General features: G+C 42.3%; 54 protein-coding genes and 7 pseudogenes (2 of these 61 cut by a window edge). 30 read left to right on the top strand and 31 right to left on the bottom strand.

The features are described 5' to 3' along the window. Positions 1–504, top strand: the final stretch of a protein-coding gene (locus tag V7K73_RS17690; protein ID WP_334881891.1) for a cation:proton antiporter. It extends 1,416 nt beyond the left edge of the window; 504 of the gene's 1,920 nt are visible here — the last part of the coding sequence; its start codon lies beyond the left edge, outside the window; the stop codon is at positions 502–504. 243 nt (positions 505–747) lie between these two features. Here V7K73_RS17690 and V7K73_RS17685 read toward each other — a convergent pair whose 3' ends face one another. Both V7K73_RS17685 and V7K73_RS17680 read right to left on the bottom strand, forming a co-directional pair. Next, positions 748–1,410: a cytochrome b N-terminal domain-containing protein gene (locus V7K73_RS17685; protein ID WP_334881890.1), complete on the bottom strand. Its 663-nt coding sequence runs from the start codon at positions 1,408–1,410 to the stop codon at positions 748–750. Between the two features lie 359 nt (positions 1,411–1,769). After that, positions 1,770–2,465, bottom strand: coding sequence for an esterase/lipase family protein (locus V7K73_RS17680; protein ID WP_334881889.1), 696 nt, complete (start codon positions 2,463–2,465; stop codon positions 1,770–1,772). A 598-nt stretch (positions 2,466–3,063) separates the two neighbouring features. On the opposite strand from V7K73_RS17680, the gene V7K73_RS17675 reads away from it, so the two are divergent. Further along, positions 3,064–4,674, top strand: coding sequence for a hypothetical protein (locus V7K73_RS17675; RefSeq protein WP_334881888.1), 1,611 nt, complete (start codon positions 3,064–3,066; stop codon positions 4,672–4,674). A gap of 430 nt (positions 4,675–5,104) precedes the next feature. On the opposite strand, the gene petJ is transcribed toward V7K73_RS17675, so the two are convergent. The 4 genes from petJ to V7K73_RS17655 all read right to left on the bottom strand — a co-directional run bounded on the left by petJ (position 5,105) and on the right by V7K73_RS17655 (position 7,348). Next, on the bottom strand, positions 5,105–5,449 hold the full coding sequence (petJ, locus tag V7K73_RS17670; RefSeq protein WP_334881887.1) for a cytochrome c6 PetJ: 345 nt from the start codon (positions 5,447–5,449) through the stop codon (positions 5,105–5,107). A gap of 255 nt (positions 5,450–5,704) precedes the next feature. After that, positions 5,705–6,124, bottom strand: coding sequence for a plastocyanin (gene petE / locus V7K73_RS17665; protein ID WP_334881886.1), 420 nt, complete (start codon positions 6,122–6,124; stop codon positions 5,705–5,707). A gap of 384 nt (positions 6,125–6,508) precedes the next feature. Then, positions 6,509–7,000: a photosystem II cytochrome c-550 gene (gene psbV / locus V7K73_RS17660; RefSeq protein ID WP_334881885.1), complete on the bottom strand. Its 492-nt coding sequence runs from the start codon at positions 6,998–7,000 to the stop codon at positions 6,509–6,511. 132 nt (positions 7,001–7,132) lie between these two features. Next, positions 7,133–7,348, bottom strand: coding sequence for a hypothetical protein (locus V7K73_RS17655; RefSeq protein WP_334881884.1), 216 nt, complete (start codon positions 7,346–7,348; stop codon positions 7,133–7,135). A 1,006-nt stretch (positions 7,349–8,354) separates the two neighbouring features. On the opposite strand from V7K73_RS17655, the gene V7K73_RS17650 reads away from it, so the two are divergent. After that, complete coding sequence (locus V7K73_RS17650; RefSeq protein ID WP_334881883.1) at positions 8,355–9,785, top strand: MFS transporter; 1,431 nt, start codon at positions 8,355–8,357, stop codon at positions 9,783–9,785. Between the two features lie 292 nt (positions 9,786–10,077). On the opposite strand, the gene accD is transcribed toward V7K73_RS17650, so the two are convergent. The 5 genes from accD to leuB form a co-directional block, all read right to left on the bottom strand. After that, positions 10,078–11,028, bottom strand: a complete 951-nt coding sequence (accD, locus tag V7K73_RS17645; RefSeq protein ID WP_334881882.1) for an acetyl-CoA carboxylase, carboxyltransferase subunit beta — start codon at positions 11,026–11,028, stop codon at positions 10,078–10,080. Between the two features lie 131 nt (positions 11,029–11,159). Continuing rightward, positions 11,160–11,588: a hypothetical protein gene (locus tag V7K73_RS17640; RefSeq protein ID WP_334881881.1), complete on the bottom strand. Its 429-nt coding sequence runs from the start codon at positions 11,586–11,588 to the stop codon at positions 11,160–11,162. Positions 11,589–12,079: 491 nt separating this feature from the next. After that, positions 12,080–12,928 (bottom strand): prepilin peptidase, encoded by an 849-nt coding sequence (locus V7K73_RS17635; protein ID WP_334881880.1) that lies wholly within the window; start codon positions 12,926–12,928, stop codon positions 12,080–12,082. Positions 12,929–13,058: 130 nt separating this feature from the next. Further along, positions 13,059–13,319 (bottom strand): hypothetical protein, encoded by a 261-nt coding sequence (locus tag V7K73_RS17630; RefSeq protein WP_334881879.1) that lies wholly within the window; start codon positions 13,317–13,319, stop codon positions 13,059–13,061. 90 nt (positions 13,320–13,409) lie between these two features. After that, positions 13,410–14,498: a 3-isopropylmalate dehydrogenase gene (gene leuB / locus V7K73_RS17625; protein WP_334881878.1), complete on the bottom strand. Its 1,089-nt coding sequence runs from the start codon at positions 14,496–14,498 to the stop codon at positions 13,410–13,412. Positions 14,499–14,607: 109 nt separating this feature from the next. Here leuB and V7K73_RS17620 point away from each other — a divergent pair, with 109 nt between their 5' ends. The 5 genes and pseudogenes from V7K73_RS17620 to purT all read left to right on the top strand — a co-directional run bounded on the left by V7K73_RS17620 (position 14,608) and on the right by purT (position 18,635). Further along, positions 14,608–15,018 (top strand): PIN domain-containing protein, encoded by a 411-nt coding sequence (locus V7K73_RS17620; RefSeq protein WP_334881877.1) that lies wholly within the window; start codon positions 14,608–14,610, stop codon positions 15,016–15,018. Between the two features lie 191 nt (positions 15,019–15,209). Then, positions 15,210–16,034 carry a class I SAM-dependent methyltransferase gene (locus tag V7K73_RS17615; protein ID WP_334881876.1) on the top strand — a complete coding sequence of 275 codons (825 nt, stop codon included), beginning with the start codon at positions 15,210–15,212 and terminating at the stop codon, positions 16,032–16,034. 282 nt (positions 16,035–16,316) lie between these two features. Further along, positions 16,317–16,688, top strand: a pseudogene (locus V7K73_RS17610) (ATP-binding cassette domain-containing protein); the annotation flags it as partial. 235 nt (positions 16,689–16,923) lie between these two features. Then, on the top strand, positions 16,924–17,421 hold the full coding sequence (locus V7K73_RS17605) for a pentapeptide repeat-containing protein (protein WP_334881875.1): 498 nt from the start codon (positions 16,924–16,926) through the stop codon (positions 17,419–17,421). Positions 17,422–17,471: 50 nt separating this feature from the next. Next, the gene (gene purT, locus V7K73_RS17600; RefSeq protein ID WP_334881874.1) at positions 17,472–18,635 is read left to right on the top strand and encodes a formate-dependent phosphoribosylglycinamide formyltransferase; all 1,164 of its coding nucleotides are present in this window, start codon (positions 17,472–17,474) and stop codon (positions 18,633–18,635) included. 402 nt (positions 18,636–19,037) lie between these two features. Here the strand turns inward: purT and V7K73_RS17595 are convergent, their stop codons facing one another. Together V7K73_RS17595 and crtH are read right to left on the bottom strand one after the other, a co-directional pair. Beyond that, complete coding sequence (locus V7K73_RS17595) at positions 19,038–20,375, bottom strand: serine hydrolase (RefSeq protein WP_334881873.1); 1,338 nt, start codon at positions 20,373–20,375, stop codon at positions 19,038–19,040. Between the two features lie 352 nt (positions 20,376–20,727). Further along, positions 20,728–22,218: a carotenoid isomerase gene (gene crtH / locus V7K73_RS17590; RefSeq protein WP_334881872.1), complete on the bottom strand. Its 1,491-nt coding sequence runs from the start codon at positions 22,216–22,218 to the stop codon at positions 20,728–20,730. Positions 22,219–22,596: 378 nt separating this feature from the next. On the opposite strand from crtH, the gene upp reads away from it, so the two are divergent. From upp to V7K73_RS17570, 4 genes are all read left to right on the top strand, one after another. Further along, a complete protein-coding gene (upp, locus tag V7K73_RS17585; protein ID WP_334881871.1) occupies positions 22,597–23,247 on the top strand; it encodes a uracil phosphoribosyltransferase in 651 nt (216 codons plus the stop codon). A gap of 72 nt (positions 23,248–23,319) precedes the next feature. Continuing rightward, entirely contained in the window at positions 23,320–23,673 is a 354-nt protein-coding gene (locus V7K73_RS17580; RefSeq protein WP_334881913.1) for a hypothetical protein, read from the top strand. A gap of 127 nt (positions 23,674–23,800) precedes the next feature. Next, a complete protein-coding gene (locus V7K73_RS17575; RefSeq protein WP_334881870.1) occupies positions 23,801–24,058 on the top strand; it encodes a YggT family protein in 258 nt (85 codons plus the stop codon). Positions 24,059–24,470: 412 nt separating this feature from the next. After that, entirely contained in the window at positions 24,471–25,061 is a 591-nt protein-coding gene (locus V7K73_RS17570) for an acyltransferase (RefSeq protein WP_334881869.1), read from the top strand. A gap of 296 nt (positions 25,062–25,357) precedes the next feature. Here V7K73_RS17570 and V7K73_RS17565 read toward each other — a convergent pair whose 3' ends face one another. Further along, on the bottom strand, positions 25,358–26,743 hold the full coding sequence (locus V7K73_RS17565; protein ID WP_334881868.1) for a cytochrome P450: 1,386 nt from the start codon (positions 26,741–26,743) through the stop codon (positions 25,358–25,360). 210 nt (positions 26,744–26,953) lie between these two features. Here V7K73_RS17565 and V7K73_RS17560 point away from each other — a divergent pair, with 210 nt between their 5' ends. Continuing rightward, positions 26,954–27,592, top strand: a complete 639-nt coding sequence (locus V7K73_RS17560) for a ParA family protein (protein ID WP_334881867.1) — start codon at positions 26,954–26,956, stop codon at positions 27,590–27,592. A 2-nt stretch (positions 27,593–27,594) separates the two neighbouring features. Further along, positions 27,595–28,347, top strand: a complete 753-nt coding sequence (locus tag V7K73_RS17555) for a hypothetical protein (protein ID WP_334881866.1) — start codon at positions 27,595–27,597, stop codon at positions 28,345–28,347. Between the two features lie 176 nt (positions 28,348–28,523). On the opposite strand, the pseudogene V7K73_RS17550 reads toward V7K73_RS17555, so the two are convergent. After that, a pseudogene (locus V7K73_RS17550) lies at positions 28,524–29,435 on the bottom strand (alpha/beta fold hydrolase). 319 nt (positions 29,436–29,754) lie between these two features. Between V7K73_RS17550 and V7K73_RS17545 the strand changes: the two are divergent. The 4 genes from V7K73_RS17545 (at position 29,755) to V7K73_RS17530 (ending at position 33,868) form a co-directional block, all read left to right on the top strand. Next, the gene (locus V7K73_RS17545; protein ID WP_094352432.1) at positions 29,755–30,066 is read left to right on the top strand and encodes a BMC domain-containing protein; all 312 of its coding nucleotides are present in this window, start codon (positions 29,755–29,757) and stop codon (positions 30,064–30,066) included. A gap of 85 nt (positions 30,067–30,151) precedes the next feature. Further along, positions 30,152–30,499 (top strand): carbon dioxide-concentrating mechanism protein CcmK, encoded by a 348-nt coding sequence (locus V7K73_RS17540; protein WP_334881865.1) that lies wholly within the window; start codon positions 30,152–30,154, stop codon positions 30,497–30,499. Positions 30,500–31,545: 1,046 nt separating this feature from the next. Then, the gene (locus V7K73_RS17535; RefSeq protein WP_334881912.1) at positions 31,546–32,733 is read left to right on the top strand and encodes a HetZ-related protein 2; all 1,188 of its coding nucleotides are present in this window, start codon (positions 31,546–31,548) and stop codon (positions 32,731–32,733) included. A 451-nt stretch (positions 32,734–33,184) separates the two neighbouring features. Next, the gene (locus tag V7K73_RS17530) at positions 33,185–33,868 is read left to right on the top strand and encodes a Crp/Fnr family transcriptional regulator (protein ID WP_334881864.1); all 684 of its coding nucleotides are present in this window, start codon (positions 33,185–33,187) and stop codon (positions 33,866–33,868) included. A gap of 79 nt (positions 33,869–33,947) precedes the next feature. Here the strand turns inward: V7K73_RS17530 and V7K73_RS17525 are convergent. The 5 genes and pseudogenes from V7K73_RS17525 to V7K73_RS17510 all read right to left on the bottom strand — a co-directional run. Then, positions 33,948–35,237, bottom strand: a pseudogene (locus V7K73_RS17525) (glycosyltransferase family 2 protein); the annotation flags it as partial. Beyond that, positions 35,209–35,433, bottom strand: coding sequence for a hypothetical protein (locus tag V7K73_RS29900; RefSeq protein ID WP_442936774.1), 225 nt, complete (start codon positions 35,431–35,433; stop codon positions 35,209–35,211). The pseudogene V7K73_RS17525 and the gene V7K73_RS29900, both read right to left, overlap by 29 nt. 113 nt (positions 35,434–35,546) lie before the next feature. Then, a pseudogene (locus V7K73_RS17520) lies at positions 35,547–36,016 on the bottom strand (transposase); the annotation flags it as partial. 85 nt (positions 36,017–36,101) lie between these two features. Beyond that, positions 36,102–36,389 (bottom strand): annotated as a pseudogene (locus tag V7K73_RS17515) (glycosyl hydrolase family 8); the annotation flags it as partial. Beyond that, positions 36,362–37,477 carry a tetratricopeptide repeat protein gene (locus V7K73_RS17510; protein WP_442936773.1) on the bottom strand — a complete coding sequence of 372 codons (1,116 nt, stop codon included), beginning with the start codon at positions 37,475–37,477 and terminating at the stop codon, positions 36,362–36,364. The pseudogene V7K73_RS17515 and the gene V7K73_RS17510, both read right to left, overlap by 28 nt. Between V7K73_RS17510 and V7K73_RS17505 the strand changes: the two are divergent. Together V7K73_RS17505 and V7K73_RS17500 are read left to right on the top strand one after the other, a co-directional pair. Beyond that, positions 37,449–38,459: pseudogene (locus V7K73_RS17505) on the top strand (cellulase family glycosylhydrolase); the annotation flags it as partial. The gene V7K73_RS17510 and the pseudogene V7K73_RS17505 sit on opposite strands and share 29 nt — an antisense overlap. 83 nt (positions 38,460–38,542) lie before the next feature. After that, complete coding sequence (locus V7K73_RS17500; RefSeq protein WP_334881862.1) at positions 38,543–40,324, top strand: M61 family metallopeptidase; 1,782 nt, start codon at positions 38,543–38,545, stop codon at positions 40,322–40,324. Positions 40,325–40,691: 367 nt separating this feature from the next. Here the strand turns inward: V7K73_RS17500 and pyk are convergent, their stop codons facing one another. After that, the gene (gene pyk, locus V7K73_RS17495) at positions 40,692–42,461 is read right to left on the bottom strand and encodes a pyruvate kinase (RefSeq protein WP_334881861.1); all 1,770 of its coding nucleotides are present in this window, start codon (positions 42,459–42,461) and stop codon (positions 40,692–40,694) included. Positions 42,462–42,840: 379 nt separating this feature from the next. Here pyk and crtR point away from each other — a divergent pair, with 379 nt between their 5' ends. The 5 genes from crtR (at position 42,841) to V7K73_RS17475 (ending at position 44,874) form a co-directional block, all read left to right on the top strand. Further along, entirely contained in the window at positions 42,841–43,731 is an 891-nt protein-coding gene (crtR, locus tag V7K73_RS17490; RefSeq protein WP_334881909.1) for a beta-carotene hydroxylase, read from the top strand. 84 nt (positions 43,732–43,815) lie between these two features. Further along, positions 43,816–43,986 carry a papain fold toxin domain-containing protein gene (locus V7K73_RS29895; protein ID WP_442936772.1) on the top strand — a complete coding sequence of 57 codons (171 nt, stop codon included), beginning with the start codon at positions 43,816–43,818 and terminating at the stop codon, positions 43,984–43,986. After that, positions 43,965–44,330, top strand: a complete 366-nt coding sequence (locus V7K73_RS17485; RefSeq protein WP_334881860.1) for a hypothetical protein — start codon at positions 43,965–43,967, stop codon at positions 44,328–44,330. Before V7K73_RS29895 ends, V7K73_RS17485 begins: the two co-directional genes overlap by 22 nt. 12 nt (positions 44,331–44,342) lie before the next feature. After that, entirely contained in the window at positions 44,343–44,528 is a 186-nt protein-coding gene (locus V7K73_RS17480; protein ID WP_334881859.1) for a hypothetical protein, read from the top strand. Next, a complete protein-coding gene (locus V7K73_RS17475; protein WP_334881858.1) occupies positions 44,509–44,874 on the top strand; it encodes a type II toxin-antitoxin system PemK/MazF family toxin in 366 nt (121 codons plus the stop codon). The genes V7K73_RS17480 and V7K73_RS17475 overlap by 20 nt, the downstream gene beginning before the upstream one ends. Before the next feature lie 203 nt (positions 44,875–45,077). Here V7K73_RS17475 and aroH read toward each other — a convergent pair whose 3' ends face one another. From aroH to V7K73_RS17460, 3 genes are all read right to left on the bottom strand, one after another. Further along, the gene (gene aroH / locus V7K73_RS17470) at positions 45,078–45,491 is read right to left on the bottom strand and encodes a chorismate mutase (RefSeq protein WP_190915092.1); all 414 of its coding nucleotides are present in this window, start codon (positions 45,489–45,491) and stop codon (positions 45,078–45,080) included. A 102-nt stretch (positions 45,492–45,593) separates the two neighbouring features. Beyond that, positions 45,594–46,415 carry a signal peptide peptidase SppA gene (gene sppA, locus V7K73_RS17465; protein ID WP_334881857.1) on the bottom strand — a complete coding sequence of 274 codons (822 nt, stop codon included), beginning with the start codon at positions 46,413–46,415 and terminating at the stop codon, positions 45,594–45,596. Between the two features lie 522 nt (positions 46,416–46,937). Continuing rightward, positions 46,938–47,234, bottom strand: coding sequence for a hypothetical protein (locus tag V7K73_RS17460; protein WP_334881856.1), 297 nt, complete (start codon positions 47,232–47,234; stop codon positions 46,938–46,940). Between the two features lie 401 nt (positions 47,235–47,635). Here V7K73_RS17460 and V7K73_RS17455 point away from each other — a divergent pair, with 401 nt between their 5' ends. The 4 genes from V7K73_RS17455 to plsY all read left to right on the top strand — a co-directional run bounded on the left by V7K73_RS17455 (position 47,636) and on the right by plsY (position 51,613). Further along, a complete protein-coding gene (locus V7K73_RS17455; protein WP_334881855.1) occupies positions 47,636–48,430 on the top strand; it encodes an MlaE family lipid ABC transporter permease subunit in 795 nt (264 codons plus the stop codon). 640 nt (positions 48,431–49,070) lie between these two features. Next, the gene (locus V7K73_RS17450) at positions 49,071–49,457 is read left to right on the top strand and encodes a DUF3119 family protein (RefSeq protein WP_334881854.1); all 387 of its coding nucleotides are present in this window, start codon (positions 49,071–49,073) and stop codon (positions 49,455–49,457) included. A gap of 137 nt (positions 49,458–49,594) precedes the next feature. Continuing rightward, positions 49,595–50,857, top strand: a complete 1,263-nt coding sequence (locus V7K73_RS17445; RefSeq protein ID WP_334881853.1) for a DUF3086 domain-containing protein — start codon at positions 49,595–49,597, stop codon at positions 50,855–50,857. A gap of 78 nt (positions 50,858–50,935) precedes the next feature. After that, complete coding sequence (plsY, locus tag V7K73_RS17440; protein WP_334881852.1) at positions 50,936–51,613, top strand: glycerol-3-phosphate 1-O-acyltransferase PlsY; 678 nt, start codon at positions 50,936–50,938, stop codon at positions 51,611–51,613. Between the two features lie 349 nt (positions 51,614–51,962). Here plsY and V7K73_RS17435 read toward each other — a convergent pair whose 3' ends face one another. Next, positions 51,963–52,181 (bottom strand): hypothetical protein, encoded by a 219-nt coding sequence (locus V7K73_RS17435; protein WP_334881851.1) that lies wholly within the window; start codon positions 52,179–52,181, stop codon positions 51,963–51,965. Between the two features lie 33 nt (positions 52,182–52,214). On the opposite strand from V7K73_RS17435, the pseudogene V7K73_RS17430 reads away from it, so the two are divergent. Continuing rightward, positions 52,215–52,580: pseudogene (locus V7K73_RS17430) on the top strand (ATP-binding cassette domain-containing protein); the annotation flags it as partial. Positions 52,581–52,582: 2 nt separating this feature from the next. On the opposite strand, the gene V7K73_RS17425 reads toward V7K73_RS17430, so the two are convergent. The 6 genes from V7K73_RS17425 to V7K73_RS17400 all read right to left on the bottom strand — a co-directional run. After that, the gene (locus tag V7K73_RS17425; RefSeq protein ID WP_334881850.1) at positions 52,583–52,840 is read right to left on the bottom strand and encodes a hypothetical protein; all 258 of its coding nucleotides are present in this window, start codon (positions 52,838–52,840) and stop codon (positions 52,583–52,585) included. 63 nt (positions 52,841–52,903) lie between these two features. Continuing rightward, positions 52,904–53,143 (bottom strand): hypothetical protein, encoded by a 240-nt coding sequence (locus V7K73_RS17420; protein WP_334881849.1) that lies wholly within the window; start codon positions 53,141–53,143, stop codon positions 52,904–52,906. Between the two features lie 931 nt (positions 53,144–54,074). Continuing rightward, positions 54,075–54,644 (bottom strand): hypothetical protein, encoded by a 570-nt coding sequence (locus V7K73_RS17415; protein ID WP_334881848.1) that lies wholly within the window; start codon positions 54,642–54,644, stop codon positions 54,075–54,077. A 124-nt stretch (positions 54,645–54,768) separates the two neighbouring features. Continuing rightward, complete coding sequence (locus V7K73_RS17410; RefSeq protein ID WP_334881847.1) at positions 54,769–56,382, bottom strand: hypothetical protein; 1,614 nt, start codon at positions 56,380–56,382, stop codon at positions 54,769–54,771. Beyond that, positions 56,379–57,083, bottom strand: a complete 705-nt coding sequence (locus V7K73_RS17405) for a hypothetical protein (RefSeq protein WP_334881846.1) — start codon at positions 57,081–57,083, stop codon at positions 56,379–56,381. Before V7K73_RS17405 ends, V7K73_RS17410 begins: the two co-directional genes overlap by 4 nt. A gap of 111 nt (positions 57,084–57,194) precedes the next feature. Then, a protein-coding gene (locus tag V7K73_RS17400; RefSeq protein WP_334881845.1) for a hypothetical protein crosses the window boundary here: on the bottom strand, positions 57,195–57,671 show its 3' portion. The gene runs 351 nt beyond the window's last position; the window shows 477 of its 828 coding nt (coding positions 352–828); its start codon lies off the right edge, out of view — the gene reads right to left on this strand; its stop codon occupies positions 57,195–57,197.

The following is a 57,671-nucleotide window of genomic DNA, read 5'->3' as shown; positions in this document are numbered from 1 at the left end:
AGTAATGGCGAGGTGAATTTTGTTTTGGCTCAACGAGCAGCTGAGGAATTTAAACCGCCACGCGTCTTAGCTGTTTTCCCGCGCGATCCGCAAGCGAATATTTCGGTTAGTAATAAAGTTAATCAAGCTTTTATTCCAGACTTAGCGATTAAAACTTGGAATGAATATTTGAATGATGGGCGCGTTAAGTTAGGGACAACTACCCTAGATGAGTTGGAGTTTTCTATTCAATGCGATCGCATTCAAGAAAAAATTCGGACTGGGGTTTTGATACCGCTATTGGTAGAACGAGAAGAACGCTTACAGGTAATGTCAGCTAACCAAGATTGGGAAGTTGGCGATCGCATTATTTACCTGTTACATGACCCCAGACCTAGCCTTTTAAAACGCTTATCTGGTGCTACTCAATCCACCCCCCTCTCTCTAGAAAAGTTACCAGAGGTTGAAGACCTATCCCTCGTCCAATTGTCTGAATTTTCTGCTAGTGAGGCTCCTGGGGGATGAGGGGGCAGGGGGCAGGGGGCAGGGAGCAGGGGGAGAAAGAATTCCTAACTCTTGACTCTAAGTAACTGGGTCAAATTAAATATAAAACCTCACCCTGCCTCCGGCTTCCCTCTCCGATACTTTGGAGAGGGATTGAGGGTGAGGTTTTTTCTTATATTTAATTATGCCTACCTACTTGTTATCGAGGAAGGGAGTTCTTACTGAGGGCAGTTCGAGCTTACGGAAAATTTCCTCCTGCCTCCTTCAATAGCCTTGAGAAGGAATAAATTTGCCTTCTGGCGGTTGTTGCGAATTATCAATTTCTGGTCTTGGCGTTTCTTGATATATTTCCCATTCTTGCCACAGTAAAGCAGATAAATTCAGTATGGCAAGAATTAGGGTCGCCACAGAAATCAGATAACTGTGAATTGTGTAAAGGTGTTGGATAGTAACTGTGTTAATGGCTCCACCGCCAGTTAGAATCTCGCGGAGTTGTCCACCAATAAAAGGAATAGCTTCGATGGTTCCTAGTTCAATGTTAAAACGCCAGTATCCTTCCTGAGTCCAATCTAGGATCATCGCTGTCCAATTCAGCCCGATCGCACTTAAGGTTAACAAAATCCCACTAATCCAAGCAGCCAGCCAACTCTTGCGAAATTGCCGACCTAAAAACATCACCACTATTTGAATCAGAGCGATCGCAATTACCGCGTTACCAGCAATATCATGCGCTCTCCAAAACAACCACCCGTATGGTAGTTGTGTATTAATCATCTTCAATGAGTTATAAGCTCCGCCGGCTGTCGGTTCATAATAAAAAGAAAGCATTACTCCGGTAGAGATATAAATTAAGCACAAAGTCAGAATCACAACCGATATTATCGTTGCTAATCGCCGCAAAATCCTATCGAACTGGGTGCTTTGCATAGCTGACCCCTCCTGTTCTTAACTAGGTATTTATTACTATTATGATTTTAGCTAAGAAATTTTAATAAATGTTGCATTATTCAAATTTTCAAATCGGATATATTTAGGACTTACGCAAAAGTTACGGAATAACGAACCACAGAGGCGCAGAGGACACGGAGAAATAAGAGTTTGAGAGATATTTTGCGTAAGTCCTAATATTAAACGATTCTCGATTTGCTAACTAGCCCGCCTCAGACTTAAGTCTCTTGCTAATAGCTCAAGTCCACGAAGCGTGGACTGAAACCGGTTACTAGTTTTTAGACGATAGCCTAGCAATGAATTACTAGGCGATTGTTGGGACTAGCATCAGATATCAGTTAAATCAAATATTGCACCCAAGCTTTTAAGGGTTCTGCTGAACCATACCAAATCCCAGGACTTCTCGGAGAATGCCTCACACCTTCAATCACCAGATTTTCTGCCCCTTCTAAGTGAGCAGCTTCAATGGGTGTGATTCCATCTCCCCAAGTGTTGCCTTTACCACAGGTTAATTGGTAACTACTATAAGCTAACCAGCTACCGCGCCGCCTTTGGCCAAAGATAGTTTTGCCCGCCACACAAATGTAACGAACGTTTTTGTAAAAAGCTCCTGGGTAGTTATTGGTGACAAAATCCAAATTGGAGCGTGTCCAGCGTTCTTGGCTAATATGGGGTGTACCCAAGGTGATCAGAGTAGCAATCAAAGGATGCGCTTTCCAGAGAGATGCTTTAACGTTAACTCTTGCCAAATAAGGCTTTTCTCCCATGTAGATGCGTGATATCCAACCTCCTGCTGAGTGAGCAATCAAGTTAACTTGAGTAGCATTATGTTGCTGCAATGTCTGTTTGATTGTAAAATCGAGTTGTTGCAGAATTGGCGTTACAGGTCTTCCTCCAATAGTGGGTAGCCAGTCACGTCGTCGCAGTGGTACTGTAACGGTGGGAAAATCTAACTGTTGTAGGGATTGTTCTAGTTGGCGGTAAGCGATCGCGCTTTCTAGATATCCAGGTAAAATAACTGTCGGTAACGGCATTTTAAATTTTGGATGGAATAATTGATAAAGGTTTGAAATTTTTTGACGAATCAGAAGTCAAAAGTTAAAATTGCGATCGCATGACTGACTCCTTTTATAAAAACCCAAATAGTTTTGGTGGGGTTTAGGGCTAGAATTTCAATAAAATTGTACAATTTGCAACAGATTTAGGGACTGCTGATGTGGTAGTATTTTCACATGGGGACTAGTCTTGGCTAAGTAAGTGTACCATCTGTTACAGAAGCGTAGTTGACTGGAAAACAGTAGACACAAGGCAACTTCAAGAAATGTTGTTATCTACTCAAATTTGATAAATATCCGAGATATTAATTTTAATTGTGTGCGTCTTAACAATAAGAAAAGAAATCAAAAGTAGTAATTTTTAAACTATTTCTTTAGCAAGCTCAAATTGGAACACATGATACAGCGTCATTGATCGATTAAAAACTTGAATGAATGGTAATTTTGGCGTTTTTATTGCCAGGATAGGAAGTTATTATTTCCTTAGTGGGATACATATATTGCAATATCTTGCAATATAGTCAAAAAAAGAAAATCGCTAGTCAACTGCAACTGAGCCGAGTGAACGATAACAGCTATGTCTTACGTCTCCCTGTTTAGAAATATACCAGAACTGTTAAGCCAGCCAATTGGGATAGCAGCAATAGCTTCTCTTGGCATCCACGGTGCGATCGCCATGATTGTGCCATTGATGCCTATGGATTCTAGCAAACCCAAGGATACAGCATCATCAAAAACAGTCGGACTTTTGGAATTGAGCCAAGCCGACCAAAGTCGTTTGCCGCAAAGCACGCCGCAAGTTGGTTTACAACAACTTCCTCCAATAGTGCCACTTTCTACTCCAAACTTTAGCGCCCAAACTCTATTACCCCCAGTGGCACCAGCGCCATCGAGTCAGCTAGTACTGCCTCCCCTACCCGCATCATCGAATAACTATCGAGTTTCTTCCTTGCCTACAAAGCAGTCTTTGCGGATGATTCCTAGTGGTAATTTGGGATTTGATGCCTCTAAATTTGATAGTTCTAAATACAATACCAGTCCTAAATTCTCTCGACCGAATCCTAGTGTGAATGTTAGTGACACCAAATACGAAGCACCTGTGTCGGTCGCTGTAAATAGATTACCAGAATTGCAATCGCAGAAAACACCTAATTATATTCTGCAAAAGCCATTAGCTGTAAATAGATTGCCACAATTGCAGTCGCAGCAAATACCTGATGATATTCTGCAAAATGCCCAATCTCCAAACTTATCTGACACTAGCCCCATTGCAACAGCACAGGGAAATACGGCTTCACAAATGACGCAATCGGTTAATGATGGGTCTAGAATTGGTCAAAACCCGTTGATAACTTCTCTAAAACAAGCTCGCAGGGCTGAGGATAGCTTAAGCCTTATTAGGGGAACCACATCACAGACACCCAATTTATCTGCCAAAGGAACTCAACTAGCTATAGCACAGCTAGACTCCTACACAAACCTGAGAAAGGAAGTCCAGCAACAATATCCCAATGCTGAACAAAAACCAGTCATCCGCCAAACATTAGCCACCAAGAAGCCGAATCTTGAAGGTGCTGTTTTAGGTGTATTAGTGGTAGATCAGGATGGTAAGGTCTTAGATATCAAGTTTCAAGACAAGTTACTTTCCCCGGAATTGAAATCAGAAGCAAGGGAATACTTCAATAAGCAATCCCCCAAGGGAGATAAACGGATCAGTTCCTATCCATTTAATCTAAGTTTCCAAAACAACATTAGCAACACCACTGGGGCTACTCAATTATCTGCACCGGGAATCAATAACAATCAGTTTACCCCCAAACCATTTCCTGAACTGCGAATCAAAAATAATCAGCCTGCTTCCTCATCGACAGGTATTCTTAAACCATTAATACCAATCACAAATAACCAGCCTGCGTCCTTACCGACAGGTAGTCTTAAACCATTATCTGCAACGGGAGTTAATAGCAATCAATTTACGCCCTCACCAGCAGTTAGTTCTAAACCATTCCCTGAACTACAAATCATAAATAACCAGCTTACGCCTTCATCGGCTACTACTTCCGAATCCTTAGTACCGCCGACAATCAATAAGACTCAGCCTACAGCCTCTGCTGAATCGGATGGAAAATTAGTAGAACTGTTGCGTCAAGTGAAGGAAAACAGAGAAAACTCTAATCCAGAAAAATAATTAAACCTTATCTAAGTTGAGAACCGTAGTTTTCACCCTCTCCCTAAATCCCTCTCCCAAATGCTTGAGAGGGAGTTTGAAATTCTGGCTCCCCGAATCCCAGATTTGGGGTTGGGGGATGAGGGCAAATCCTTTTGATCGTGGAAGAACTATAGGTTTCAAGATAGACCTGGTTTACCAGATGTTTATTTTGGATTAAGAACTTAAAATATGGTTTTAGGGACTTCCAAGAAATAAATTATCTAAATAAACGAACCACAGAGACACAGAGAACACAGAGAGAGCAGGAATAGAGAGAGTTTTTGCCTCAGTTTTGGAACATTTTTTTATTTGGAAGTCCCTTACTAGATGACGAACTGGCGATCGTTAGTTCGTCATCTAGCGTTTATTGGTTGAGTTCGTTAGAAGGTTCTAATCAAGAAAAGTTATTTTACCAGCCTTGTTCTGCATTCTGAAAAACGTAACCAGCTACCTCTAGAATCTCCTCAGCACTTAACTTACCTTTAAAGGCAGGCATGGCATTTTTACCGTTTTGTACTTGGTGGATAATCGCCTCGATTGAGTCGCTATCATAATTTTCTAAGTACTTTGACAATGCTTCCTTTTTCAAAGTTTTCTGGCTAATAAGGATGTTACCGCCACCTATATGGCAAGAAGCGCAGTTAGCCTCAAAAATTTTAGCACCGTTAGATATTTCGGCAGCTAGTGCTGGACTAATGAATGTCAATTTGAATAGAGCGATCGCCCACAGTAGGATTAATAAAAGTATTCGCAATAGAATTTCCTCGCAACAAGCCTCCAGCAAGAGTATAAACGCGATTAATGCTTGATTAAGTCAAGTTTGATCAAAATTGGCGGTAACGAGTTTACCCCTCTATCACCATAGGTTACTTAGCGTAGAGAGGAAAGGATAGGACTCGTTACCGCCATTTATTCATTGTGTGCGTCACTCTAGGAGTGTGATGTGTTGCTATGGGCTAATTTCAGAGAAGGAAGCCCAGAAAATCATCTTGTGTCGATGAGGATCTTTCTAGCCTTCGACAGTGATTGTACCAACCATGCCAGCACCACGGTGGGGTTCGCAGTAGAAGGTGTAGTCACCAGCAGGTGCGTCTAAGGGGAAGATGGTTGTTTCCTTTTGACCAGCACTCATGAGCAAATTCTTATGAGATAGAGATTTTGCTAAAGCGGCATCCTTCTTTGGGTTTTTGGCAGCATCAAACACAACATTATGGGGAGGAACTTTATTGTTCACCCATTCGATTGTATCACCTGGTTTAATTGTCAACTTTTTCGGTTCAAATGCCAGCATTCCTTTGTCGCTACCCAATTTCACCTTGTAGGTGTCAGCCGAAGCACTGGGAGTAAAAACAGCGAAGCTGCTAACAACTAAAAGGATTGTCAACACAGCTAAACTAAGGCGTCGCCAGCTTGCCGAAATCAATTTCATGGCTCTCTCCTAACAAATAATTTTTTTCCTTTTCTCATTTTAAATAAAATCAACGCCAAATATGACAATCTGTCATAGATACAATTTTTTTTTTAATAATAGGGAAAAATTTATTGCAAAAAGCTGTGCAATCAGTCATAAATACTAAACTGCCATAGCCCAAAAAGCCCGTGAATAAAGGTAAATGGGAAAATAAGAGATTTTTATTTTTTATTTAGAAATATTTTGATTTTTGAAAATTTTTTGTGGATCAACCAGGAAGATTTTGTGCTGGTGTGAAAATTGGGGAATGGGGAATGGGGAATGGGGAATGGGGAATGGGGAATGGGGAATGGGGAATACCCTATGCCCTATGCCCCAAAGACCCAGTACTAATTCCGGGATTTAGTAATAGATTTTTCCGCCTCCCCACTTAGTGCCGACGATTTTGGGTTGTAAGAGAATATGACCAGCGATCGCCTCCAAGTCATCATCTGTCAGATTTCGCATTGCTGTGAAAATATCTGCGCTTTTGATACTGGGGTGGATTTCGGAAATTTCTTCTTCCCCGTCGTAAGTAGTGGGATTTTTCAGGTAATCCACCAAGCCTTCAACGTTGTTACGGTTGGGTGTTGCCAGTGCCAGGTCTTCTGGAGTGAGTCCTACGTTCTGGTTTGTTTTGGTAACTCCCCCTGCATGACATTGGGCGCAAGCGTAATTAAATAAGCGTTTGCCTTCTTTGACTTGTTTAAGGCTGAGTACGGTGGTTTCACCCTGAGCATTTAATGGCACCGTCAGGGTAGCTTTGTCCAGTTCGACTGCTGTCGCGCTACCAACAAGCAACTGAAACGAGAGAAAAACAGTAACCACAACAACGCCAATTAGTCTTCTAAACATGTTTCCCCTTAAAAATTTTAACGATCAACACAGCGAAGAAAGCGATTCTCAATCTCCAAGCTGCTAATTGCTAATGACTGATTGTTTTTTATCATTAGCTATCAGTGATTAGCCAAAGCCCGAGATACCCCTTCAGGTGACCTCGCGATCGCCCATCAAGCCGTTAGTACCTTTTGGGCGTATTTCAGACGATATTTGGGAAATAATTGCCTTTGCATCTTCTAACGCCAAACGAGTCTTTTGGTGTTTGTAAGGAATTCCCAGTTGGTTGCACAGAGAAAACACTTTTTCTACAGGAATGCTGTAGTCGGCTGCTATCTCTGCGATTGATAGGTCTGCAAAACCCATAATGCTTATTAACTGATAGATAGAGATTGAGTCGCTGTAATACCAATATCACGTTAGGAGTGCAATTTGTTGCCCAAAATACTGTTTAGGAATCGGGAGGGGAAAGAGGGCAGGAGGAGCAGGCGGAGAATTTTTAACTCTTGACTAATTACATTTAGGAAAATTAACAAAAAACTGCCGCATCATGAAGATGAAAGTGGCATTAACCATGCTATAGACAATCATCCCTTGGTCAAATCCGTTCGCCTTTGAAAAGTCGCCTTTGAATTAAAGTGATGGCAACGATCGCTGCTGCTAACAAAAATGCGATCGCATCTGGATATTGACCTACTTGCCACTGTGTAGCGTAGTTAAACCTTATCTAAGTTGAGAACCGTAGTTTTCACCCTCTCCCTAAATCCCTCTCCCAAATGCTTGAGAGGGAGTTTGAAATTCTGGCTCCCCGAATCCCAGATTTGGGGTTGGGGGATGAGGGCAAATCCTTTTGATCGTGGAAGAACTATAGGTTTCAAGATAGACGTGGTTTAACTAAGTGAGTCGGCACAAATAATCATCACTGGTTTGTAGTTGGGCTTTAGCGCTAAAGCCCAACTACGAGCCAAATACAGAGATTTTACTTTTCGTTATATAGTTTGGTTTTTTATCGCCGATCTACTTACCGCCAATAATGACGATCGCCATTACCAATCCCAAAAAATTAAGTAATCTTTTTTTGGTTGCAGACAAATAACAGTCTTTTTTCTTACTTGTACCTTGTGTTATTAAGGAGTGATATTTTACTTATAGGACTTACGCAAAATGACCAAAAAACGAACCGCAGAGGACGCAGAGAACACAGAGGAATAAGAGTTTGAGAGAGTTTTTGCGTAAGTCCTGACTTATTTGAAATTTTGGTTGAGAATTGCAAGTTAAAATAACGAAAACTTATCAAAAATGCTAATGGAAGCATACTGAGTTCCTCGACAACCAGATTTATGTCAGGATGTTTTACTCATAAACATACATTATGGATTTTGTTCAGGTTGAAACAACTGCGCCACGGACTCTGGAAATTCCCCAGATTGTCTCAGCATCCACACCACTTTCTCCAACCTCTCGAATTCCCAAGGATGTGATTCGCACTAGTTTAAAAGCCTCCACTACAGATTCTGTCTTAGCAGCGATTTACTCCCTTGGAACTGGCGGGATTTTACTCAGCAATTTTTTGGTGGAATTGGATGCTAGTCCAGTGGTATTTGGGATGTTCTGCTCTATCCCCATGTTGGTCAATCTTATTCAGCCGTTGGGTGCTTACTTGTCTGAACGTAGCACCAGCCGCTTTCAATATTCTCTTCGGACACACGGAATTGGTCGGCTGCTATGGCTGGTTCTAGTTATCAGTATTGTCGGCGTAAATTTGGAAGTGATTAATACTCACCAGCTAGTGATATTGACACTCTTGATTGTTCTATTCAGCAATCTTTTGGGAGGACTAGGAGCGGCATCGTGGCTAAGTTGGGTAGCAATGATAGTTCCCCGGCAATTGCGAGGCAGGTATTTTGGGATACGCAATAGTGCTGCTAGCCTCACCAACTTGATTTGCGTACCAATAGCCGGTCTAGTTGTATCACATTGGGATGGTGGAAGTATCCAAGGCTATGGGGTGGTTCTGCTGGTAGGTATAGTGTTTGGGATTGTGGGATTGGGATGTCAATATTTCCAGGTGGATATGAATCCGCGATCCCAAAACACTTATTATGGCAAGTTACCTCAAACAAATGAGATTCAACAAGAGGCAAGGGATCTCTTAGCTCTTAGCAATGGGGATATAACACAAAGGGATTCAACCCCACCTATTGCGCCAGCTTCCAGCATCTGGAAAAACTCTAACTTTTTGAGATTTCTGCTGTATTTCAGCTTCTGGGCGCTTGCTGTTAACCTCAGCAGTCCTTTTTTTAACCTCTATATGCTCGACACGCTCGATTTAGACGTGAGCTATGTGACGATCTACAACAGCCTTCAGGCGGCGGCGACTTTGCTGATGCTCATCCTGTGGGGCAAATTAGCAGACAAGATAGGCAATCGTCCGATTTTGATCTGTATTGGGATTTTGGTTGCAGCCACACCACTGCTTTGGTTGGGGATTGGTGCTAATCACCTTGACATCTGGTTATGGTTACCGCTGTTACACATCTTGACTGGAGGTACTTGGGCGGCGATTGACTTGTGTAACAACAATATACAATTAGCGATCGCACCAACTAAAAATCAGTCTATCTATTTTGCGACGGCAGCTGCCGTTGCTGGAGCCAGTGGTGCTTTAGGCACAACTATAGGCAGCTTCATCGTCCAATTTGCTCAGTTTGGAGGCTTACTGGGGTTGTTCGCTCTCTCTAGTCTATTTCGACTAACAGCGCTTATCCCACTACTTTTTGTCAAAGAGCCGGAGAGAGCATGAGGGAGCCAAAAGTGAGGAGTTAGGAGTTAGGAGTTAGGAGTTAGGAGTTAGGAGTTAGGAGTTAGGAGTTAGGAGTTAGGAGTTGGGAGTTAGGAGTTAGGAGTGAGGAGTGAGGAGTGAGGAGTGAGGAGTGAGGAGTTAGGAGTGAGGAGTTAGGAGTTAGGAGTTTGGAGTTTGGAGTTTGGAGTTAGGAGTTTGGAGTTAGGAGTTTGGAGTTTGGAGTTAGGAGTTAGGAGTTATGAATTTTATACTCATAACTCTTCACTCCTAACTCATCACTTTTGAGTTTTGACTATTCTGCGGCGCTAGAAGTCAAGGACATTGTTTCCCACAAGACCATTTGAGGTGTTGTTAGTACAGGCTGGTGTAGGGCAATCAGCTGGGTTAGGGTGTTCTTTAATTGGGTACGGGGTACAATATCATCAACAAAACCGTGCAAAAGTAAATCTTCAGCAGTCTGGAAATTTTCGGGTAGTTTTTCCCGCAGGGTTTGCTCAATCACTCGCCGACCGGCGAAACCAATGGTTGCCTTGGGTTCTGCCAAAATGATATCGCCCAACATGGCAAAGCTAGCGGTAACGCCGCCTGTTGTGGGATTGGTCAAAAGAGGAATATATAATAATCGCGCGTCTTTATGGCGCTGTAGGGCTGCGGAGATTTTTGCCATTTGCATCAGGGAGAGCATTCCTTCTTGCATTCTCGCGCCCCCGGAGGTGCAGACGATAACTACAGGATACCGCCGTTGAGTGGCTTGCTCAATCATGCGGGTGAGTCTTTCTCCCACCACGGAACCCATGCTACCACCCATGAAGCGGAAGTCCATAACGCCAAGGGCAATGGGCAAACCGTTGATTTGACCTAAACCAGTTTTAACCGCGTCTATTAAGCCAATTTTCTCCTGCATTTCCCGCAAGCGATCGCTGTAGGGTTTGCGATCGCGAAATTCTAGGGGATCGCTTGGACGCAAATGCTCGTCTAGCGGTTTCCAGGTATTATGATCTATCAATTGACGGATGCGCTCATCGCTGTCTACCCGATTGTGATGACCACATTCAGTACACACCATCTGGTTGGCTTTCAGGTCTTTTGTGTATGCCAACACACTACATTTAGAACATTTGTGCCACAGCCCATCAGCAATTTCACGTTCTTGGCGTTCGAGGTTGGTAGATCCTGACTTCCGTCGATTTGCAAACCAATCAAATAGAGACTTTAAACCGCGTGATTCTTCGTTGTTAGCCATTTTTTATTTTAAGTGGGTATGAGGTCGAAAACATGTCAAGCCGTATCGGGTTGTCCTTAGCCTTTTGTCATTTGTCTTTATTAATGACTAATGGCTACATCGTCAAACTACTCTTTTAAGCAATTGGGACTTTAATTTTCATCTTTGGTTGCCAGCTTAACGAAAATACTTATGCCAATACAAGTCTCTTGCTTTTTTTTCAGCAGACTTAAATTATATGGACATACTGACAAAGCCATGAGAATACCAACCTCCAAATAAGATGCTTTCCCCCTCCTACCCAAATCAATGATTTGTATTGCTAGATTATGAGCAATCAGGATCTGTTGAACTAGTTGTCCTTGCCAACGGTTAATCGTTGTTAACGGATTACGGAAGTTCCCACCTTCTCTGCGAGACGTTAAGGCGAACAATGTATTTATAAGGTGGGGATTGTGAACGGCTGATGACGATAGCATCCAGGATATATAAGGAATACCGATTTCTCGGATATTATAGTTAGTGTCTTGACCATATCTCGACTGCGCTCGATAAACATCAATGCCACAGGCGAAAACCAAGCTTATAGGTATATGTTGCCAGAAAACCCTTCCCTACGGGACGCTACGCGAATGGCAGAGCTACGGGTAAAACATTTGCGTCTTGGTAACCAGGACTTCTGCCCTTAGAGGGATGTCAGACCAATAGAACTACGGAGTTCTCTTGGGTATTCCCGATGAATTGGGAAAGGTACATCCGTCTAGACGGCAGGGTAGTTCACCAGGGTAATACAAGTCAACATAATTCGTAATTCGTAGTTACAATCAGTGAGGGCTTGTACCCTCTTTAATTACGAATTACGAACTAGTAATTATTTGGTCACAAGCTGAATATTATCAAAATATCAAGGGTAGATGGGGTAATGTTGGTTACAGTCAGGAATTATAAATATTTCTTATGAATGGGCATTGAGCATTGCGAAGAGGAAAAGGGGACAAGGAGAAAGACTTGTTGCAAGTTCTTATCCCCTCATCCGCCTCATCCGCCTCATCCGCCTCATCCCCACTCCAGTTCAAGACGCTGGAAAAAATAACCGCAGGTAGCTAGACAAAATGGCTTCGCCGCTAAACAGCGTAATCACAGATCCTAAAGCCAGAAAAGGGCCAAAAGGCATCTTTTGTCCTAACCTTGGTAGTGATGTCTTTTTATTCGCGGCTTTGCCTCTACGCATAATTACACTGCTACCAATTAACGCGCCTAGCACACAAGCGATAAAACTAGCTAAAAGTAAATATTTCCAGCCTAACCAGGCTCCCATCATCGCTGCTAACTTGGCATCACCTGCACCCATTGCATCTTTACGAAAGGCAATTGAACCCAAGAGGGCGATCGCATCAAACAGCCATAATCCCAATACTGCACCGACTATCGCCATCATCAGATGATTTACCAATGCCACGAAACTAGCCTCTGGTAAAAAACCAACCACCATTTGAAACAAAATCCCCACCACCAAACCCGACTTAGTAAGTGGATTGGGTAAAGTCATTGTATCTAGGTCGATAAGCGATAGCGCCAATAACCAACTACAAAAAGCCCAATAGCCTATTGTTAAAGTCGAAACTTGGAATACCAAAAAAACTAGTAAAAAAATTATGCCCGTTACCCCTTCTACCACAGGATAACGGGCAGCAATTTTGCTTTTGCAATATCGACACCGCCCTCTTAACGAAATCCAACCAAATACTGGTACATTATCGTAAGCTTTTAGCTGGTTTAAGCATTTAGGACAGCGAGAGGGCGGCCAAAGAATTGACAACCCAGCAGGTAACCGATAAACAATAACGTTAATAAAACTGCCAATAGATGCACCTAAAGCAAAGACGATTACACTCGCCGGAATGGCGAACAAAATGTCCATACAATCATTTGTCCTTTGTCATTTGTCCTGTGTCATTTGTCGTTTATCTTTTGTCCTTTGTCGAGAACTAATGACTAATGACCAATGACTAATGACAAATGACCAATGACCAATGACCAATGACCAATGACTAATACATGTGCGCTTCTATTTGACTCAACGGCACAAAACATTCTTGAGGTAAAAGAACTGGTTGGTTAGTGAAAATAACCTTACCTCGATAAGTCACACGATTAATTGCTACACCGGAAGGTTGCCCAGCTATTTCGGGGTGTACTTCACAGTGAGTATAGTATATCTGCCCGGCGGCTCTGATTAGGGCGGGATCAATCAAAGGCGATTGGTTCTTTGGGGCGGTAAAATTTACTTGGCCTTGTCGTAATGCGTACACTATCGACTGTTATTTGATTGCTAGATTTCCCTTTAGTCTACCCGAAACTTATAGCAAAGGTTGCCAAATTGCCCAACTTGTATTATTTAATTATTTTCCTTCAATTGCTTTAATTAGTGCATCGCCCATAGCGCGGCAACCTAAAAGGTTTTTTCCTGGAGAAATTATATCCCCGGTGCGATCGCCTTGTTCTAAAACTTGCAATACGGCTTCTTCGATGCGATCGGCTGCTTTTGGCTGGTCTAAACCGTAGCGTAACATCATCGCCGCACTCAAAACCTGTGCCAGAGGGTTAGCTTTATCCTGTCCTGCAATATCTGGGGCCGAACCATGAACCGGTTCAAACACACCTGGGCCAGAAGCGCCTAAACTAGCTGACGGTAACATCCCAATACTACCCGTGAGCATGGCAGCAGCATCAGAGAGAATATCACCAAACAAATTGCCTGTAACAATAGTATCGAACTGCTTGGGAGCGCGTAGCAACTGCATAGCGGCATTATCTACATATAAATGAGAGAGTTCGATATCTGGATATTCTTGTGAAAGTTGGGTGATGCGATCGCGCCACAACTGAGATACTTCTAATACGTTGGCTTTATCCACCGAACAAAGTTTTCCACCGCGTTTCTTTGCTGCTTCAAACCCCACTCGTCCAATACGTTCAATTTCCGATTCGGTGTAAACCATTGTATTTACACCGCGTTTTTCACCAGTTTCTGTGGCAAAAATTCCTTTGGGTTTACCGAAGTAAATCCCGCCAGTGAGTTCACGCACCACCATAATATCTACACCTTCTACAACTTCGCGTTTCAAAGTCGAGGCGTCGATTAGCTGGGGCAAAATTTTCGCTGGGCGCAAATTGGCAAATAATCCCAAACCAGCCCGTAGCCCTAACAAACCTGCTTCTGGACGTAAATTCGATGGTAGGGAATCCCACTTATAACCACCAATGGCGGCGAGTAACACAGCATCACTGTTGCGACAGGTATCTAGAGTGACAGATGGTAAGGGTTCCCCTGTAGCGTCAATTGCTGCACCACCGATGAGGGCTTCTTGGAATTCAAACTGAATATCGAATTGCTTCCCTACGACTTTTAGCACATCTACCGCCACTGCCATAATTTCAGGGCCAATGCCATCGCCGGGGAGTAGTGTAATGCGGTAGTTCTGGGTCATAGCTGGTTATTACTAGGTAAATGCTTGCAGATCAAATATCATACCTAGCAAAATGTACCGATGGAGTTTTTTATTTATTTAGATATGTGTTGTCTGAATCGCCCTTTCGATGACCAGACACAAGAACGGATTTTTTTTAGAAGCCGAGGCGGTGCTTCGCATTTTAGCTATTGTTCAAATGGGTAATTGGCGGCTGCAAGGAAGCGAAACCTTTGATGATGAGCTTCGGAACACTCCTGAAGGAGCAAGAAAACGGCAGATGCAGATTTGGGCTGCTTTAGCAATTAATAAAGTGAATATAACTCCACAAATCGCGTTTCGTGGTGCGGAAATTACCCAAATGGGCTTTAAAGACTATGATGCATTGCATATTGCTTGTGCAGAAACTAGCAATGCCGATGTTTTGCTCACAACTGATGACAGAATGTTACGTTTGGCTGCAAGGTACAAAGACTTGTTACAAGTGAGAGTAGAGAACCCGCTTCAGTGGCTCAGAGAGGTTGCAAATGATAGATGTTAGTAAGTTGACTCAAACTCAAATTCAGCAATTAGGAATAGATACGCTGAGTTTAGCTCTTGGCCCAGCAGGAATGGGGCTATTTATGCATCAATACTAGTTAAAATACTCAAAATAACCTTAATAAAAATTTTGACAGATCCCTTGCTGGTTCTAAAATTAAATTGGACTTCATCGCTGACACACTCTAGCTTATGCAAGACTTTAGACAAGAAATAAATGCCAGAGCTTCTATGGATTTGGAACAGCGAAGGACTTGGTATTCTCCCATTGCTGATGTTTATTACAATGCAAGACCGCACTATCCACATAAACTAATTGATCGGTCTGTGGCTTTAGCCCAACTTGACTCAGATGCATCGATTCTTGAGGTTGGTTGTGGTCCAGGAAATGCGACGGTGGCTTTTGCTGAATTTGGTTTTTCAATGACGTGTATTGAGCCAAACCAGGATTTTTGTCATTTGGTACAACACAACTGCGATCAATATCCAAAAGTTACAATTTGCAATACTTCATTTGAGGAGTGGGAACTAGAACCAAAACAGTTCAATGCCGTTCTAGGAGCCAATGCTTTTCACTGGATACCGCCAGAGATTAGATATACCAAGGCAGCAGAGGCAATGTGCGATAACGGTTTTCTTATCCTGCTATGGAATCTGACCCCAGAACCGAAATACGAAGTTTACCAAGTTCTAGAGGAAGTGTATCAAGCTTATGCACCCTCCTTTGTTCGATATGAAGGTGCCCAGATTCAAGCGGAGATTTTGAGGGGGTTTGGACAAGAGATTTTAGACTCCAATTGTTTTAAAGAGCTGGTTGTCGAGCAAACTGTGTGTGAAGTAACCTATAGCATTGATGACTACCTCAAGCTTTTGAGTACCTTCCGGAGACTAGAGCCACAAGCGAAAGAGTTACTATTTGCAGGACTGCGCCAGAAGCTAGAAAAATTTGGAGATAGCGTACAACTTGAGTTTCTTTCTGCTGTTCATGTTGCCCGCAAAGCGCCCGTGAGAGGTTAAGAGAATTAAATAAAGCCACTTTCAATTTCTGAAACCAGCCTGACAAAAGCTGTAAAAAAAGTTAGGTTAGCGGTTAATCACAAGCCGCACCCCAGCCAGGGCTATTTCATTCTAAAATGTGACGTTTTCAAAGTCCCTCTCAAAGATGTGGGAGAGGGATTTAGGGTGAGGGCAAAAACTACGGTTCTCAACTTAAATCGCGTTTAAATTCTTATTTTTCTGAAAAAGATTCCTAAAAACTGCCGTAAAAATAGAATGAAATAGCCCTGCACCCCAGCAGCGATGGTAAAAGAATTAGCAATTTGCACCCGTGGACTAACTAAGCAATTTGATCGGCACGTTGCTGTCAATAATGTTGATTTAGAAATTCAGGCGGGAGAAGTATATGGACTGATTGGCCCAAATGGCGCGGGTAAAACAACTCTCATCCGCATGTTGGCGACTGCTGAAGAACCAACCACGGGTGAGATTTATATTAATGGCGATCGCCTCCTCCGTGACAAGAGTAACCCCAAGCTCAAGCGTCGTCTAGGCTACTTACCCGACGACTACCCACTGTATGAGGATTTGACAGTTTGGGACTACTTAGATTATTTTGCGCGTCTGTATCGTTTACGAGAACCACGCCGCACTCAACGCTTACATGAAGTTTTAGTTGTTAAACTTCCAGTTGACAAGGCAGGTAAGATTAGCAGGGGAATCTGCTACGAAAGCATTATTGGCGGGACGTTAGGTAAGTAGTTATCGAGAAAGTTAGAACCACGATTTCTTTGAGAAGTCGGGGTTCTTGTTTTTCATAAATGATTTAAGACTGCTATATTATCTATTATTTTCCTACATCGGCTGTTAAACTTTTAATCTACACAAGTATCACCTCAATCTGAGAATCATGTTAAATATCCCTACTCAAGACTTACGCTACACAGCCATTGATTTTTTAGAACAAAGTTCCCCACAACGTCTACAAATTCTTAAGAAACTAGGCATAGCTCGTTATGACTTTTTAACAAAAATACGACTAAATGAAGCAAATATCATTTGTATGATGCGGTTTTTTAAATATCCAAGTCAGCTAAAGTTTCCGAATCTTTTAGGAGCAAATTTATCTGGTTTAAATTTAGATGGGGTAAACTTAATTCGAGGAAATTTATCAGAAGCAAATTTACAAGGTAGTAGTTTAATCAATGCAGACCTATTATTTGTAAATTTTACGAAAGCTGACTTGAGAAATGCAGATTTACGAGGTGCAACTCTTAATGAGACTATTTGGTTAAAGACTCTAGTAGATAAGTGTCAGCTTGGCGTAGGTACTGGTTTAAATGATTTGCAACGTCAAGATTTACAACGACGCGGAGCTAAATTAAATTCTGGAGAAAATGGTAATTAAAACACACAAAATTATAAGATTATTAGATTGAGATTGACCTGGATAAGTTAATGAGTATTAAATTGCCCCAAAAATTGATGTTGCTGGGTTCAGGAGAACTAGGCAAAGAATTTGCGATCGCTGCTCAACGTCTTGGTAATTATGTGATTGCCGTTGACCGCTATCCTAATGCTCCAGCAATGCAAGTTGCTGATGCTTATGAAGTTATTTCTATGCTCAGTGCTGATGATTTAGAAGCTGTAGTGACAAAACATCAGCCAGATATTATTATACCAGAAATTGAAGCAATTAAAACAGAAAAATTGATCGAATTTGAGCAGCGAGGAATTACAGTTATCCCGACTGCGGCTGCCACTAACTATACAATGAACCGCGATAGAATTCGGGAACTGGCACATCAACAATTAGGCATCAGAACGGCTAAATATGGTTATGCAACAACTCTAGAAGAATTGATTGCAGTTTCTGATGAAATTGGGTTTAGTAATGTTGTTAAACCTGTGATGTCATCCTCCGGTAAAGGTCAGTCTGTAGTGCAGAATAAGAGTGAAGTTGAGATGGCTTGGAATTATGCGATCGCTAATTCTAGAGGAGACAGTCAAAAGGCGATCGTAGAAGAATTTATTAACTTTGAAATTGAGATAACTTTACTAACAATTAAACAGTGGAATGCACCGACAATTTTCTGTTCTCCTATTGGTCATCGCCAAGAAAGAGGAGATTATCAAGAATCGTGGCAACCCGCAGAAATTTCTGAAGACAAGATATTAAAAGCTCAAGAAATAGCTATAAAAGTCACTGAAGCGTTAGGAGGAGCCGGAATTTTTGGTGTTGAGTTTTTCATTACCAAAGATGAAGTGATTTTTTCTGAACTTTCTCCTAGACCTCACGATACAGGAATGGTGACATTAATCTCACAAAATATCAATGAATTTGAACTACATTTAAGAGCTATTTTAGACTTGCCAATTCCTCATATAGAACAGCTAGGAGCATCAGCTAGCGCAGTAATTTTAGCCTCAGAAAAATCTGATTCTATTGCTTTTGGTGGTGTAGCCGATGCTTTGTCAGAAAAAGATGTAGATATTAGATTATTTGGTAAACCTAATGCTCATCCATATCGGCGAATGGGCGTAGCTTTAGCGAAGGGTGTGAATGTCGAAGAGGCTAGGGAAAAAGCTACTAGAGCCGCAAGTAAAATCACAATTATCTAATTACCGTAGGGGCAGCTATGCACCCATTGGTGTCAACTTAACCCTCTTCTATCATTATGGGAAAAGAAAAATAAGAGCCAAATTTTCAACTGTAGATAGAGTGAGTATTTAAGGGTTTATTTTCTAACAGAATGGCTGAAACTAAGATTTTTAGTAAAAGTCTTATGCTGTAAGCATCCCAGATTATTCTCTTCCGAAAGTGATAAAAGAGGGTTAAGCTGAAATCTGCTGAGTGGATGAATTTTGCCCTCACCCCCAACCCCTCTCCCAAAATTGGGAGAGGGGAGCAAATTCTCCAGTTCCCCGAATCCCAAAATTGGGAGAAGTGGGCTAGGGGATGAGGGCAGCCCGATAACTCTTAAGTTAACACCTATGCTATGCACCCCTACCAATATCTAACTGTTATCTCGTAACACTATTAGCCGAATCAACCGCAGCAACAGAATTCGGCTGATTCAGGTAATTATAAACAAGCTGGGAAACTTGACGAATAAAGTCTCTCCCCCTGCTGTCCTTATAGGGACGGGTGACGAAGATAGCCGCCAAGTAGCGCTTACCATTGGGCATAGTAACAAATCCCGCATCGCCGATGAGAAACCCGATATCTCCAGTTTTGTTAGCGATGACAGCACCTTTCCCCAAACCTGCGGGTAGCAGTGTGTGAATTGTGGTGTGGCGCAGAATATCCAAGGCTTGCTCCCGACTCTGTAAAGAAACTAGCTTATTATTCACAACTAAAGCCAGCACCCGCGCCATATCCTCAGAACTTGTGGTGTTAGTTCCTCTCAAGTCAGCCAAAAGATGGCGAATTACTGTGTCTTTCAATCCCCAGTTACGGAAGCGCTGATTTAATCGCGCCGCTCCACCTAAGCGATCGATAATCATGTTGGTGGCAGTATTATCACTGATGGTAATCATCTTAGTGATGGTTTCCAAAGCTGTGTACTTCTTACCAACTCGCTCATACTGCATAATTCCAGAACCATTGGTTACTAAGTCACGCCGCATGGTGAGCATTTCATTTAAGCTGACTTTACCAGCATCTAAATCTTGGAAAAAGGCGATGAGAATTGGCAGTTTAATTGTACTAGCAGCTGGGAAAACGCGATCGCCTCCAATATCCAAATAATCCCCAGTATCTAAATCTAGGAAAAACATTCCTGTTTTCAGAAAATTGTAGCGATTCATCAAGGCTTTAATTTGAGGTTCCAGCACTTTCATCGGTGAATGCATCGGAACCACGCCAGCAAACAGAGTCCTATTATCACTGACTGTTGGAGCAAGACTCGGAGTTATTTCTAGATATTTCGGCTGGGTTGCAGTCAGTGGTACTGGCTTGGGTAACTGCACAGACCAATGATTAGGTGATTCCTCTTGCAGTTTCACCTGTGCTAGGTCAAAGGTGTAACCTCGTGCTAAAGTAACTACCATGCGGGTACTATCTGCGTTAAACTGCCCGATGTTAATATCTTTAATTATTAACCCCACTCTTTGACTAGCCTGTGGATATCCTAGTCTAGCTCCAGGTAAATCAATTACCAAACGTGTAGGGTTGGTAAGTAGTTGCACTTTAGGTTGAATATTCTCATCTGTGGTGAAGTCCAGATGATTACGGTTACTATCAAAATGCCAATTAGCGATCGCAGCAGCTTTGACATTGGAGCCAAACAGGAACAAACTCAAAAAACTGGGTAAAAACCAGCTAAATTTCAGAAGATTTTCTTTGTGTGTGAGAAGCATCGGTAATCGCTTTGTGTGTGAAGAAGATTTTTGAAAAACAAAAACCGCTCATTATTAAAGCACAATTATGAAAATTTTAGCGATCGCGCGGCTAATGCTATTAACATCGGTGAAGAAAATCTATCAATTAGATCATCTCAGTAGGTAGGCGTAATTAAACATAAGATAAAACCTCACCCTGCCTCCGGCTTCCCTCTCCAAAATATCGGAGAAGGATTGAGGGTCGGCTTCCCTCTCCAAAATATCGGAGAAGGATTGAGGGTCGGCTTCCCTCTCCTTTATAAGGAGAGGGATTGAGGGTGAGGTTTTATATTTAATTTGACCCACTTACTTACCGTTTGATTGATCTACGTTAAAATCCTAAATCTACAGCAATACGATGGGCGCAAGCAAACCCAGAAAAAGCTACTGCATTCAACCCTTGACCCGGAAAGGTACTATCCCCTACACAATAAAGTCCTGGAATAGCTGTACGATTAAACGGCATATTCAATAACCCCCACAACTTGCGCCGGGGAATTGGCCCATAAGTGCCATCCTGACGACCCAAAAAGCGGCGATGGGTGCGCGGTGTACCTACCTCCAGATAATCCAATCCAGCATCTAAACCTGGAAAAATCTTCTCTAGGCGGTCAATAATTCGCCAAGCCGCCTCTTCTTTCTTCGCTTCGTACTCACTCACAGAAAGTTTTTGCCAACCATCAATCCAGTCAGGCGTAAATGCGTGAATGATGTGATATCCACTTGGTGCTAAATCTGGATCGAGCAATGTGGGAATCGAAACAAAAACTGTGCCTTCTGCTGCTGTCATCTTTTCCCAATCTTCCAGCAAAATATGGTGACACTCTGTCCCAGGAGGTAAAATTGACTCCTTTACCCCGATGTGTAAACTCAAGAAGCTTGGAGATTTTTGATAATTTTGTTGCCATTTTTTCTTATTAAATGGCATTTCTTCTGCTGGTAATAATTGTTCAAATGTATCCCAGCGTGTAGCATTAGAAACTATGCGTTTACCCCGATATACTTTACCATTAGCCAGTTGCACACCTACCGCTTTTCCCTGTTCTGTGAGAATTTTCATAACTCTAGCTTGGTACTCAATCTTACCTCCAGCCTTCTCTAGACCTTCTACCAATTTTTGGGCAATTTGTCCCACCCCGCCTTTAGGATAGTTAACTCCGCCATAATGTCTGTCAGAAAAGACCATCCCAGCATTAATCATTGGTGTCATGTCTGATCGAACCACCGACCAGCAATAACACTCCATATCGATAAATTTCAATAATTCCGGGTCTTTAATGTAGCGTCTTGCAAAATCCCCGGCATTTTGGGGCAGATACTTAGCTAAACCGAGACACGCTAAAGGATGTTGGAAAAATACCCGTAGTAAATACCGAGGTTCTTCCAGCGACAGTAAATCCATGCTGTTGAGACACTTGAATACTTTTTGGCATTCGTCATAAAAGCGACGAATCCCGATTTCTTCATGGGGAAAATGAGCAATAAGATTTTGCAAAAATTTTTCATAAACCCGGTCAACCTTCAAGTTTAAACCATCTGGTAGATGATAGTGAATCTGCACCGGATCTGCGATCGCTTCTTGGCTAACATTCACAGATGACAAAGCGCGGGTGAGTAAATTAGTAGTCCCGTTCTCTCCCAGCCCAAAAATCATCGATGCGCCAACATCAAATCGATAGCCTTGGCGTTCAAAATAACCAGCGCTACCACCTGGAATCAAATAACGTTCCAGTACCAGCACTTTTGCTCCCTTCGCTGCTAACTGCGTCGCTGTTACTAATCCGCCAATCCCAGACCCAATCACGATCGCATCAATTGTCATTTGTCATTTGTCCTTTGTCCTTTGTCCTTTGTCCTTTGTCTAGAGTCCCTTGTCATTTGTTTAGAGTCAATCAATATTTACTAATGGCCTGACCAATGACCAATGACCAATGACCAATGACCAATGACCAATGACCAATGACTAATCACAAAAAAGAGGGATGAGCCTGCTGTTGCTGGCTAATCCCGTCTGCCGATCCTTAAAAGAGAGGAGAACACTGTATAACAATATAGCCTTAGTTAAGAATTAATGTCAACTATTAATGAAAAATTTTATCAATAAAATTGACAGCGTTAATTATCATCTATCGGCCGGATGCAGGAAAGAGTATTATGGTGTTTCAGTTCTTATACAATAAAAAAGCCCTTATTTCTGGCTATGACGCTACAATTGCGCGTTTATGTTCCACCCCATCCCCTAATAAAACACTGGCTGGCAGTTGCCCGTGATGCAGGCACACCTTCAGTATTATTTCGCAGTGCTATAACTGAGTTGGGAAGATGGCTGACTTATGAAGCTGCGCGAGACTGGTTGCCAACCCAAGAAACGACGGTGCAGAGTCCCTTCGATACCTGTTTGGCAACCGTGATTGATCCGCAGATACCAGTAGCAGTAGTACCGATTCTGCGGGCTGGACTAGGATTACTTGAGGGAGCGCAGACTTTATTGCCTTTAGCATCGATTTACCATCTTGGTTTGGCGCGAGACGAAGAGACACTGCAACCTCATTGTTATCTGAACAAGTTACCAGAAAAATTTGACCCCCAAACACGAGTGTTAATTACCGATCCAATGTTGGCAACAGGAGGGTCAATGATGGCGGCAATGGCAGAATTGACACAACGGGGTGCCGATCCAGCCTTGACCCGGATTGTTTGCGTAGTGGCGGCTGCACCAGCTTTACAAAAACTGAGCGTAGCTTATCCAGGTTTAATAATTTACACAGCGACTATTGACGAAAAACTTAATAGCAAGGGTTATATTGTACCGGGATTGGGAGATGCAGGCGATCGCATCTTTGGGACTTAAGCTAGTATGCAGCTAGGGCAGGAAAATAGCATAACTACTGTAAAAGTTGCAAGGTTTGTTGAAGGCGGTAATATGAGTCAACGAGATGGTTTTGGCAGTGGTTTTGTAGCAGGGGCTTTTGTCGGTGGCGTATTTGGCGGTGTTATCGGCGCACTGATTGCTTCTCGACGCAATCCAGAATTGCTAGCAGAGGAGGAGACAGAACTGACAGATAGCCAAGTCGAAGCGAAGAAAATAGCAGCAAAGCGGCGTCAGATGAAAGCCTCAGAAAGCGAGAATATCGGTATAGAAACGGCTAGGCGATCGCTAGAAGATAAAATTGCCCAGCTAAATGCCACAATTGATGATGTGCGGAAGCAATTGGGAAATGTTAATGGCGGTTCACCCCAAGCAACGAATGACCGCTCCCTCACTAAAGACTCTTGAATTTTGCTTAGGCGTGGTGAAAATGTCAAGTGTGGTAAGTGCTAAATCCGCAAACATCATGACATGGACTAAATTAAAATTAAAAGATAAGACCGCGTTTGACACTTAGTAGGAAACAAAGCTATCCATGAGTTTACTGATTACTACACTAGTTACCTTTGTCACCTTTTATAGCTATTTGCTACTTATCCGGGTTTTGTTGACCTGGTTTCCGCAAATCAGCTGGTCTAACCAGCCATTTGCTGCTTTAGCCCAGATAACCGACCCTTATTTGAATCTATTCCGCTCAATTATTCCCCCATTGGGCGGTATGGATTTTTCTCCGATCTTAGCTTTCTTCGCGCTAAACTTAGCTGGTGGCTTTCTCAGAGCCATTCCTTATTAATTAACCTGCCATTTATTTGTACAGGAATTTTGATTAGTACCCGAATAAGAAAAATTGTAGAGACGCCAATCGTGAAAGCGTCTCTACAATTTTTTTATATGGAAAAACGGTATTCCCACGGAAGAAAATACTCTAAACCACGTCTATCTTGAAACCTATAGTTCTTCCATGATGAAAAGGATTTGCTCTCATCCCCCAACCCCGAATCCCAAATCTGGGATTCGTGGAGCGAGAATTTCAAACTCCCTCTCAAGCATTTGGGAGAGGGATTTAGGGAGAGGGTGAAAACTACCGTTCTCAACTTAGATAAGGTTTAATCAAAGAAACCTAACAAATGTCGAGGTGCTAAAGTACCGCGTCCTTTTTCCTCCCGGTTGAAAGCCAGAGGGTTCCTAAAGTCCCGTGAGGTTTTATGAAACAGATCAAAGATAAAATTACAAATAAATTAGAGCGACTATTTGAACAACGGTTAGTACCTCGTTTGGTACAATGGGGAGAATACCTAGAAACCAAAATCAGGCGCTACAAGCATCAAGAACTAAAGAGTCAATTAAAATTTTGTGGTTCAGGTCTAAGATTTAAGCGAGATATTAGAATTGACCATCCGCAAAATGTATCTCTGGGGAATAAAGTCTACATCGGCCCCGATGTCTTATTAGATGGACGTGGTGGAATCACAATTGGCGACAACACCACACTTGGATTTAACGTTGTTATCCTTTCAGCAAACCACGACTATCAAAGTAATGATTTGCCATATCAACATAATGTCTACATTCATAAACCTGTTGTTATCGGTCGGAATGTTTGGATTGGCGGAAATGTCCTAATTGTTCCAGGAGTTTCTATTGGAGATGGGGCAATTGTGGCGGCTGGTACGGTTGTAACTGCTAATGTTGAACCTTTAGCAATTGTTGGAAATCAACCTATGAGAACAATTAAATACCGCGACAAACAACATTATGAACAACTGGCGAATAAGCAAGATCAGGATAATTCGTAATTCGTAATTCGTAATTCGTAATTCGTAATTCGTAATTCGTAATTCGTAATTCGTAATTCGTAATTTGTAATTATTACATGATAGTAGGGTGGGCATTTTTTCCCCACCCTATTTGACTAAATCAGTACTGGTGTATTTGCAGCAGGGCTATTTCATTCTATTTTTACGGCAGTTTTTAGGAATCTTTTTCATAAAAATAAGAATTTAAACGCGATTTAAGTTGAGAACCGTAGTTTTTGCCCTCACCCTAAATCCCTCTCCCAAGTCTGGGAGAGGGACTTTGAAAACGTCACATTTTAGAATGAAATAGCCCTGGTATTTGCACGCTTAACTTGAGGTGTTGCAATCATCTGCATTCCTGCCGGTGTGGCTATAGTTAACCCACGGCGCACAGGATGCACAGGACGTTTGTTCGCTAGCGATACTTGAAATTCTGACAAAATAGTTGCCAAGACGATTTTCATTTCATACTGGGCAAATGCCATGCCAATACAGCGACGATTACCGCCACCAAAGGGGAAATATTCATAAGGTGAATATTGTCTTTCTAAAAAGCGTTCTGGTTTGAACTGCTTTGATTGTGGGTAAATTTCTTCTCGATGATGCGCTAAATAAATACTGGGAACTATTGCTGTCCCTTGTGGCAGTTCGTAGCCCATAATTTTAATTGGGGTCTTCACAACCCGCACGAAAGCAGTCATGGCAATTGGGTAAATTCGCAATGTTTCTTGGCACACTGCTGTCAAATAGGGCAATTTAGCTACACTACTCAAATCGGGGTTAACTCCAATCGTGTTGAGTTCCTGTAGCAACTTTTCACGCACCTCTGGTAAATGGTCAATCCAGTAAAAAGCCCATGTCAACGCAGAAGCAGTAGTTTCATGTCCCGCAACTAGCAGTGTCATCAACTCATCGTGTAATTCTTCATCTGACATCCCTTGACCATCGTCATAACGGGCTGCCATCATCAAACTCAGGATATCTTGACGATTTTGATCGGATTGGACTCGACGTTCTCGAAGCAAAGCATAAATAAGTTGATCAATTTTTTGCCGTTGTTGCAGAATCCGGCCCCACGGACTCCACGCACCGAAATCTTTTTGGATGAACCGGAAAAAGAAGGCGCTAGACATTACAGGCGAACTGATGAAGTTTAGTAAGTCACTTAGCGATCGCCTCAGTAACTCAAAAAGCTCTCCCTCATTTAAACCAAATACAACCCGTAGGATAACACGCAAGGTGATTTCTTGCATCGACTCGCGGATATTAAAAGGCTTGCCAATTTGCCATTGATTACTCACTTGTCGGGTTATTTTTTGGATATCCTGACCATAAGCCCGCATCCTTTCGCCATGAAATGGAGGAGTTAGTAGTTGCCGTTGACGCTGGTGGCGATCGCCATCCGCTAACATAAAGGAGCGATCGCCAAGCAAAAATTTTAGTCCTATGTTCCCCCTCCCAACCTCAAAATGTCTGGAATCAGCAGTAAAAATCTGCTCAAGGGCTTGGGGTTGACTAAAATACACAATATGGTTATCAGAGCGACTACTCCTGATCGTAAAAGTGTCACCATAGATTTTGGCAAAATCATCCACATATTTTATAGGCTGACCAATAAACTTGATCATCCGCAGCCAGCGCGGCATTTGAGGCCCATCAGGCAAATTGTAAGTTGCTGTCATCGGAGTTTGGGGAATTGATGGCTTCTAAATTTTATTATTACGAGTTTTCATGTTCTTGAGGGTCACATAAAGCGGTATATTCTTGTAATAGCAATTTAAAAAATGATTTCGACAAATGGAGCGCCCAAACCAATTACCACTAGCTCTTTGATAATCCAAAATCTAAAATCTAAAATCTAAAATGGTATAAGGCCGCATCGGAAGCAAGCAGTGCCAAAAATCATCGCTATTCTCAACGGTAAAGGAGGAGTCGGTAAAACGACCACCGCAGTCAATCTGGCTGCAAACTTTGCGAAGAAAAACAAAGTACTGCTGATTGACGCAGATATTCAAGGTTCTGCCAGTTGGTGGTTTGGGCGCAGTCAGCAGGGAATGGGATTTGATTTATCTCAAGAAACAGATCCGACACTTTTAAGTGATTTAGGAAAGATAACAGGTTACGATTTAGTAGTGGTCGATACGCCTCCCGCCCTGCGCTCTGAAGCATTAGTGGCGGTAGTTGCGATCGCAGATTATCTAGTTTTGCCTACACCCCCAGCCGCAATGGATTTAGCTATCCTAGTGGAAACAGTCAAAGAAGCCGTCATCCCCGTGGGGACTCCCCATCGGGTACTGCTTACTAAAGTTGATACGCGCAGTATGGGGGAAGCACTAGAAGCAAAAAACACTCTGACTCGATTAGGTATTCCTGCTTGTAATACCTTTATCCGTGCTTATAAAGCTCATGAACGAGCCGCACTTGAGGGTGTAGCGATTAGTCAATGGCGAGGAAGTAATGCACGGGAGGCGGAATTAGACTACCGCCGTGCAGCTGATGAATTACAGCGTGATTGGAATTGGAGAAAATAATAATGGCTAGGAAACAAAGTCTCTCTGACTTATTACAAGAAGAGGCGCAAAAATTTACACCCCCAGAAGGCGAATCTGCGATCGAAGTTACAGCAGAAGAAATTGCCGAAGAACAGGCTTCATCTGATGAAGAATCCTCAGACCAAACATCTGAGGCAAATTCTACTAAGCGCACAAGCCCAACTAAGGCTGATTTAGAAGCAACTATCAAAGAGTTGACAGCTAATCTGGAAAAAAGCAATCAAAATGAAGCATCTCTTGGGCAACAAATTGCTGATTTGCAATCAAAATTATCTAAACAACAAACATTAGCATCCGAACATAAATCATTAGTACAACAGGCAACAAAAGAACTTGAAGAAACCAAAAAAACAGCACTGCAACTAGCAGAAGCGAATTCCAAGCTTATAGAAGAAATTAATGCTTTAAAACAAACAGCAGAAGATAATTCTAAACTTGCTGTAGCTGTAGCTGTAAAAGAGACTAGTGCTATAAAACCAGTAAAAGACCCCTACAATCCATATAACTACAAAAAATCACATCTTTCATCAGAAAGACTAGCTCAAAATCAACCAGATGAGTATGCTGGTAGTGTTGTAAAAGAAAGTAGTGCTATAAAACCAGTAAAAGACCACTACAATCCACTTAACTACAAAAAATCACATCGGTCATCCGAAAAACTAGCTCAAAATCAACCACAAAATCAACCAAATGAGTATCCTGAGACTTCTAATGAAATGTGGTTACTTGACTAGTACAGCTTGGCGCAAATCCAGCTAGCCACGATTAACCAGACAAGGGGCAAAATCCCCTTGTTAAAGGTAGGCAAACTTCCATCACAATATACTAGAGTATTTTTTTCAGACGTTCTCCTCAAATACATCCAAGAAGGTGCAAAAGATGCATCAGGTTTCTAGGGTTTCAACTAAAATTATCGAAAGTCTAAAATATGCTGTGCGGTAATTTGTGGTTGTTCCAGATGTGGGAGATGACCACAATCTTGAATCCAGACAAGGGTACTGTGTGGAATTGCTCTTTTAAATCTCATGGCATCCCTAGTACCCAAAATTTTATCGGAATCGCCCCATAAAATTAGCGTCTGTTGCACGATTTGTGATATTTTTTTAAATCTAAAAGCACTGTAACCACCACTTTTAGTGAAAGCTATCAAAGCTTGATGCCAACTCGGCATTTGTAGATGTAATGCACCACAACATAGCGCATCCACAGAAGCGAGACTTTGATTTTTATATCCAATGCGGGAAACGCCATCGCGCACTTTCAGATTACTCAAAAACTGAGTTGCTAAATAATCAAACGGGGGAAACATTAATTTACTTAATGGGGAACCACCCGCTAACCCAGCACTATCAATCAACACCAGCTTTTTTACTACTTCCGGGTAAGTCAAGGTAAAATCAATTGCAGTTGCACCCCCCATCGAAGCGCCTACCAAAATTACAGGTTGGTTAATCAGGCTTTTCCAGAAATAATAAAGATGGGTTTTAATCGCAGTTGGGCTATAGGCAATTCCTGAAAGTCTATCTGTAAACCCAAAACCCAACAAATCCACCGCCCAAGTTTCATTGTCTTTAGATAGTAATGGCAAAAGTTGCCGAAATTCTAATACAGAACTATCAAAGCCATGAATTAATAAAATAGGAGTTCCACCACTCCCTTGCTTGACATAGGTTGTAGTAACTGGTTGATTAATTAAAGGAGTAGCGATGTCTGACGACAAGCCGCTTCGCGTCTACGCAGTTGTTTGGATACTTTGAGCTAGTGCGATCGAGGTAGATTCTGTCAATTGCCCAACAGATGTCGGAAGAAAATTTGGAAACATAAATTTCAGTTTATCGTACTATCTTGCTTCCACGCATCGCTGATTTTGTTAAACAACAAAATTACACAAACTAATACCCTCAAGTATTAATTGTAATATATAAAATAAAGTCCAGCGACTATCAAAACATTTTAACTCCCAACTTCCAACTCCTAACTCCCAACTCCTAACTCCTAACTCCTAACTCCTAACTCCTAACTTTCCACTCCCCACTCCCCCAAAAATTATGGCATCAAAGAAAGTTTACCAAAATGTCAAAATTGGGACTAAAGCCACGTACAATTAAAATCGCCTATCCCTTAATCCAGGAACTAATGCCATGCCAATGGCCGTTGGCGTAATTGAAACTTTAGGTTTTCCTAGTGTCTTAGCAGCAGCTGATGCAATGGTTAAAGCTGCCGCAGTCACAATTGTGTATTATGGTCAAGCGGAAAGCGCTCGCTTGTTAGTCGCCGTCCGGGGACACGTTTCTGAAGTAAATAGAGCTGTTGAAGCCGGAATCGTAGCTGGAGAGGAAGTTAAAGTTGGTACAGTAATTACCTACTACATCGTTCCCAATCCCCCAGAAAATGTGGAAACCATATTACCAATCCATTTCACCGAAGAATCAGAACCATTCCGCATGTTCTAAGCAATTTTGCTATCAAAATCTGTAGCGAAGCTTCGTACAATTAACTGGTAGTCCCCATATCGTTTATTCATACAGGAGATTAATAATGTCATTACAGGCAGTTGGAGCACTTGAAACGAAAGGTTTCCCTGCGGTGCTAGCAGCAGCAGATGCTATGGTAAAAGCTGGTCGAGTCACCCTCGTTGGTTATATCAGAGTCGGTAGCGCTCGCTTTACAGTTAATATTCGTGGCGATGTTTCTGAAGTAAAAGCCGCTATGGCTGCCGGTATTGAAGCCGCAGAAAATGTTCATGGCGGTACACTTGAATCCTGGGTAATTATTGCTCGTCCCCATGAAAACGTTGAAGCTGTTCTGCCAATTGGTTACACAGAACAAGTCCAAGGGTATCGAGAATCTGTAGAAAATCCCATTGTCAGATCAAACAGTCGATAGATTCAACCTCCTGTGGGGGAATTCAAAACAAAAAATTCCCATAAGTGAATTTAAAGAGAAGTTTATTGTCAGACTTCTGACTATCAAAACTTTAGAGGATTGCAAACTTTTCTGTTTTTAGATTTTGCATAAGTTGAATTTTGAAGCAGAGCAAAAGCAACAGTCAAAGTCAATAGTCAAAATCAATATTGACTGTTGACTATTGATTTTTGAGAATGTAAAAGTTGTAAAATAACTTGCCAATATTTAGAGGCACAGTTGTGGGTGAAGCTAGTTTATAAAGGATAAATTGACCTATCAATCCCTACTATCCAGAATAGCGTAGGCGTAGACCATCGTAGACATCGCCATCTAGATATACTGCGTCTGATTCCACGCTATAGCGATAGTATTTATTGAATAATTAATTTAAGATTTATACAATGGCTTACCAAACATCCTCTTAAATGCTAATTTACGTATATACACTTAAGCAATTAAAAGTATATTACTAAATTTAACTTAATATATTTTTGTGGGTTTCCACGTACTTCCTTTATTCTGGGAAACCCGTTCACAGCAGGGCTGCCCCATAAGCGATGGACTGGGTTTGGAGAATCTTCTGGGGGGGGGCGAAATATCACCAACACCAAGCATATTGAGATTTAACTAAGTATTTTTCTACGTAAGGGCTTGTAGAGCCTTGAAATTTATACGGGTGAAATTCGCCTGACATTGAGTTAAATTAGATTCGTTCCTCGGCTCAGTTACAAAATGTTCAGATTTCCTCAACCCATCTCGTACAAAAGTTTATCCCTACCACTGTAGGCAGATTTCTATTCTCAGTTAGAAAACATAACTTTACAAAAAGGTTAAAATAAAAAATAGCCCCAAAAGCTTCATAGGTAACGGTTTGGGGTATTTTGGAGTTGTAAAGAAAACATCAATATAGAAATTTCTGCATAATTCTAGTGAATTAAGACGTAATAAAAGTGGAATCACTGAGCTATTTTCATGAGACTCATGAAATTCGGGCAGGTTGCCAATTAAACAATTAGGTGGGACGACTGGGGGTTGTGATGCAAACTTCAAAATTGAGTTTCGAGGAACGCAATCTCACTATGACAACAGATGTGGAACAACTAGCTCTAAATTGGGGAAAGCGCTTGGCTGCGGAATGTCCAGAGCAAAATGAAGCTGCTAGGGAAAGCATTATTCTCTGGCTGTTGGGATCTGACTCCAAACGGTTTGATCTGTTTAACCCTAAAGAACTCGATATCGCCAAGCAAGCGATGGAATATCGCTGGAGAATTTTATGTCAACGCTATTTGGGGCTAGGGCGAGAACGTGCTTATCGGAACTTGATAATGCGATTGGGGAGTTTAGTAACATTACGGAATAAAATTCAGACTTGGGTTGCTCTAAGCCGCGATCGCCAGCGTAGTGTGATGGATGTGTTACAAGAAGTACTCCAAGAATTACTGCAAAGTGACAGCCACATGCAACAGCAAATGGCTGATATTGCCAAATATACAACTGATAGACGATTGGGAGATGCTCTGCTATTTGCCAGTGTAGAAGAATATTGTCTGCGGCCAGTTCGCAATCAACCCCTATTAGCTTATCGGTTTGTAAATTACTTGCGTCGCACTCAGCGCGGTGGCTTAACCCAAGTGCCGGGTCGTGACTTGATTAGACTGGTGTCAGAAGAAGTTCTTACAGACGACAGTGACAATCGAGTTAACTTAGTCGATAGTCAGGCGATCGCAGAATATATTGAAGCACAACAACTAGAGGAACAACTTGGCCTGCGTCAGTCAGTACAAAAAGAATTTGAAAATTATTTACAAGAAAATCTAGGAACAGACGCAGTAGACTGGCTAAGACTATATTTACAAGGTAAATCCCAAGAAGAGATCGCCCACAAATTAAATAAGCAGACTAAAGAAGTATATCGTCTGCGAGAAAAAATTAGTTACCATGCTGTGCGTGTTTTTGCCCTCAAAGGTAAACCAGAGCTAGTAGAGAATTGGCTCTCAATTTCCTTGCAAGAACATAACTTGGGTTTAACCCAAAATCAATGGCAGCAACTTGATGAAAAATTGACTCCTCTAGAGCGGCAGATTCTAGATTTGCGGAAAGCAGGTAACTCAATAGAAGCAATAGCCCAACAGTTAAAACTCAAACCCCATCAAGTGCTAGGTGAATGGACAAAAATCTATCTTGTAGCCCAAGCTTTAAGAACCCAGGAGTAGCCTATGAGGTATTTAGTTGCTCAATTAACGTGGTGTCCCAAAGTAGGAGATGGTCATAGTAAGTTGATCCCCTGATGCCTCAGTTACTATAGAACTTCATAAGGCAGAAGCAGAAGGAACCACGCCTAAAAGCATGAGATTGATCTTGAACGCTTTGTGTCTCGTGGCACTTGATGATCCATATATTTTTTTATACTAATAAGCTTTATATCCACAACTAAAGTTTTGATTAATTGATAAAACTCAAATCATAGTTCTGTAAGTGAAATCGCTGATTACAATTTTATACATAATTGTTATGTTGTAATCTAACTCTAGACCGATTAACTTAGAGTTAAACTCAAATAGATAGAGATTTTGCTGCCGTATTCCAAGTAAGATTACGGATTAAACAAATTTATAGTGACAAATTTAGTTTCCTGCTCTTGAATCCATTTTTTATAAATATTTCATGCAGACTGAGGTTTTTAGTGAACTTTTCCCCTTAATGAGTACAGCCACCCCCCAGACTTTGGAATGGCTGCTCAACGTTGCAATTGAACATGAATACCCATCTGGGCGAGCCGTTGTCATGGAAGATGCCTGGGGTAACGCCGTTTACTTCCTTGTTTCAGGTTGGGTCAAAGTCCGGCGTACCGTCGGGGAAGATGCAGTAGCTCTAGCAATTTTTGGTAGGGGCGATTTTTTCGGAGAAATGGCAATTTTGGATGAATCTCCACGTTCAACCGATGTCATAGCTCTTTCGTCCGTGAATTTGCTGAGTGTATCCAGAGAGCGTTTTATTCAAATCTTGTTCAAAGACCCGCAGTTACATCACCGGATGTTACAACTTATGGTGCGGCGATTGCGGCAAATTAACTTGCGCTTACAAATGCGGTCTTCACCACCAGCAGTCAAACTCGCCTATACTCTAGCGACTTTAGGCGAAAACTATGGTCAAGAATCTAATTTTGGAAAGGAAATTTTTAACATTCCTTTCAAAGATTTAGCAGAGGTAACAGAAATTGGTGTTGAAGAAACCACCAAAATTATGGAAAAACTACATGAGAAAGGGTGGATCAAAATTGATAGCGCCAGCAATATCATTTATCTCGTAAATTTTAAACAGTTGATGAACTTGGCTGGCAAAGTGTAATTACTAAGGGTTCTTAGGGACTGAAAAATCCAAAAATATTCAATTATTTATTGTGGGGTGGACGACACGAACGCCATTGGCTATTTACCTGCTTGCGTACCTTTTTACGGCTAGTTTGTTTTACGTCACGCAAAGCCCGAGTCAGACTTGTAGCTAAGAATCCAAGGGAAGCGAAGGGTCGGTCTACATACTGGCCTTTTTGAGAATACCACTCTCGAACATCAGAATACAAAACTAGAGTTAAAGCATCGCGTTGGGCATTGTTGAGCTTCACAAAATCAACAGCCAAAAGCGTTTCTGTGTCATTAATCGGAGAAACTCGGACAATCTGGGCTGTTAAAGAGGCACTAGCAGTATAATCTCCCATCACCTCAACTTCCGCTTCATCCAGTAAATTAGGCCAAGTTTCCAAAGAAATTAATGCCCCAGTTTCTGAAATATTCACCGTTTTGCCCATGATTGTTTGACCCCTACTGGTAATTAAGATGGGGAGGCGACGCTGTAAACGGTGGGCAGTACGTATTTGTGGTTGTTCAAAGCCAACCAGCAAAGCAGCTGTCAGCAAAACCAGATTAAAAACAGACCACATGGTGTTGACTAAGACCGCTTGCCAATCTTCAGGATGTAGCAGCAGCCAATAGGGAACAGCTAGTAAGGAAGAGGCTACAAGTGCTGTCACCACCAAAAGACCACGCATCGATTCCCAATCAAAGGTGCGTTTGGTTATAGATGTTCCTTTATCGGTAACGTTAAATGAACCCAGCTTGGGATTAAACAGCGCTAACATCGTCACCCACCCAGCCTGGAAAGCCATCGCAAATTCAAAAATTTCATTCCAGAAGGAGAAACGGACGTTTTTGTAAATGATGTAGTTAGTAAAAAGGGAGAGGAGAATATGGGGTAGGGCGTAGGCTAGAGTTTCTAAACCCAAACCTTGGACAGAGTTAACACCAAATAATAAAAATAGTGTCGGAGCGATCGCATATATTAGTCGAGGATAGCCATACAAAAAGTGCGAAGTCGCGCTAAAGTAACAAATCCGTTGTGCAATTGTTAGATTCAGCTTCGGATTAAAAATGGGGTTTTCTAATCGCAGAATCTGCGCCATCCCCCTAGCCCAACGCACTTGTTGTCCCACGTAAGAAGAAAACGTTTCTGGCGCTAAACCAGCCACCATAATTTTGTCGTAGTAGACAGACTTGTAACCCAGCGAATGCAATCGCAAAGCAGTATGACAATCTTCCGTCACGGTTTCCACTGCAATTCCCCCAACTTCTAAAGCGTGGGATTTACGGATTAATGCTGCGGAACCGCAGAAAAAGGCAGCATTCCAAAAATCGTTACCTTTTTGCAGTACCTTGAAACTCAGCGTGTATTATCAGTTGACCGAGTAGCACAAGAAATACTGCTACCAATCCCTGCTGCCAAACTTCTATCGGGGTAATAATCAGTGGCACTGAGAGTACCAACAGCAGCAAGATAAACCACTTAAACTGTTTCACACCCACTTTTTGGAGAGTGCGGTCAAAAAATCGGGGGGTAATATCAATCAGCCAATTGCTCAATTTTAAGCGCTGGCGATCGCGTACAACTAAGTACCGTTGGCGCTACGCGCCAACGGCCTTGAACTTGTTGCCAGCATTACGCTACTTAGATGGTTTTAAGTCGTACAAATTACTTATTCAATAAAAGCTTGTTGAAGAGTAAAAGAAAAAATAAATGCTTGTAGCTTAAGTAAAAACCCTTCATAAGTGACTGCGTGTATTGATTTTGGGAAAACACAAGTAATGCTACTAAAAACGGTTTCTATGTAGTGTCTAGTACATTGTTTTATATATTGCTCCCATGGTGGTTCTTGGCGCTTAGAATTCCTTTTACGCATGACTCTCAGAGATATTTGACTCGAATCTTTTAAATCATCTTCTGCTGTATAGTCAGTATAAGCAGAATCACTATATACTTCACTTCCAGGGGGAAGATTCAGAGGTAGTGCATTCAAGGCACGCACATCATTTGCACAACAAGCGTAAAAACACGAACTCAACCGGAATACCACTTTTAGTAGGTAGTTAGTAGTTGCACTCGCACTCCATAGAAGTAGCGTTTTTTAGATGCAATGTAACCTCGATACTCTTCCGAGTCTATTAAGCAGTTCTTGAGCGATCGCTGGTTTCACTACTTGCATGGCGGCATACAACATAGCGTATTGGGATGTAGCTTCGTACTCCACTACTAGAATCAGGGCAGTAATTGCATCTATATCTCCATCGCTAGCAAAGTTGCTGTCGATGACACCCCAGTTACCATCTTCCTTTCGTCCCCACTTCCAAGCCCACAAACTATCTGTGCGTTTACCAGCAGCTTGGCCCTGGAGGTTATTTTCCGACCAGTTTAAAGTCAGAGCAAAAGTTGCCGGATCATTAATCAGTACTGCTCTTAGCAAAGCATAAGCTTGACCTTCACTAGTTGAGCGATCGCTTGCTTCGTAATCAATCACCCGCCCATCTGACTGAATAAATCTTTAGCACCTGCTTTAGTAGCCGTGTAAGCTGCCAAAGCTTGCCTTGCCCCATTCAAATCTTGTTGCTGCACATACATTTGCGCTACCCGGAAATTCAAAAATGGTACGTTAACCCCCATTTGTAAAAGATTTTGGTACACATGTAAAAATTCTGGGTCGGGAACATCAATGTTCACTAAAGCATTAGCTAGCTGTTGCAACTGGACGCGATCGCTCGGCGCTGATTGGATTGCAGTAGTCAAACGCTGTTTCAAGTCATTTTTACCGAGTAAACCTAGCTGATTTTCCAAAGCTAATTGCTGCACCACTAGACTTTGATCGTTGGGAAATTCTAACGCCACCCGTCGATATAGTTGCAGGGCTGTTTGTCGTCCTTCGGGGAACCCAGTAAAGACATCAGCGACTTCGCGCAGTAGTTTGGGGTCAGGGTTGGGATCGGTTTGGAGTGCTTGACGGTAGAGATTAAAAACTTGCTGGGTGAGGGTGGGGTTATTGGTGTACTTGCGAATTTCATTGAGCGATCGCGCTAAGGGCAAAATCGCATCTGGTCTTCCCTGTAATGGATCTAAAACCGCCAAAGCTTGAGCTTGTTGTTGATTGACAAGGTATGCTAAAGCTAGTTCTTTACGGGTTTCAAACCCTATCGGGTCAAGTTTATTGGAGCGCTGCAACTGTGCTTCTAACACCTGTACTGCCCCTCCAGGATTGCCTGTTTCTCGTAAGCTGCGACCGTAGGCTACTGCTGCATACCCTGTAATGCTTTTACCGTTGGAGCGATAGCGGTTAAATAACTCCAGTGCTTTCGGAAAATCCCCACTGTAACTATAAGTTTGAGCCGCACCAACAACTGCTTCTGGTGTGGGGTTGTTGTTCAGCACCATTTGGTAGTCTGCCAGAGACTGGGTTAATTGTCCTTGATAAGAGTAGAGTAAAGCGCGGGAAGCACGACCTTCTGAGTCGTTAGGATTCAACTCTAATAAAGTTGTTAGAGCTTCAATTCCTTTTAAGTTCCACTCAGGACGATAAGTAGCCAATAGACCAACCGTTTTTAAAGCTAGTACTTGGACAACGTTAGCAATCCGATACAAGAATCAAACTAACGTTATTGGCGCAGACTTAAAAAATGAACCCCACGGGAAAGCTAGCTGGGGTGATAACAATATAAGTACAGATTGGCGATTAGCAGCAGAACGTGCAGGAAATGCGATTCTGGGCGTTAATCCTAATTGGCTAATTGTTGTTGAAGGAGTAGAAAAGAATGTCCCCGGTCAAAAACTGCCACAGCATTGGCATGGTGGAAATTTAGAAGGTATCAAACGCTACCCAGTCCGTTTATCTCGTTCTCATAAGCTAGTCTATTCTCCTCATGAGTACGGCGCTGGGGTGTATAATCAGCCATACTTTTCTGCCTCTAACTTTCCGAAGAATCTGATTTCTCGCTGGCAAATAGGATTTAACTATATCGCTAGTCAGAATATTGCTCCCATCTTGATTGGGGAGTTTGGGGGACGACAAATAGACTTAAATTCCAAAGAAGGAATTTGGCAAAATGAGTTGGTGAAATACATTCAAAAAAATAACTTGAGCTTTACTTACTGGAGTTGGAATCCTGATAGTATTGATACAGGCGGACTTTTACTAGATGATTGGCAAAGTGTTGATCTACCCAAACAGCAATTACTGTCCCAACTGCTCCCACCTGTACAAGTTCAACCGCCAAATCAACCGAGTAATCCTCATGTCTCCCCAACTCCTACTAGTACTGCTCAACTGAAAGTCACTACTGACATCAATTCCAACTGGGAAACTGGATTTTGTGTCAGCTTCAAAATTACAAATCAGGGTAATACCAAGGTTAATAACTGGCAACTGGCATTTAAAATGAATCAAGCTAAGATTAATAACTTTTGGAACGCAGATTTTAAGCAGCAAGGAGCAATACAGTATGTAGTGGCTCCTTTGGACTGGGGAAAAACAATTGAACCAAATCAAGTACGGGATACTGGGTTTTGTGCCAAGAAACTTGGTTCTGACTACCAACCGCAGCAAGTAGCCGCCGTTTCGATTTGAAGTTAAAAGTTAAAAGGCGAATTTGTCATGATAAGAGAAATCACTAATCCCATTAACCATTGAGTATTAACTCAGCACACAAGATGACTGAAGCAATAGCAACACGTCCCAATATCTATGTTCAGGAAACCGAGCCAACGATTCATTACCTGGTGGGAATGTCTCAACCAGAAACCCATCTGTTTGAGGTGACTTTACACCTTGTCGATTATTCCTCGCCGATTCTGGATTTAAAACTACCGGTGTGGACACCTGGTTCCTACTTAGTCCGCGAATACGCCAAGAATTTACAGGATTTTGGGGCTTTTGCGGAGGGTAAGCCTTTAGCTTGGCAGAAAATCAGTAAAAATCACTGGCAGGTAGACAAAAAGGGTGTTTCAGAATTAACTATACGTTACCGGATTTTTGCGAATGAGCTATCGGTACGGACAAATCACTTAGATACTACCCACGGTTATTTTAACGGTGCGGCACTATTTTTTAGAATAACGGGCTGGGAGAACCAACCCATTCGCGTCACGATTGTACCAGCACACCCGGAATGGCAGATAACTACTGCCTTACCACCGATTGCTGAGGAAAAAAATACTTTTTTGGCTGGCGATTTTGATACTCTTGTTGATACTCCGTTTGAGATTGGTCGCCACCAATTGTATAATTTTGAGGTTTTGGGAAAACCCCATGAACTGGCAATCTGGGGGCAAGGAAATCTCCAAGCCCAGCAGATGATTGCTGATATTCAAAAAATTATTCAGGTAGAAGCACAGATGTTCGGCGGTTTGCCATATCAACGATACGTGTTTCTAGTACATTTATTTAGCCAAGCTTTTGGCGGTTTGGAGCATAAAGACTCTTGCTCCTTAATTTACCAGCGTTTTGGATTTCGCGCTCAGGATAAGTACAATCGCTTTATCCAATTGGTAGCACACGAGTTCTTTCACTTGTGGAATGTCAAGCGAATTCGCCCAAAAGCATTAGAGGTTTTTGATTACGACCAAGAAAATTACACACCATCATTATGGTTTTGTGAGGGTACTACTAGTTACTATGACTTGTTAATTCCTTTGCGGGCGGGAATTTATGATGTTCAATCGTATTTGAATAATTTGGGCAAAGAAATTACCAGATATGAAATGACCCCAGGGCGCAAGGTACAACCCGTTTCTGAGTCGAGTTTTGATGCCTGGATAAAACTCTATCGCCCGGATGCCAATAGCGGGAATTCTCAAATCTCCTACTATTTAAAGGGAGAAATGGTATCGTTGTTGCTGGATTTACTGATTCGCTCTACTCACGACAATCAGCGCTCCCTTGATGATGTGATGCTGAAAATGTGGCAGCAATTTGGGAAAGATGAAATTGGTTATACCCCAGAAGAGTTGCAGGAAGTTATAGAATCTGTAGCAGGAATCGATTTGACTGATTTCTTTAAAGGCTACATTGATGGCACTGACGATTTGCCTTTTAATCAGTATTTAGAACCCTTTGGCTTGCAGTTGGTAGCCGATCAGCAGGAAGAACCTTACTTGGGTGTGAGAATAAATACAGAGAATGGGCGGGAGATGATTAAGTTTGTGGAAACTGGTTCACCTGCACAAATAGGGGGAATTGATGCAGGTGAGGAATTACTAGCAATTGATGGGATTAAGCTAATGGCGGGTGGCTTAAGCGATCGCCTGAAAGATTACCAACCAAACGATAAAATTGAAGTCGCAGTTTTCCACCAAGACGAACTGCGTACCTATTCCATCATCCTCACCTCACCACATCCGACTCGGTATCAGGTAAAGCCTGTTGAGCATCCTAACTCCACACAACAGCAGAACTTTGCTGGATGGCTTGGAGTAGCGATCGCAACTGTTTAAGTAGGTAGGCAACACAAAACCAAACCATGTAACGAAAAGTAAAATCTCTGTATTTGGCTCGTAGTTGCGCTTTAGCGCTAAAGCGCAACTACGAGCCAGTGATGATTATTTGCGCCCACTTACTTAATAAAGGGATTGGGCATGAGGCATGAGACAAAACACTTTCGAGTTCCGAGTTCCGAGTTTTGAATAAAGAAGTGAGATTCCCCACTCCAAACTCCAAACTCCAAACTCCAAACTCCAAACTCCAAACTCCAAACTCCAAACTCCAAACTCCTAACTCCTAACTCCTAACTCCAAACTCCTAACTCCTAACTCCAAACTCCAAACTCCTAACTCCTAACTCCTAACTCCTAACTCCTAACTCCTAAGCCGTTCTCACCGCCCCAGAGTAAATCAAACCCCGTTGCAGATCCAGCGTTATAATCGCTCCATCCCGAATCGCCTGGGTTGCCTGCTTCACGCCGACAATCACTGGTACACCGAGACGCAAGCCAATGATTGCTGCGTGACTTGTAAGACTTTCCTCTTCAGTAATAATCCCGGCAGCTTTCCGAATTGCCTCAACGAAATCGGCACTAGTGCGGGGTGCAACCAATATGTCTCCAGGATTAAAGTTACTAACATCCATACCAGTATTAGCGACGCGGGCGCGACCACTTACTGAACCTTGTCCCAGTCCAATTCCGTGACCTAATATTGCCGTTACCACCTCTACCTTAATTAAATCTGTGGAGCCGGAAATTCCCTGGAGTGTGCCAGCAGTCATTACTACTAAATCTCCCTCAGATAGTAACTTCAGTTCCTGAGCCACGTTGATCGCAGCTTGAAATGTTTGACCAGTGGAAGGTAATCCTAGCACCAACAGGGGTTTTACTCCCCACACCATTTGTAGCTGTCGCGCCACATTCACATGGGGTGTGACTGCCAAAATCGGTGTATGGGGACGGAATTTAGAGACATTGCGAGCTGTTGCTCCGGTTTGTGTTAGGGTCATGATTGCCGCTGCGCCTAGTTGTTCGGCAATTTGACCCACAGCTTGACTAATAGCATTAGGAATGGAGCGGCGGGCATCTCTGGAAGAACGTAAGTTTAAGTGTTGGGCTTCTTCTTGCTCCATCCGCTCGGCAATTCGTGCCATCGTCGCCACTGCTTCTACAGGGAAGCTACCCACAGCAGTTTCATTGGAGAGCATTACCGCGTCCGTACCGTCTAAAATCGCATTTGCCACATCCGATACTTCAGCGCGAGTCGGACGGGGATTGCTCACCATGCTGTCTAACATCTGGGTGGCGGTGATGATGGGAATCCCCAAGCGATTTGCTGTAGCAATTAGCCGCTTTTGCAGTACCGGAACATCTTCTGCTGGCAATTCTACCCCTAAGTCACCTCTGGCAACCATCACGCCATCACACAAAGCCAGAACCGCCTCCATTTGCTCGATGGCCTCGTGCTTTTCAATTTTGGCAATCACTGGTACTTGCTTGCCTGTACTGGAAATTAGTTCTTTAATTTCGATCATGTCCTGGGGATTGCGGACAAAGGAAAGTGCCACCCAATCTACACCTTGATCTAGACCAAACATCAGATCCTCTCGGTCTTTGTCGGTCATTGCCTTAATTGACAGGTAAACGCCAGGAAAGTTTACGCCTTTGTTGTTAGAAAGTTTACCAGGCACAGTGATCCGACAATGCAAATCACCTTTGTCTCGGTTAATCTCCTCCACAACCATTTCTACTCGTCCATCATCGAGGAGGATTTTTGCGCCAACTGGGACTTCTTCGGCTAAATAATCGTAGGTAACACAGCTAATTTCTTGCATACCTACAACTGGACGATTTGTCAAGGTGAAGCGATCGCCTTTTGCCAAAACTATAGATCCATTGTCAAATTTCCCCAAGCGAATTTTTGGGCCTTGCAAGTCTTGCAGTATAGCCACTGGCTGATTTAGTTCAAAGGCGGTTTGCCGAATTAACCGAATACTACGCTGATGATCGGCATGAGTTCCGTGGGAGAAGTTTAGCCGCAGGGTCGTGGCTCCCGCTTCAATAATCGCCTTGAGCATTTCAGGACTGCTAGTGGCGGGGCCAATAGTAGCAACAATTTTTGTCCGGCGTAGAGAATCTCTTAATTGCATAGGGGCTGAAGTTAGGGAGCTATCTGGGAAGTCATCGTAACTTAAGTCGCATCTCCTTTTCAGTCACTGCTATATCAATAGATGTAAGCAGTTAGAGAGGGTTTATGGGAGAGTGGAGGCTGTGGGATAGACTAGATATAGTACATCAATCTTGTATCCATCCTCCCAACGAAGGTGTTTATCCCATCAACTTCTTGCCAATTGTCATACCCCACCGATCGGGAAAGATTAGTTCAAGTCTTGAATCATAGCGTTATTCATCTACTGATATGCAAAGCTGTGGATAAAAATTGCTATACAAAACTTTACAAAATTTTATTCTTTCCTAATCTTTATCGTATATTTGTAATGTTTGATTAAGAAGGAGTCAATGTTAGAGATGATCGCATCGGAGGCACAAAAGCCACTGACAATCCCGCCGAAGGAATTTTTAGCGCCTCCTGGTGATTTTAATCCTACGCTACTGCTGTTTTTGGTAGCTGTAGCAACGCTGGTGTTATCTAACTTTGGTTACTGGGAATGGGAATGGCCGCACTGGCTGTGTTTTAGCGTTAACACTATTGCCTTGCATTGTGCTGGGACAGTAATTCATGATGCTTGTCACCAATCTGCCCATCGTAACCGGGTAATGAATGCGATGTTAGGGCATGGCAGTGCATTGATGCTAGCTTTTGCTTTTCCAGTGTTTACGCGGGTGCATTTACAGCATCATGGACATGTCAATCATCCCGAAGACGACCCCGATCATTATGTCTCTACGGGTGGGCCGCTATGGCTGATTGCGGTGCGGTTTTTGTACCATGAGGTATTTTTCTTTCAACGGCGACTCTGGCGGAAATATGAGCTATTGGAATGGTTCATCAGCCGCTTAATTGTCGGTGTAATTGTTTATATATCAGTGCAATACCACTTTTTGGGTTACATTCTGAATTTTTGGTTTATACCCGCTTTTGTGGTAGGGATAGCACTGGGATTATTTTTTGACTATTTGCCCCATCGTCCTTTTGCGGAACGCGATCGCTGGAAAAATGCTCGCGTCTACCCGAACCAAGTTCTCAATATTCTCATTATGGGACAGAATTACCACTTAATTCATCATTTGTGGCCTTCTATTCCTTGGTATAATTACCAACCTGCTTACTATGTGATGAAGCCCTTATTAGATGAAAAAGGATGTTATCAAACTTCAGGATTGTTGCAGAAAAAGGACTTTTTTGAGTTTGTTTATGACATCTTTCTAGGAATTCGGTTTCATCATCAAAAAGAATAGAGTTGTTGGAGGAAGCGATCGCCTACGGCGGGCTACACCTACGCGCACTAATGGCTAGCACTGGTAAATTGATAAAATTATATCATGATCAAGGCTAGTCTTCACAGTCAACTGAGTGGGATCGCTTCACAATTCCAAGTTTTTCAATGTGTTTCCTGTGCTATTGCTCTGCGCCAATTCCTGATTAATCAAAACATTTGTGGTAAACAGATTATTTTAAGCTGGAGGGACAGATGGTTGATTTGTATGATTTAATCCACAATATACGGAAACGTCCTGCCATGTATTTGGGACGAGCTTCTATATCCAACCTCCGCACTTTTCTAGCAGGTTACTGTTTTGCCCGTCGCCAGATAGGAATTACTCAAACACAACAAGAACAGCAATTTTCCGAATTTCAAATCTGGATTCAGCAGAGATTTAATTTAACTTCCAATCAGACCTGGGATCAGATTATTCTATTTTTCTCCCAAGATGAACATACTGCTTTAGAGCAGTTTTTCAAACTGTTTGATGAATTCATTCAAACAGAATATCCTAGAGAACTTCAACCGAATACAACGAATAATTTGATAATGGTTTCAGGAACTCAAGATTAAAAGAAACTTGAAATGGATGCTTTAGTCCAAGAACTTGACACAAAACTACGTCAATGGCAACCTGACATTGCTCAACAAGTGCGACAATGCCTTGCAGAGATTATTGAACTGGCAGACCAGGATGCTCTAGATATTCTTCGTTCGAGAGTGATTGAACAAGAAGTTTTGGATTTGATTGATGAACCCGAAACCTGGTGAAGTGTGGGTAGTCGATTTAGGACTTGCAGCCAAGACACGTCCTGTTATCGTTGTGTCTCGCTATGACCCCACTCCGCCGCGTGCTTTGGTTCTCTATGTACCAGTAACTACGCAAAATCGGGGTAGCGCATACGAAGTTGAACTGCCTACACTGCTGTTTTTACGACAAGGTTCTGTCGCTAATATTCAAGGTCTAGGTTCAATCCCTACTGCAAGACTGGAACGTAAACTCGGCAAATTGCCAGATGAAACACTACTAAAAATCAAACAAGCTTTGATATTTGCTCTGGATTTGGAAATTGAGGAAGAGCAGGATAATTCCATAGATGTGGATAATACTTTATGATAAATGCGATTCATTTTGGGCGCGATCGCCTCACCAAAATAACGAACCGCAGAGGCGCAGAGGACACGGAGAAATCAGAGTTTGAGAGATATTTTGCGTAAGTCCTATTAGTAATATTCTCCCATCAGCAGCAGGTTGAGCAGCCACGTCAGCACATAATTATACTTCTGTGCTGTTTGTTAAATATATTTTTTTAAGTTAATTTACACTTTTGACTTCACTACTGGCTGTGATGTTTGTAAAGACTGGGGCAAACTCCAGTCGGGACGCAAGCTGGCGGCGTTGCGTAAATAGATATGATGAATTGAGGCGGAAGCTGGCAAATAAGCGTGGATTAAAAACCGAATGCAGCGTTGTAAGCTACCTTCGACGTGCATTTGCTGCACATCCAACATGGCCACATTATCCCAACCAGGACGCGACCTAGCGATCGCAGCTGGAAAAATAGCATCCAAATCGCGTGTCACTGAGAAAGTCACACTAATCATGTCCGTCGGCTGGAATTGATTCCGGTTTTCTAGTTCATCTAGTAATTCTGTCACTACCTCTCGCATTGCCTCAACGGTATTTTCTGAAACGGTTGTTGCTCCGCGAATCGCCCGCATTTGCCACTCCACGCCAAAATCCTCCTTAAAACAGAAAAGTGAGGAATTAAAAGTTAAGAATGAGAAGTTAAGATTTTTAACTCATAACTCCTCACTCATAACTCCTAACTCATATTAGGGTCGATATAACCACAAGGGTAAACCACTAGTAGACATTTCAAATTCGAGCCAATCAATACCAGATCGAATTCCTGATGAAACTTGACGACTTCCTGGTAGAAGGCGACTCAATAAAGGTTTACGTTCTTCTAGGGTATAGCAGAGAGTTTTTTCTGGATCAAGTCCCACTAGTTCTGCTGTCCAGCGGCGCGCATCTTCTTCTGTACCCAGACGGTCTACAACACCTAATTCTAGGGCTTGCTGTCCAGTAAAAATCCGCCCATCAGCGAAACTTTTTACCGCTTCTATTGTTAAAGAACGGCCATCAGCTACCGTTTGGACAAACTGCTGATAACTTGTGTCAATCAACTCTTGCAGGATGTTTTCTTCGGCTTGAGTCAGTCGCCTGTCGAAAGACAAAATGTCTTTGTAAGGGCCAGACTTAATTACCTGGAAGGAAACACCGATTTTTTCTAGCAAGCGTTCCAAGTTATTCCCACGCAAAATTACACCAATACTACCAGTAATTGTACCTGGGTTAGCGACGATGTGTTCGGCTCCCATGCCGATGTAGACTCCTCCAGAAGCCGAGATATTGCCAAAGCTAGCGACGATTTTGATTTTTTCGCGCAGACGCTTCAGGGCGCTGTAGATTTCTTGGGAATCTCCAACTGTACCGCCAGGGCTATCGATACGCAGCAATAATGCCGGAAACTTTTTTTCTTCTATAGTTTTCAGGGCTTCTAGAACGCGTTTGCGAGTAGCACCGGCGATCGCACCAGTAATTTCAATCCGCGCAATTTGTTTTCTAAACTTGGGCTTAAACGGCCAAATCATGAGCTGTCAACATACCTCGTAATAAACTTAATATAAGATGCCCAACGCTCAGACGACCTCTTTTGCTCTGTTAAGAAACATGAGCAAGCATTGCGATCGTCACAATTTTAAGGAAATTTTTATATTTTGCAGTGAGTTTTATTTGATATTCTTGATAAAAATTGCACCTAAGGCAAAATACCAAACTCTAGTTTAGCGTCCAAGGTGATGATTTATCACAGACTATTTTAGCTGTTTTGCATCATTCAAAATTATACAACCCTTGTTATTATAGCTTTTTGACCTTTTGAGGATTGGTTTACTAGGATCGCGCATCTCTAGTAGTTGTCAGTAATTAATAACTAATAACTAATGAATAATAACTATTTAATCAATAACTCCGGCACTCAATTTAATTAATAAAATTTATTGAGCAATAGTAATTCCTATTTAGCTAAAAATAAGTAGTACTTTCAGTTTTGGGAATATCACTTTTCCCCATCTTGTACAGCCCATGAGCATCTGATGAAGCTATTTATACTCTTATGAATCAATTCGTAAAATTTGACACCGATAATAAACATACGTGTCAAACAGTGCGCCGACGAAACTACAGGTCAAACTAATCACAAATAATCCCTGGAGGGGAGTTCCACTGCCAAAGGTGGCGAGAAAATGCATAATCTGAGTAGCGATCGCTTCAGTTAATTCTTGTAAACCGGGAAAGTAACCGATCAGGGGTAAAAGGAACAATCCGCCGCCAACGAGTAACATGGGAGCGACAAAACTAAAAATGATCGTCAGTAGTAGGGAGCGGAGAAAGTTAGTGAAAATAGCCATTTAAGACAAACTCCGTGAGTATAGATGACAAGAGCTAGATAGCAGTTCGTCATTTTCTACAATACGTGCGATCGCTCCTGACCAACCAATCTGTCAAAAATCTTAAGTTTTCATTAAAATAAGCGGTTAGCAGTTACAGCACATGCTGGGAGTCTCAAAAATAATTTGAATCTACAAAACCCTTGCACAATCAAGTTTATAGCTAAAGTTAGCTTTATTTATTAGTTTGCAACACCTTTAATAAGAGCTTCATTTTCTGAGAGCATGTTTAATCAAAGTTAATATTCAGCGCTCCCCTCAGCAAGAACAGCACCCCGCCCCTCTGCCTCTTCCTAATGCCCATTCCCTATCCCAATGACTTCCGCTATTCTTAAGGCAGTCACCGAGTTAGCTACAGAACATTGAACCAGACTACATCCAAATCCAGTTTAGGAGAATGGAGTCAGCGGCTGCTGGCGGCGATTTTTCTGGGTGGGCAAGTACTAGTTCACCTATTGAAGGGCAAAATCCATCGGCGCAACACCTTGCAACAAATGGCAGCAGTTGGGCCAGATTCCCTATTTATTGCCTTATTGACGGCTATTTTTGTTGGCGCAGTGTTTACCATTCAGGTAGCACGGGAATTTATCAACTTTGGCGCAGGAAACATTATCGGCGGAGTGCTTTCTGTCGCTTTGACACGAGAACTTGCTCCGGTGTTGACAGCAGTGGTTTTGGCTGGGCGAGTCGGTTCTGCCTTTGCAGCCGAAATCGGTACCATGCGAGTCACAGAACAAATCGATGCCATGTTGATGTTGAAAACAGATCCAATCGATTACCTAGTTATCCCCCGTGTCCTTGCTTGCTGTTTAATGCTACCAATTTTAACCCTCCTGTCTTTGGTAACAGGGATGTTCGGGGGATTAATAATTGCGACAAATCTCTACAACCTGTCTGATACGGCATTCTTAGACTCAGCCCGTAACTTTCTTGGTATCTGGGATATTGTTAGCGCCATGATTAAGGCGTGTTGTTTTGGCACTTTAATCGCCGTAATTGGTTGCAGTTGGGGGTTGACGACAACAGGAGGAGCCAAAGGTGTAGGACAGTCAACCACAAGTGCTGTTGTGACTGCCTTGCTAATTATATTTGTTAGCAACTTTTTTCTTTCTTGGCTAATGTTTCAGGGGACTGGTAGTGCATTCATAGGGCTGTAAAAGTTAGGAGTTAGGAGTTAGGAGTTAGGAGTTAGGAGTTAGGAGTTAGGAGTTGGGAGTTAGGAGTTGGGAGTTTGGAGTTGGGAGTTTGGAGTTGGGAGTTTGGAGTTTGGAGTTAGGAGTTTGGAGTTTGGAGTTGGGAGTTAGGAGTTGGGAGTTTGGAGTTGGGAGTTAGGAGTTTGGAGTTAGGAGTTGGGAGTTGGGAGTTTGGAGTTTGGAGTTTGGAGTTTGGAGTTTGGAGTTTGGAGTTGGGAGTTAACAAAGTTTAAGGGTTTAATTCTCCAGCAAGACAGGCAGCACCAATTGAATGCCTAAGGCAAATCCCCCGAAGTAATGCGAGTCGGAAACCGTCCCCAGAAACTTCTCTTCGTTACAAAACTTAATTGCGTAAAGCCTACGGCATAGCTTCGCTTAACGCGGAACGTCCCAGAGGCAAGAGTGTGAATTGTTTAAAACTCCTCACTCCTCACTCCTAACTCCTAACTCTTAACTCCTAACTCCTAACTCTTAACTCCTAACTCCTAACTCTTAACTCCTAACTCCTAACTCTTAACTCCTAACTCCTAACTCTTAACTCCTAACTCCTGACTCCTAAAATAGGAGATAGAGATGCCTAGTACATAAAGCAGGATTTAAGACTGTGACCAGTTCATTTGCTCCTAACTCCACATCAACTGTGGAACTCAAGCCTAGTTACAATATACCTATAGTGTTGGTGATTGCCGCTATTCCACTACTGTTGGTACAACCGTGGGTAGGCTCCGTTTTTACGCTGTTTGGTTTGTTTCTCATGTTTCAGGCGTTAACGCTGCGTTTGCAATTTACCGCCACCGACTTAGATATTCACAGAGGCGAAAAATTAATTCGGCGCTTTCCCTACCAGGAATGGCAAAACTGGCGGATCTTCTGGAATGGAGTCCCCATTCTGTTTTACTTTAAAGAAATTAAAAGTATTCACTTTTTGCCGATTTTATTTGATCCCAATACCTTGAAAACTTGCTTAGAACAACGTTGTCCGCGTATTTAGTCCTGAGTTCGATGTGTGCTGAGTCGTTTCGCTCTAGACTCATAATTCAGCACTCATAACTCAGGACTTTTATGGCAGGTCAATTGTAATATTTCTGAAAGCTATTTATTCGCGTCATAGGAATTACACTATTGTTTATGAACCCAGAGGCATCTCAAACCCCAGAACCAATTGATCAGCGGTTGGCAGAAAAACAACAAGAGAACAATGCAGTTGAACATCCACTCAATCCATCTGTTGAGTCAGTGGGAGAAACAGGAGCCATTAGCTCATCAGAGGACTACACAATGCAGCCACTCATCTCTAATGCAGAAGTGGTAGATTCTACAACTGTAGAGCTAACAGAAAATTCAAATGGCGAGTTTGTAGCACAGTCGAAACCGGAAAATAGCGCACTGGGATCAGAAAACCATTCATTATATGCACAAGCAGAGCAGCGAGTAGCAGAGTTGCAGAGCGCTGAAGCTGCTCTTAAGGAAGAAATAGCCAAATTGCAAGCTTTTTACAAAAACCTTCAGTCACAAGTGGGTGAAACTCAAACATCGCTGGGACGACTTGTGCAAGAATCGCTGGTCCAATTAGAACAACGCAAACAAACTCTGCAAATTTCTGTAGAACAACTAGAACGCCGACAAGAACGTATCCGCAATGAGATGCGAACCACTTTTGCTGGTACATCCCAAGACTTGGCAATTCGGGTGCAGGGTTTTAAAGACTATCTCACGGGTAGCTTACAAGATTTGGCGGTTGCTGCTGAACAGTTGCAACTGACGCCAAGTGTGGTAGAACGAGAAAAACCATCTGTAAAAGAGGCTAAACCAGTTGAAACCCAACCTGGAATACCTCAATTTGCCCAACAGCAGTTTCAAGATACTACTAAGCAAATTCGCCGCCTAATTGACCAATACCGCAATAAACCAGATTACTATGGCCCAGCGTGGCAACTACGCCGTACCTTTGAACCAATCCACGCAGAACGAGTTTCTAACTGGTTTTTTACCCAAGGGGGACGAGGTGGTTTGCGGACAATGGGTAGCCGCTTACAAAATATTTTGATTGCCTCAGCTGCAATTTCGATATTACACAAGCTGTATGGCGATCGCGTCCGTACTTTAGTCTTAGCTAATACACCGGAGCGATTGGGTGAATGGCGGCGCGGCTTGCAAGACTGTCTAGGAATCGGTCGCCCAGATTTCGGCCCAGACCGGGGCGTGGTATTATTTGAAGCGTCTGATGCTCTGGCTCAGAAAGCAGACCGATTGACCAAAGCCAATCAACTACCCTTAATTATCATTGATGATTCAGAGGAGCAAATTAGTCTGTCACTGCTGCAATTTCCCCTATGGTTAGCTTTTGCTCCTGACCCCAAAACCGTGAGAAACTATGATGATGACTTTTAAATGAGTCATTAGTCATTAGTCATTGGTCAAGAGTAATACCTCTTGACTTTTTTGAATTTTGAATGCGTGAATTTTATTATGGCTATTTGGTTAACTCTGTGTGGGGCAATTGTAGTTATAGCTTACCTCCTGGGTTCTTTTCCCACTGGGTACATTGCTGTGAAGCAGTTAAAAGGGATTGATATTCGGCAAGTTGGCTCAGGTTCCACTGGAGCAACTAATGTACTAAGAATCTTGGGGAAAGGGCCAGGAGCATTCGTTTTAGTACTTGATGCTTTAAAGGGAGTATTAGCGATCGCTCTAGTTTACTGGTTATTCAATTTTAACCAAATTCAAAATTATATCCCCCCAACGGTAGATGTACAAGTGTGGCAACCGTGGTTAATAACAATAGCTGGGTTAGCTGCCATCCTGGGACATAGTAAATCAATTTTTTTGGGGTTTACTGGTGGTAAATCCGTTGCTATCAGCTTGGGGATTTTGTTGGCAATAAGTTGGCAGGTGGGTTTAGCAACAGCAGGTGTGTTTGCCATTGTGATGGCAATATCGCGGATTGTCTCTTTGAGTTCAATTGCAGGTGCGATCGCTGTTTCCATTTTCATGGTAATTTTACACCAACCATTACCATATATTCTGTTTGGAATTGCGGGTGGGTTATATGTAATTTTGCGCCATCGCCCTAATATTGGCCGACTCAGGGCTGGAACAGAACCAAAAATTGGGCAAAATGTAGCGACACCAGAACAAACTACATAATAAGTTTCCAAGCGATGCCCTAAGCAAGCCGTTGAGTGAGCCTGGTATCTCTTCTGGAGTTTAGACTAAGCAACAAGATTCAATGTAATATGAACCTTTGAGAACTTTGTTTTTCTTACCAACAGTTTCGCCAGTATCTGGTTGTATATTAAAGAATTTGAGCAGATACACGAAATAATCTTCGTAATCTACCTGTAATAAGGCACGACGCACAGCGTCTATTTGCGTAGTTTACCGCCGTAGGCATCGCAGGATAAAAAAAGCCTGAAAACTTCCTCAAGATAGTTAATCCACATCACCATGTATTTGTATAGTACGTAAGTCGTAGAGTAATGGCTGTGAGTAATGATCAGGGTAAAAGTAAATGTTCAGCCATTAAAAAATGGGCGTTTTCATCCGTACACCATCGAATATTTTTCTGATCACTTTCATTTGTCTTGGAGCTTTTTTTAAGAGTGAATGGATCATCTGAATCTCCTTGCCAAACGGCTTTTGATAGTAGCCATCTGCTAACGGATTTTTTCAAAATACTCCCGGCTGCATTCATCTGCATTTCATCCTCAACCATCTTTGTGGTTGAGAGACAACTACCTCAGTCCCTTTTTCCCAAGGTTACCATAGCTGGGTAGGCGAGCGCGGAGTTAACCTATCTGGAGGACAACGCCAAAGATTAGCGATCGCCAGAGCGATCGTCAACGATCCTCGAATTCTCATCCTGGATGAAGCAACAAGTGCCTTAGATTCGGAGTCAGAAGCACTAGTTCAAGAAGCGATCAAGCTAGTGATGCAAAACCGTACCGTGTTTGTTATCGCCCATCGCTTAAGCAGCGTTCGTAGGGCTGACTGCATTCTCGTACTAGAACAAGGACATTTGGTTGAAGCTGGTACTCACACCTCCCTCCTGTCTCAGGAAGGACGCTATGCCCGTTTTTATCCCCAACAGTTTTACTCTACAGATGAGGATTAAGCTTAGGAATTAACTTTGCCTTTAATTAAACGGTGGAAAAGGCGACAAGGCCACAAAAAAGCTCCACATATAGTTACTGAGGCGATCGCGGCCACAACTCGCCAAGTTGAACTAGACTCAGTGGCAGAATCTGAAGGGTGAGCTTGTGTGCTTTTAGCTAATTCTGGCACTGAATGAGATAGCTGACTAGCTGTAGTCACCCCTTCAATCGCTGCTCCAATTAGATAAGCTACTAGGGCAATTACTAGCCAGTTATTCATAATATTCAACAGTTTGAACTCTGAGCGTATGCTTGGCGGTGAGGAATCATTTGATTTATACTGCTAATTATTGCCGCCTTGCCCGAAAGATAATCGACCTTCAGCCGTATCACGAATCAGGGGCAGTTTAGATGTTATATAAGTATTGAGACTGCTATCTGCCTGGGGATCTATAACCTGCTTCGCTTTTAACTGCTGGAGAAGCACTTGTACTAAAGCAGCATCGTCGAACTGGAGCAGGGTGCTGACCTGGGTAGACTCGATTACAGCCCAAAGCTGTTGCATCATTTTGGCAGTGACCATGAGTCTGTAACCTCTTAAGCTTTTCTTTATATTTGCACGGATTTGGAATTTGTGGTTAGTTTTTATCTGAAGATTTATAAAGATATAGGTTGAAAATGCCTAAGTCAGTTAAATCAGTTGAGTTATAGCGTTTTTCAATTGATTGAACTACATCAATGTTTATGCTCTAGCCTAACCTTGTTCTATAAAAAAGAAAACTGCCCAAAGACTTAGATCGTCTCTAACCCTTTTTCTAAGGAGGGAATTAGATCATGTCCGCCTGATTAGTTAATTAAACCTCAAAAACCCCAAAGAGCCAAAGCTACGCTTTGTCTCCCCTCCCCGCAAGCCTACATACACACAAGCTATCCGATTACCCAAAAGTCTTCCAAAACCTCAAAGAGTCCTATCCGACATCCCTCTCCTTAGTAAGGAGAGGGACAGGTTTTGCATAGCAAAACCAGGGTGAGGTATCTCAGGGGCTATGAGACTTAACCGTAATATTGCGTTCAGAAAGACTTGTGTGTACACCGTAGAGGGGCTGGGGGTGGTATGCCATGACTGTGAGAATCATAACTAATTACCCAACGTTGCTGAATTGAGGTATGAAAATGATTTTGCGTGATTTCAAAACTTTTGTCTTGACTAGCAATTGCAACGTCAAGACACCCAGATTCATACATTTAACGAGTTACGTGGGTTTAAATCCCCCGGTTCTATAAAAAAGCAAGTAATGCGATTGGGGTTAAATCCCCATTACAAAACAAAATTGACGAACGCACAAAGCGTGCCGGAGGCTCTATTACGAATTACGAATTACGAATTAATCAGCATCGCCAATTACCCAGACTTGATATTAGAGCAAGGCTTTTGAAAAGCCAGAATGCAGACATACGTCGGCAATCAGCGCTTTTTGTCGAGGGAAACTTCAGTTGTCTTCGCTGCTATAAATTTATTGTGGAACTTTAGCACAAGCTCCTTCTTGATTAGAAGGATCGGCAAAAACTGCTAAAGTGTGATATTCAGGGTTATCTGTTTTATATATCACTCGAAAAGTATACAACTTCTTTCTACCTTGTCCTTCGGTAACAACTGTTAAAAGTGTATTGCTAGTGGGAGGAAGCCCAGGAATATCTAGTTTTTGAATTCGTCTGAGTTGAATTACATTCGCTGAGGAGTTTTTACAATCTCCTCCACTACTATTATTTTGACCAAACTGCATACATACTGGCCCATCAAAGTCTATAGTTACCTGTGATGGATCGTTTAACCAAACTTTTTTAATTACTTCTCCAGCCGGAATAAAGCTTAAGTTTGTTCCTTGTTGATACCAAACGTCGATCGTAGGTATTGCTCCCCCTAAACCCTGTGCTTGACAGGAAAATATGGAATGCAGAACAGCGTTATTAGCACCAGCGCGACCTACCAAGAATAACATAGCAACCGAGAAAATTAAGGAAGCTATAGGTAGGAAATAAGAATTACCTGAGGTATTTCCTGACAATTTAGGATTATTTTTCATGGTTGCAAATGGGGAAATTGGTACATATAACAGGAGAATATGGGAAAGATAGAAAGAAAACTAATTCCCAATTACCATTACCCAATCAAAAATCTAAAATTGGTATAAATCCTACCTCTTAAAACTAGATTGGTTGATTAACATATAGTTCAACATTTGTGCCGGCTTTCATAAACCAAATATTAGTTGGTTGTGACATTTGGGCGATCGCCTGTTGATTACGTTGGGCAATTTGGGGTACTACAGAGTTCATACCACCTTCCAGAACCGCAGCTGCAAGGTTGCGTCTGTTATCAGTCTCACTAATAAGGCCACTGGAGGTGTTGTTGGTGGTATTATTCGGGTTGTCTGCGGTAGGGTTGGAAGATGTTGATGTTATAGAATATGGCACGAGTTTGGTATCAGGGCGATTTATTAACTCTGCTGCTTTACCAATACCTCCCAAAACGAATAGTCCTGCATCCATTGATGCTATGGACGAACTTTGACTGGGATATTTATTTGCTACTAAAGGTTTACCTTGGGTACCGCGAATAATAATGGCATTGCTGGGTAAGCTTTGTTCGGTAGAGTTGCCATTATTTTGCGAGATAAGTTTAGTTACGTTCATCTGCATAAGACCTTGTTCGTTAATGGAACTAATTTCAGCGATGAATTCGGTGTTTGCAGGTATGACGGTAGTACCATCCTTAGATTTTAGTGCTTCTTGCGATTTGATCACAAATACGTTTTTCGCTTTGCCTTCTTCATCACCACCGCCTGACTTAGTAGTAGTTTCTCCAAATATCGCTGTTGCTAAGACAGCTTTAGCACTAGTCCCTACTGCTAAAGATTTTTGTCCCACGGGTTGCGCTTGGCTCACCTCAGGAGCAGGAGTTTGCTGTGGTGTCTGTTGCTGCTGCGGCTGATTGTTTGCAGGTTCAGGAGCAGTTGCGATATTACTAGGTTGATCGGTAGCATTAACTTGACCGTAGCTACCTAACTTTGCTAACCTTCTCCACTCATCAAGGGGGCTTGGTGGGCTTGGTGGAGATGCTGGTGTTATATTGACTACAGTCTGAGGTTGAGTGTTTGGGGTTACAACTGGTAGTTGGGGCGATCGCAAAGGTTGAGAAGCAGGGACTTTAACAATGCGCTCAACTGTCACTGTCCGAGGTACATAAGCTGTTGGTGGGGACGTTGGGATCACTCTTTCTGTAACTCTAGAAGAGACTGGCGGTTCTGCTTTTAAGACTACTGTCGGCGTTGATTTGGCAGTTCTGAGCTGTTGTTGGGCGGCTTTCACCATCTCTGCTTGTTCTGTCAGAGCTAATTTAGTTTTCAGAGTATCTACTTCGCCTTCTAGCTGTTGAGAGCTAGATTCATCAGTTGGCTGCTCACGCACTTGTGGAGAAACAATAGTTTTTGGCTTGGGCTTGCTACTCATCAATTGCGACAAAAACACACCACCCACCAAAACGATCGCAAAGGTAGCAGCTCCTACCAAGCCTAACTTTGCAAAGGGATTAGATGAGAGGGGTTGCTTAGTCTGAACTTCTTGTGGAAGAGATAGCGACTCTTGCGGCGTTGCAGAGTCTTCTGATCCTTCGGTATCGGGAGAAGATTCTTCTTCAAAGCCGACTAACCTTGACATCCGCGATTCCCAATCAAAAGATTCTACATCTTGTTGGTGAGCGTCGGCGGCTAGAGTAAATCCATTTTGAGGAGGTGTTTCCGCAGGAATTGAGTATTTAGTCATGGTAAAGCTTGATTGGGATTTGCAGAACAATTTTTATCTTTGATATCACATACATTATAAATTTCTAGTCTGGCTTCACCAAGGCGGTAAGCTGCGAAGTGCAATGGTAGCGCTGCATTTGGTAGTGAAGTTGCGGGTTGATCTATTGCTCTAACTAAAATTTGTTTATTAAACGAAGTTGATTTTCCCAACCTATCATAACCGCTAAATAGTAGTTGATTAGCAAACATCTCCACTTTCCACTTTCCATCACCTATTTGTGTAGGTTGAGAGATTTTTTGGATTACTAATACATTTTCTGCTCCCCTATTAACATTTTCAAATTGGCTATCTGGATTTAAATTGGTAAGTTCTGACTTAAGTTTTTGTTTAAAATTATCAGCTACCAGTTGGGAGCTAATTTCCCAGACTTGTGTCGGTGGCTGTTGATCTGACCAGGTAAGCATTAAGCTCATAGTTTCACCCACAAACCGCCGAATAGCCTCTGGCTGTCGCTCTAAATTGGGTTCGGGGTCTACGGTTATAGCGCGACCATCAACAAGTTGCACTAAACTTTGAGGTGTGAGTTGACGGCCTAACTGCTGTAACATAGATCCGTGAAATAGTAGTAAAAGCAGGGTAAACACATGTAACCCAAATGTGCCGACTGCTAATACTGGCAATGGGTTATTTTTTCTATTTTCTGGTTTGAGTAATTGCATTAATAGTTATATAAACTGAATTAGTGAATTATAAATCTATAAGACTACTATTTGATTTTTTAAAAAAGCCCTCAACTCAAAAAGGCTGATTCCCTACTTTCCACTTTCTACTCATCTGATAAAGCTATCAGATGTTTGTCCAGACCCGCATTGTGTAAATTTATCATTATTAAGGCTGTTGTTGCGATCTAGCAAACATAAGTTACGAATTTCATAAATTTCTAATCTATCAGCGCGGACACTATAAATTGCTTTTTGCAAGTCTGTGCCATTGTCGCCTTGAGGATTACCAAAATAATCTGCTGCACGTACCAGTAAATCTTTATTAAAAGGAGTTATGAGTTTTGCACCACCAACTCGGTTTTTTTGAATTAAATCGGCTACTATACCGATTCGCCACTTACCTGGGGCAATTTCTTTTGGCGGATAAACCCGCTTAATAACTAATTGTGATGTCATAGCTAGGCTGGGATTTTCAGAGAAAACTTCTGCCGGTGTCATTTCTGCAACTGTGCTTAAGAAACCTTTGCGAAAGTCTTCGGATAAGGCAAAACTAGCTATCCAACTGCTGGTACTAACTTTTTGGCT

It is taken from the genome of Nostoc sp. (genome assembly GCF_036916975.1).
Taxonomy (GTDB): Bacteria; Cyanobacteriota; Cyanobacteriia; order Cyanobacteriales; family Nostocaceae; genus Nostoc.
The sequence above is the reverse complement of the archived record's forward strand: the minus strand, read 5'-3'. Positions and strand labels throughout refer to the sequence as shown.

Coding starts and splice junctions, on each gene's coding strand:
- V7K73_RS17620 (WP_334881877.1), top strand. CDS start 14,608: ATGACCAGACACAAGAACGGATTTTTTTTAGAAGCCGAGGCGGTGCTT.
- purT (WP_334881874.1), top strand. CDS start 17,472: ATGAGTATTAAATTGCCCCAAAAATTGATGTTGCTGGGTTCAGGAGAA.
- petE (WP_334881886.1), bottom strand. CDS start 6,124: ATGAAATTGATTTCGGCAAGCTGGCGACGCCTTAGTTTAGCTGTGTTG.
- V7K73_RS17425 (WP_334881850.1), bottom strand. CDS start 52,840: ATGAATAACTGGCTAGTAATTGCCCTAGTAGCTTATCTAATTGGAGCA.
- V7K73_RS17480 (WP_334881859.1), top strand. CDS start 44,343: ATGGATGCTTTAGTCCAAGAACTTGACACAAAACTACGTCAATGGCAA.
- V7K73_RS17545 (WP_094352432.1), top strand. CDS start 29,755: ATGCCAATGGCCGTTGGCGTAATTGAAACTTTAGGTTTTCCTAGTGTC.
- V7K73_RS17460 (WP_334881856.1), bottom strand. CDS start 47,234: ATGGCTATTTTCACTAACTTTCTCCGCTCCCTACTACTGACGATCATT.
- V7K73_RS17475 (WP_334881858.1), top strand. CDS start 44,509: ATGAACCCGAAACCTGGTGAAGTGTGGGTAGTCGATTTAGGACTTGCA.
- V7K73_RS17405 (WP_334881846.1), bottom strand. CDS start 57,083: ATGCAATTACTCAAACCAGAAAATAGAAAAAATAACCCATTGCCAGTA.
- V7K73_RS17485 (WP_334881860.1), top strand. CDS start 43,965: ATGGTTGATTTGTATGATTTAATCCACAATATACGGAAACGTCCTGCC.
- sppA (WP_334881857.1), bottom strand. CDS start 46,415: ATGATTTGGCCGTTTAAGCCCAAGTTTAGAAAACAAATTGCGCGGATT.
- upp (WP_334881871.1), top strand. CDS start 22,597: ATGACGCTACAATTGCGCGTTTATGTTCCACCCCATCCCCTAATAAAA.
- V7K73_RS17575 (WP_334881870.1), top strand. CDS start 23,801: ATGAGTTTACTGATTACTACACTAGTTACCTTTGTCACCTTTTATAGC.
- V7K73_RS17445 (WP_334881853.1), top strand. CDS start 49,595: ATGAACCCAGAGGCATCTCAAACCCCAGAACCAATTGATCAGCGGTTG.
- crtH (WP_334881872.1), bottom strand. CDS start 22,218: ATGACAATTGATGCGATCGTGATTGGGTCTGGGATTGGCGGATTAGTA.
- V7K73_RS17500 (WP_334881862.1), top strand. CDS start 38,543: ATGACTGAAGCAATAGCAACACGTCCCAATATCTATGTTCAGGAAACC.
- V7K73_RS17580 (WP_334881913.1), top strand. CDS start 23,320: ATGAGTCAACGAGATGGTTTTGGCAGTGGTTTTGTAGCAGGGGCTTTT.
- V7K73_RS17555 (WP_334881866.1), top strand. CDS start 27,595: ATGGCTAGGAAACAAAGTCTCTCTGACTTATTACAAGAAGAGGCGCAA.
- V7K73_RS17595 (WP_334881873.1), bottom strand. CDS start 20,375: ATGCTTCTCACACACAAAGAAAATCTTCTGAAATTTAGCTGGTTTTTA.
- V7K73_RS17420 (WP_334881849.1), bottom strand. CDS start 53,143: ATGGTCACTGCCAAAATGATGCAACAGCTTTGGGCTGTAATCGAGTCT.
- V7K73_RS17570 (WP_334881869.1), top strand. CDS start 24,471: ATGAAACAGATCAAAGATAAAATTACAAATAAATTAGAGCGACTATTT.
- V7K73_RS17635 (WP_334881880.1), bottom strand. CDS start 12,928: ATGGACATTTTGTTCGCCATTCCGGCGAGTGTAATCGTCTTTGCTTTA.
- V7K73_RS17435 (WP_334881851.1), bottom strand. CDS start 52,181: ATGGTTGAGGATGAAATGCAGATGAATGCAGCCGGGAGTATTTTGAAA.
- V7K73_RS17685 (WP_334881890.1), bottom strand. CDS start 1,410: ATGCAAAGCACCCAGTTCGATAGGATTTTGCGGCGATTAGCAACGATA.
- crtR (WP_334881909.1), top strand. CDS start 42,841: ATGATCGCATCGGAGGCACAAAAGCCACTGACAATCCCGCCGAAGGAA.
- V7K73_RS17675 (WP_334881888.1), top strand. CDS start 3,064: ATGTCTTACGTCTCCCTGTTTAGAAATATACCAGAACTGTTAAGCCAG.
- V7K73_RS17680 (WP_334881889.1), bottom strand. CDS start 2,465: ATGCCGTTACCGACAGTTATTTTACCTGGATATCTAGAAAGCGCGATC.
- V7K73_RS17650 (WP_334881883.1), top strand. CDS start 8,355: ATGGATTTTGTTCAGGTTGAAACAACTGCGCCACGGACTCTGGAAATT.
- V7K73_RS17540 (WP_334881865.1), top strand. CDS start 30,152: ATGTCATTACAGGCAGTTGGAGCACTTGAAACGAAAGGTTTCCCTGCG.
- V7K73_RS17410 (WP_334881847.1), bottom strand. CDS start 56,382: ATGACTAAATACTCAATTCCTGCGGAAACACCTCCTCAAAATGGATTT.
- V7K73_RS17605 (WP_334881875.1), top strand. CDS start 16,924: ATGTTAAATATCCCTACTCAAGACTTACGCTACACAGCCATTGATTTT.
- plsY (WP_334881852.1), top strand. CDS start 50,936: ATGGCTATTTGGTTAACTCTGTGTGGGGCAATTGTAGTTATAGCTTAC.
- V7K73_RS17530 (WP_334881864.1), top strand. CDS start 33,185: ATGCAGACTGAGGTTTTTAGTGAACTTTTCCCCTTAATGAGTACAGCC.
- V7K73_RS17415 (WP_334881848.1), bottom strand. CDS start 54,644: ATGAAAAATAATCCTAAATTGTCAGGAAATACCTCAGGTAATTCTTAT.
- V7K73_RS17565 (WP_334881868.1), bottom strand. CDS start 26,743: ATGACAGCAACTTACAATTTGCCTGATGGGCCTCAAATGCCGCGCTGG.
- leuB (WP_334881878.1), bottom strand. CDS start 14,498: ATGACCCAGAACTACCGCATTACACTACTCCCCGGCGATGGCATTGGC.
- V7K73_RS17655 (WP_334881884.1), bottom strand. CDS start 7,348: ATGGGTTTTGCAGACCTATCAATCGCAGAGATAGCAGCCGACTACAGC.
- accD (WP_334881882.1), bottom strand. CDS start 11,028: ATGGCTAACAACGAAGAATCACGCGGTTTAAAGTCTCTATTTGATTGG.
- psbV (WP_334881885.1), bottom strand. CDS start 7,000: ATGTTTAGAAGACTAATTGGCGTTGTTGTGGTTACTGTTTTTCTCTCG.
- pyk (WP_334881861.1), bottom strand. CDS start 42,461: ATGCAATTAAGAGATTCTCTACGCCGGACAAAAATTGTTGCTACTATT.
- V7K73_RS17615 (WP_334881876.1), top strand. CDS start 15,210: ATGCAAGACTTTAGACAAGAAATAAATGCCAGAGCTTCTATGGATTTG.
- V7K73_RS29895 (WP_442936772.1), top strand. CDS start 43,816: ATGATCAAGGCTAGTCTTCACAGTCAACTGAGTGGGATCGCTTCACAA.